This is a genomic window from Cupriavidus sp. 01L45 (assembly GCF_056399885.1).
In genome coordinates this window covers 1-55,988 of record NZ_JBFTSG010000033.1, presented here as the reverse complement: position 1 = coordinate 55,988, position 55,988 = coordinate 1, and the positions used below count along the sequence as shown (strand labels likewise).

General features: G+C 65.0%; 53 protein-coding genes, 1 tRNA gene and 2 pseudogenes (1 of these 56 running past the window's edge). 30 read left to right on the top strand and 26 right to left on the bottom strand.

Annotation, left to right across the window (positions count from 1 at the left end; translation table 11 throughout):
- Positions 1–275, bottom strand: the 5' portion of a protein-coding gene (locus tag AC1DT6_RS22345) for a DEAD/DEAH box helicase (protein ID WP_276286664.1). Its footprint begins 1,669 nt before the window's first position; only the first 275 of its 1,944 coding nucleotides appear in the window; its start codon is at positions 273–275; the stop codon falls past the left edge of the window.
- A 992-nt stretch (positions 276–1,267) separates the two neighbouring features.
- Here AC1DT6_RS22345 and AC1DT6_RS22340 point away from each other — a divergent pair.
- The 8 genes from AC1DT6_RS22340 (at position 1,268) to AC1DT6_RS22305 (ending at position 5,645) form a co-directional block, all read left to right on the top strand.
- Positions 1,268–1,654, top strand: a complete 387-nt coding sequence (locus AC1DT6_RS22340; protein WP_441626884.1) for a YXWGXW repeat-containing protein — start codon at positions 1,268–1,270, stop codon at positions 1,652–1,654.
- 96 nt (positions 1,655–1,750) lie between these two features.
- Positions 1,751–1,825: transfer RNA gene (locus AC1DT6_RS22335), tRNA-Arg, on the top strand.
- A gap of 443 nt (positions 1,826–2,268) precedes the next feature.
- Positions 2,269–3,351: an acyltransferase family protein gene (locus AC1DT6_RS22330; RefSeq protein ID WP_441626882.1), complete on the top strand. Its 1,083-nt coding sequence runs from the start codon at positions 2,269–2,271 to the stop codon at positions 3,349–3,351.
- Positions 3,352–3,439: 88 nt separating this feature from the next.
- Positions 3,440–3,859, top strand: a complete 420-nt coding sequence (locus AC1DT6_RS22325; RefSeq protein WP_441626880.1) for a hypothetical protein — start codon at positions 3,440–3,442, stop codon at positions 3,857–3,859.
- Entirely contained in the window at positions 3,852–4,400 is a 549-nt protein-coding gene (locus AC1DT6_RS22320) for a glycoside hydrolase family 19 protein (protein WP_441626878.1), read from the top strand. Before AC1DT6_RS22325 ends, AC1DT6_RS22320 begins: the two co-directional genes overlap by 8 nt.
- A complete protein-coding gene (locus AC1DT6_RS22315; RefSeq protein ID WP_441626876.1) occupies positions 4,397–4,780 on the top strand; it encodes a ubiquitination-like system serine protease family protein in 384 nt (127 codons plus the stop codon). The genes AC1DT6_RS22320 and AC1DT6_RS22315 overlap by 4 nt, the downstream gene beginning before the upstream one ends.
- A gap of 152 nt (positions 4,781–4,932) precedes the next feature.
- On the top strand, positions 4,933–5,358 hold the full coding sequence (locus tag AC1DT6_RS22310) for a hypothetical protein (RefSeq protein ID WP_441626874.1): 426 nt from the start codon (positions 4,933–4,935) through the stop codon (positions 5,356–5,358).
- The gene (locus tag AC1DT6_RS22305) at positions 5,355–5,645 is read left to right on the top strand and encodes a hypothetical protein (protein WP_441626872.1); all 291 of its coding nucleotides are present in this window, start codon (positions 5,355–5,357) and stop codon (positions 5,643–5,645) included. The genes AC1DT6_RS22310 and AC1DT6_RS22305 overlap by 4 nt, the downstream gene beginning before the upstream one ends.
- Before the next feature lie 97 nt (positions 5,646–5,742).
- On the opposite strand, the gene AC1DT6_RS22300 is transcribed toward AC1DT6_RS22305, so the two are convergent.
- Both AC1DT6_RS22300 and AC1DT6_RS22295 read right to left on the bottom strand, forming a co-directional pair.
- The gene (locus AC1DT6_RS22300) at positions 5,743–6,039 is read right to left on the bottom strand and encodes a cyclic-phosphate processing receiver domain-containing protein (protein WP_441626870.1); all 297 of its coding nucleotides are present in this window, start codon (positions 6,037–6,039) and stop codon (positions 5,743–5,745) included.
- Positions 6,040–6,042: 3 nt separating this feature from the next.
- Complete coding sequence (locus AC1DT6_RS22295; protein ID WP_477111512.1) at positions 6,043–7,188, bottom strand: PD-(D/E)XK nuclease family protein; 1,146 nt, start codon at positions 7,186–7,188, stop codon at positions 6,043–6,045.
- Between the two features lie 387 nt (positions 7,189–7,575).
- Here AC1DT6_RS22295 and AC1DT6_RS22290 point away from each other — a divergent pair, with 387 nt between their 5' ends.
- Positions 7,576–7,857 (top strand): excalibur calcium-binding domain-containing protein, encoded by a 282-nt coding sequence (locus tag AC1DT6_RS22290; protein WP_441626866.1) that lies wholly within the window; start codon positions 7,576–7,578, stop codon positions 7,855–7,857.
- Between the two features lie 475 nt (positions 7,858–8,332).
- On the opposite strand, the pseudogene AC1DT6_RS22285 reads toward AC1DT6_RS22290, so the two are convergent.
- The 5 genes and pseudogenes from AC1DT6_RS22285 to AC1DT6_RS22265 all read right to left on the bottom strand — a co-directional run bounded on the left by AC1DT6_RS22285 (position 8,333) and on the right by AC1DT6_RS22265 (position 12,831).
- A pseudogene (locus tag AC1DT6_RS22285) lies at positions 8,333–8,987 on the bottom strand (SOS response-associated peptidase).
- Between the two features lie 220 nt (positions 8,988–9,207).
- Positions 9,208–10,857 (bottom strand): hypothetical protein, encoded by a 1,650-nt coding sequence (locus AC1DT6_RS22280; RefSeq protein ID WP_441626864.1) that lies wholly within the window; start codon positions 10,855–10,857, stop codon positions 9,208–9,210.
- Positions 10,820–11,284, bottom strand: coding sequence for a hypothetical protein (locus AC1DT6_RS22275; RefSeq protein WP_441626862.1), 465 nt, complete (start codon positions 11,282–11,284; stop codon positions 10,820–10,822). The genes AC1DT6_RS22280 and AC1DT6_RS22275 overlap by 38 nt, the downstream gene beginning before the upstream one ends.
- A gap of 21 nt (positions 11,285–11,305) precedes the next feature.
- Complete coding sequence (locus AC1DT6_RS22270; RefSeq protein WP_441626861.1) at positions 11,306–11,572, bottom strand: hypothetical protein; 267 nt, start codon at positions 11,570–11,572, stop codon at positions 11,306–11,308.
- 1,079 nt (positions 11,573–12,651) lie between these two features.
- Positions 12,652–12,831: a hypothetical protein gene (locus AC1DT6_RS22265; RefSeq protein ID WP_441626859.1), complete on the bottom strand. Its 180-nt coding sequence runs from the start codon at positions 12,829–12,831 to the stop codon at positions 12,652–12,654.
- Between the two features lie 124 nt (positions 12,832–12,955).
- Between AC1DT6_RS22265 and AC1DT6_RS22260 the strand changes: the two genes are divergently transcribed.
- On the top strand, positions 12,956–13,432 hold the full coding sequence (locus AC1DT6_RS22260) for a hypothetical protein (protein ID WP_441626857.1): 477 nt from the start codon (positions 12,956–12,958) through the stop codon (positions 13,430–13,432).
- Positions 13,433–13,774: 342 nt separating this feature from the next.
- Here the strand turns inward: AC1DT6_RS22260 and AC1DT6_RS22255 are convergent, their stop codons facing one another.
- From AC1DT6_RS22255 to AC1DT6_RS22245, 3 genes are all read right to left on the bottom strand, one after another.
- A complete protein-coding gene (locus tag AC1DT6_RS22255) occupies positions 13,775–14,137 on the bottom strand; it encodes a hypothetical protein (protein ID WP_428178902.1) in 363 nt (120 codons plus the stop codon).
- A gap of 291 nt (positions 14,138–14,428) precedes the next feature.
- Complete coding sequence (locus AC1DT6_RS22250; RefSeq protein ID WP_441626855.1) at positions 14,429–14,812, bottom strand: hypothetical protein; 384 nt, start codon at positions 14,810–14,812, stop codon at positions 14,429–14,431.
- A 191-nt stretch (positions 14,813–15,003) separates the two neighbouring features.
- Positions 15,004–15,339, bottom strand: a complete 336-nt coding sequence (locus tag AC1DT6_RS22245) for a DMT family transporter (RefSeq protein ID WP_441626853.1) — start codon at positions 15,337–15,339, stop codon at positions 15,004–15,006.
- Positions 15,340–15,658: 319 nt separating this feature from the next.
- Here AC1DT6_RS22245 and AC1DT6_RS22240 point away from each other — a divergent pair, with 319 nt between their 5' ends.
- Complete coding sequence (locus tag AC1DT6_RS22240; protein WP_276286667.1) at positions 15,659–16,153, top strand: hypothetical protein; 495 nt, start codon at positions 15,659–15,661, stop codon at positions 16,151–16,153.
- A 3-nt stretch (positions 16,154–16,156) separates the two neighbouring features.
- Here the strand turns inward: AC1DT6_RS22240 and AC1DT6_RS22235 are convergent, their stop codons facing one another.
- Both AC1DT6_RS22235 and AC1DT6_RS22230 read right to left on the bottom strand, forming a co-directional pair.
- Positions 16,157–17,353, bottom strand: coding sequence for a benzoate/H(+) symporter BenE family transporter (locus AC1DT6_RS22235; protein WP_441626851.1), 1,197 nt, complete (start codon positions 17,351–17,353; stop codon positions 16,157–16,159).
- 123 nt (positions 17,354–17,476) lie between these two features.
- Positions 17,477–18,445 carry an amino acid ABC transporter substrate-binding protein gene (locus AC1DT6_RS22230; protein WP_441626849.1) on the bottom strand — a complete coding sequence of 323 codons (969 nt, stop codon included), beginning with the start codon at positions 18,443–18,445 and terminating at the stop codon, positions 17,477–17,479.
- A 508-nt stretch (positions 18,446–18,953) separates the two neighbouring features.
- Here AC1DT6_RS22230 and AC1DT6_RS22225 point away from each other — a divergent pair.
- Complete coding sequence (locus tag AC1DT6_RS22225; RefSeq protein ID WP_477114898.1) at positions 18,954–20,873, top strand: ATP-binding cassette domain-containing protein; 1,920 nt, start codon at positions 18,954–18,956, stop codon at positions 20,871–20,873.
- A gap of 55 nt (positions 20,874–20,928) precedes the next feature.
- Here the strand turns inward: AC1DT6_RS22225 and AC1DT6_RS22220 are convergent, their stop codons facing one another.
- Positions 20,929–21,069, bottom strand: a complete 141-nt coding sequence (locus tag AC1DT6_RS22220; RefSeq protein WP_441626845.1) for a hypothetical protein — start codon at positions 21,067–21,069, stop codon at positions 20,929–20,931.
- Positions 21,066–22,298 carry an MFS transporter gene (locus tag AC1DT6_RS22215; RefSeq protein ID WP_441626843.1) on the bottom strand — a complete coding sequence of 411 codons (1,233 nt, stop codon included), beginning with the start codon at positions 22,296–22,298 and terminating at the stop codon, positions 21,066–21,068. The genes AC1DT6_RS22220 and AC1DT6_RS22215 overlap by 4 nt, the downstream gene beginning before the upstream one ends.
- Positions 22,299–22,603: 305 nt before the next feature.
- Between AC1DT6_RS22215 and AC1DT6_RS22210 the strand changes: the two genes are divergently transcribed.
- From AC1DT6_RS22210 to AC1DT6_RS22190, 5 genes and pseudogenes are all read left to right on the top strand, one after another.
- Complete coding sequence (locus AC1DT6_RS22210; RefSeq protein ID WP_045239668.1) at positions 22,604–24,595, top strand: DNA topoisomerase IV subunit B; 1,992 nt, start codon at positions 22,604–22,606, stop codon at positions 24,593–24,595.
- Between the two features lie 63 nt (positions 24,596–24,658).
- On the top strand, positions 24,659–25,438 hold the full coding sequence (locus AC1DT6_RS22205) for a lytic transglycosylase domain-containing protein (RefSeq protein WP_441626840.1): 780 nt from the start codon (positions 24,659–24,661) through the stop codon (positions 25,436–25,438).
- 92 nt (positions 25,439–25,530) lie between these two features.
- Positions 25,531–27,882 (top strand): DNA topoisomerase IV subunit A, encoded by a 2,352-nt coding sequence (parC, locus tag AC1DT6_RS22200; RefSeq protein ID WP_441626838.1) that lies wholly within the window; start codon positions 25,531–25,533, stop codon positions 27,880–27,882.
- Between the two features lie 116 nt (positions 27,883–27,998).
- Positions 27,999–28,571 (top strand): annotated as a pseudogene (locus tag AC1DT6_RS22195) (chromate transporter); the annotation flags it as partial.
- Between the two features lie 119 nt (positions 28,572–28,690).
- Positions 28,691–29,221, top strand: coding sequence for a chromate transporter (locus AC1DT6_RS22190; protein WP_477114897.1), 531 nt, complete (start codon positions 28,691–28,693; stop codon positions 29,219–29,221).
- A gap of 168 nt (positions 29,222–29,389) precedes the next feature.
- On the opposite strand, the gene AC1DT6_RS22185 is transcribed toward AC1DT6_RS22190, so the two are convergent.
- Positions 29,390–31,222 carry an ABC transporter ATP-binding protein gene (locus tag AC1DT6_RS22185; RefSeq protein ID WP_477114896.1) on the bottom strand — a complete coding sequence of 611 codons (1,833 nt, stop codon included), beginning with the start codon at positions 31,220–31,222 and terminating at the stop codon, positions 29,390–29,392.
- A gap of 356 nt (positions 31,223–31,578) precedes the next feature.
- On the opposite strand from AC1DT6_RS22185, the gene hutU reads away from it, so the two are divergent.
- The 7 genes from hutU (at position 31,579) to AC1DT6_RS22150 (ending at position 39,637) form a co-directional block, all read left to right on the top strand.
- Complete coding sequence (gene hutU, locus AC1DT6_RS22180) at positions 31,579–33,264, top strand: urocanate hydratase (RefSeq protein WP_477114895.1); 1,686 nt, start codon at positions 31,579–31,581, stop codon at positions 33,262–33,264.
- A gap of 2 nt (positions 33,265–33,266) precedes the next feature.
- Positions 33,267–34,799, top strand: coding sequence for a histidine ammonia-lyase (gene hutH, locus AC1DT6_RS22175; RefSeq protein WP_477114894.1), 1,533 nt, complete (start codon positions 33,267–33,269; stop codon positions 34,797–34,799).
- A gap of 106 nt (positions 34,800–34,905) precedes the next feature.
- Positions 34,906–36,306: an amino acid permease gene (locus AC1DT6_RS22170; protein WP_477111511.1), complete on the top strand. Its 1,401-nt coding sequence runs from the start codon at positions 34,906–34,908 to the stop codon at positions 36,304–36,306.
- A 195-nt stretch (positions 36,307–36,501) separates the two neighbouring features.
- Positions 36,502–37,809 carry an MFS transporter gene (locus AC1DT6_RS22165; RefSeq protein WP_441626826.1) on the top strand — a complete coding sequence of 436 codons (1,308 nt, stop codon included), beginning with the start codon at positions 36,502–36,504 and terminating at the stop codon, positions 37,807–37,809.
- On the top strand, positions 37,806–38,753 hold the full coding sequence (gene hutG, locus AC1DT6_RS22160; protein ID WP_441626824.1) for a formimidoylglutamase: 948 nt from the start codon (positions 37,806–37,808) through the stop codon (positions 38,751–38,753). The genes AC1DT6_RS22165 and hutG overlap by 4 nt, the downstream gene beginning before the upstream one ends.
- Positions 38,754–38,945: 192 nt before the next feature.
- Positions 38,946–39,218 carry a type II toxin-antitoxin system Phd/YefM family antitoxin gene (locus tag AC1DT6_RS22155; RefSeq protein WP_441626822.1) on the top strand — a complete coding sequence of 91 codons (273 nt, stop codon included), beginning with the start codon at positions 38,946–38,948 and terminating at the stop codon, positions 39,216–39,218.
- Positions 39,212–39,637, top strand: coding sequence for a type II toxin-antitoxin system VapC family toxin (locus AC1DT6_RS22150; protein ID WP_441626820.1), 426 nt, complete (start codon positions 39,212–39,214; stop codon positions 39,635–39,637). Before AC1DT6_RS22155 ends, AC1DT6_RS22150 begins: the two co-directional genes overlap by 7 nt.
- A gap of 93 nt (positions 39,638–39,730) precedes the next feature.
- Here AC1DT6_RS22150 and AC1DT6_RS22145 read toward each other — a convergent pair whose 3' ends face one another.
- A complete protein-coding gene (locus AC1DT6_RS22145) occupies positions 39,731–41,407 on the bottom strand; it encodes an L-lactate permease (RefSeq protein WP_477104279.1) in 1,677 nt (558 codons plus the stop codon).
- Positions 41,408–41,782: 375 nt separating this feature from the next.
- On the opposite strand from AC1DT6_RS22145, the gene AC1DT6_RS22140 reads away from it, so the two are divergent.
- Complete coding sequence (locus tag AC1DT6_RS22140; protein WP_477104278.1) at positions 41,783–42,436, top strand: LysE family translocator; 654 nt, start codon at positions 41,783–41,785, stop codon at positions 42,434–42,436.
- Between the two features lie 52 nt (positions 42,437–42,488).
- On the opposite strand, the gene AC1DT6_RS22135 is transcribed toward AC1DT6_RS22140, so the two are convergent.
- The 8 genes from AC1DT6_RS22135 to AC1DT6_RS22100 all read right to left on the bottom strand — a co-directional run bounded on the left by AC1DT6_RS22135 (position 42,489) and on the right by AC1DT6_RS22100 (position 48,576).
- Positions 42,489–43,133, bottom strand: coding sequence for a glutathione S-transferase family protein (locus AC1DT6_RS22135; RefSeq protein WP_441626814.1), 645 nt, complete (start codon positions 43,131–43,133; stop codon positions 42,489–42,491).
- Positions 43,134–43,329: 196 nt separating this feature from the next.
- The gene (locus AC1DT6_RS22130) at positions 43,330–44,517 is read right to left on the bottom strand and encodes an aminotransferase-like domain-containing protein (protein WP_441626812.1); all 1,188 of its coding nucleotides are present in this window, start codon (positions 44,515–44,517) and stop codon (positions 43,330–43,332) included.
- A 39-nt stretch (positions 44,518–44,556) separates the two neighbouring features.
- Positions 44,557–44,886, bottom strand: coding sequence for a DHCW motif cupin fold protein (locus AC1DT6_RS22125; protein ID WP_441626809.1), 330 nt, complete (start codon positions 44,884–44,886; stop codon positions 44,557–44,559).
- An 87-nt stretch (positions 44,887–44,973) separates the two neighbouring features.
- The gene (locus tag AC1DT6_RS22120) at positions 44,974–45,432 is read right to left on the bottom strand and encodes a RidA family protein (protein ID WP_477114893.1); all 459 of its coding nucleotides are present in this window, start codon (positions 45,430–45,432) and stop codon (positions 44,974–44,976) included.
- Between the two features lie 11 nt (positions 45,433–45,443).
- Positions 45,444–46,382: a DMT family transporter gene (locus AC1DT6_RS22115; RefSeq protein ID WP_441626940.1), complete on the bottom strand. Its 939-nt coding sequence runs from the start codon at positions 46,380–46,382 to the stop codon at positions 45,444–45,446.
- A 75-nt stretch (positions 46,383–46,457) separates the two neighbouring features.
- Positions 46,458–47,096 carry a LysE family translocator gene (locus AC1DT6_RS22110; RefSeq protein ID WP_441626805.1) on the bottom strand — a complete coding sequence of 213 codons (639 nt, stop codon included), beginning with the start codon at positions 47,094–47,096 and terminating at the stop codon, positions 46,458–46,460.
- A 22-nt stretch (positions 47,097–47,118) separates the two neighbouring features.
- Positions 47,119–47,835, bottom strand: a complete 717-nt coding sequence (locus AC1DT6_RS22105; RefSeq protein ID WP_441626803.1) for an alanyl-tRNA editing protein — start codon at positions 47,833–47,835, stop codon at positions 47,119–47,121.
- A 57-nt stretch (positions 47,836–47,892) separates the two neighbouring features.
- A complete protein-coding gene (locus AC1DT6_RS22100; protein WP_441626801.1) occupies positions 47,893–48,576 on the bottom strand; it encodes a VOC family protein in 684 nt (227 codons plus the stop codon).
- A gap of 84 nt (positions 48,577–48,660) precedes the next feature.
- Between AC1DT6_RS22100 and AC1DT6_RS22095 the strand changes: the two genes are divergently transcribed.
- The 5 genes from AC1DT6_RS22095 (at position 48,661) to AC1DT6_RS22075 (ending at position 54,756) form a co-directional block, all read left to right on the top strand.
- A complete protein-coding gene (locus AC1DT6_RS22095; RefSeq protein WP_441626799.1) occupies positions 48,661–50,196 on the top strand; it encodes an aminotransferase-like domain-containing protein in 1,536 nt (511 codons plus the stop codon).
- Positions 50,197–50,398: 202 nt separating this feature from the next.
- Entirely contained in the window at positions 50,399–52,312 is a 1,914-nt protein-coding gene (gene htpG / locus AC1DT6_RS22090; protein WP_477114892.1) for a molecular chaperone HtpG, read from the top strand.
- Between the two features lie 127 nt (positions 52,313–52,439).
- Positions 52,440–52,970, top strand: coding sequence for a DNA-deoxyinosine glycosylase (locus tag AC1DT6_RS22085; RefSeq protein WP_477114891.1), 531 nt, complete (start codon positions 52,440–52,442; stop codon positions 52,968–52,970).
- 46 nt (positions 52,971–53,016) lie between these two features.
- Positions 53,017–53,772, top strand: coding sequence for a tetratricopeptide repeat protein (locus AC1DT6_RS22080; RefSeq protein ID WP_045237423.1), 756 nt, complete (start codon positions 53,017–53,019; stop codon positions 53,770–53,772).
- Positions 53,773–53,877: 105 nt separating this feature from the next.
- Positions 53,878–54,756, top strand: coding sequence for a class I SAM-dependent methyltransferase (locus AC1DT6_RS22075; protein ID WP_045237422.1), 879 nt, complete (start codon positions 53,878–53,880; stop codon positions 54,754–54,756).
- A gap of 75 nt (positions 54,757–54,831) precedes the next feature.
- On the opposite strand, the gene AC1DT6_RS22070 is transcribed toward AC1DT6_RS22075, so the two are convergent.
- Positions 54,832–55,988 (bottom strand): ABC transporter substrate-binding protein (locus AC1DT6_RS22070; protein ID WP_477114890.1); only part of this gene is annotated, 1,157 nt, incomplete at its 5' end.

Sequence of the window (55,988 nt, the reverse complement as noted above, 5' to 3'; positions counted from 1 at the left end):
GGAATCGCTTGTGCCTGCACCGGGGTCGGCGTGGTGTAGTTCAGTTCAACGAGGGCGCGCAGGATTGCTTCTTCGAGGCCAAGCTTGGCAAAGCCGTTCTCGGCATTGACGTTGGCGGCGGCGGCAGGCGCAACGGCTTCCGGGCTGAGCATGGCGTCGAGCTTGTCGAGCGGGCTCGGTTCCTGGATAGCGGGCGTGGCGATGGCGGCGGCTTCGGTCGATGCGTCGGCGGCGGAGGCAAAAGCTTGCTCCGCACGAATGTCGTGCTGGGTCATGTCGTAGTTTTCTTTAAATGCATGGCACCCCATGCCGAACTAGCGAACAGGGGCGGGCGCAGTGCAAAGTCTTAAAAAGGCTTCGGCGCCAATCGGTGAGGCCGTTACGACAGACACAGCTGACAGTACGGCGGCAGGCAGGGCGACACCGGGCACAAGGCCGGGCGCGCGGTCCCTGGCAGGCAAACAGCTCTGTAGAGCTATTCAACAGGATCGGAGACGAGGCGACGTCGGTGAGAAATGCGTTCTGTCGGGTATCACCACTTGGCCTTGATTCAACAACTTTAAGGCAGGCCAGCCGGCGGGACCGGGGAGCAGAGCTTGAGAGCGGGGGCGGTATCGCCTGCCGGAAGAGACCGGTAGACGTGTTGCACAACTCACAGTGCGAACTCACGGCGCGAATTATAGCAGAAACAAAAGTAAGTTTGTTGCACTGCGATAGGAATTACTTTGAGGTGCCGAACGGCGATTTTTGAGGCTCATTGGGCGCTTTTCATGGGGGTTTGCCGATCCCGCATTCGATATTGCATCCGCAGGCCGCCTGCCTATACTGAATCCGTCGGGCGCATCGATGCCCGGCAAGGTGGCGGACCGATGAGAACCCGCTGACCTTCCTCGGCGCTTTGCTTTAAGTGCCGCTAGCCGCTGATATCGCGGCAGTCGGCGTCATTGCCAGCTTTCCTTTGGCTCTCCGGGTGGTCCGGAGGGACGTCCGCGTCATGGGCGGAATCATGGGAAAACCTGCTTGCACGGCTGTTGCCGCGATAGCGCCGGCGTTGACCTGGATGGTCCGGACCGTCCGCAACCAGCCCGCCAGTGTACTGGCGGGCTTTTTCGTTCGTGCTCCGGGTTTGGGGTACCGCAAGCGCTACTTCCGGCTTCCGTTAAGCTGACCCATATGTTGCACGGGTAATCCATTGATACCTTTGCTAACAGCCGGAAGTCTCGCGTCAAGTTATTCTCGGGCCTGAAACTGGCAAAACGAGATAGCGATGACGAGAAGGATTCTTTTGTGCGCGGCGGCTGTAACTGGCTTGATGGGCGCACTGGGCATGGCGCCTGCGGCACATGCGCAGGTATCGGTCAATGTGTTGATCGGCGTGCCGCCGCCGGCTCCCGTCTATGAAGTTGTTCCCGTGGCGCGCCCTGGCTACGTCTGGGCGCCCGGCTACTGGGACTGGGATGATCGCGGCCACAAGCACAAGTGGAAGAAGGGCAAGTGGGAGCGCGAGCGCGCGGGCTATGTCTACGAGGCGCCGCGCTGGGTGCAGGCGCGCGATGGCTGGGTGCTGGTGCCCGAGCGCTGGGATGGCAGGCCGGGCAAGAAAGACAAGGGTTATCACTGCCCGCCGGGACACGCCAAGAAGGGCGAGTGCTGAGCAGGGGAGCGTGGCTGGTGAGGTTTTGATATACTCCGGGCCTGCTCCCGGATCCGCGCCGCCAAGGCGCACCAACATGTCCACGGAGTCTGTCCTCTCGCCGTAGTTCAATGGATAGAACACGCGCCTCCTAAGCGTGAAATGCAGGTTCGATTCCTGCCGGCGGGACCATAATGAAGTCCGCAGAAGTTCTCTGAAGTTCTCCACCCCTAAATAAATCAAGGCATCCCGGGCATTTGGCGTTTGCCAAAGTTCGCATTGTTTCGAGCAGAGACTTGGAAATGACAAATCCTGAGATGACGAAGAACAGATCCACGCCGCTCCGTAGGCTTGTGGCATGGACGGCTTCGTAAAACCAAGCCGGCGCCGGGAGAGCAGGGTAGTAGTGCTGGACCAGGATGAACGCGATCGAAATCCCGCGAAGCATCTGAATTTCTTGGTTCTTCCCGTGCGGCTTCTCGGCCGTCATGCGTAGGATCCTTTTTTGGGCGGCGTATTGTATTACGAACGGCGTTGTCGAATTTGAACTCGGCTGCCTGAGCCCCCGGCGCCCGTGTTCTGTTCGGAAATACGCTATCCTTCCGCCGTCAAATTAGACGTCCGGGGGACGGCGCGTGGCATTACAGGGTGAAAACAGGGGTGGCGGGCCCATCCTCTGGGTCGACAACATCAAGTTGCTGGCGATGTTGGGGGTGATTTCCTTCCATTTCTGGCTGTTCTTCAACAAGCGGACTACTGATCCGCTGCACTTTCTATCCAGCGTCAAGGCCTTCTTGTCCATCCCGTTTGAGTTGGGCTGGCAGGGGAATCAGTTATTTTTCGCGGCAAGCGGCTTGGGGCTTGCTCTGTCGTGCATGAGGAAGCGTCCGAGTTGGACGCAGTTCATAGTGGCCAGGGCATGGCGGATTTACCTGCCATACTGGGTCACCATTAGCACAATCCTCATCTATCAAGCCGCTATGCGCTGGGCAGGAAGCTGGGATGTGCCCTATGTGTTGCCGAAGAGCGCTCAGGAGTGGGTCGCCAACGTGTTTTTGCTGAACATAGGCGGAACCACCTACCTTTCCACGCATCATTGGTTCCTGTTTAGCCTGGTGGTTTTGTACGTGGCGTTCCCGTTGTTCTTCGCTCTATGCAGGAAACTTGGCGTGTTCGCGCTTGTCGTCACAACGTGCATACAGGCGGCTGTGCTCAAGTTCCCTCCGGACCTTGGTGTACTCACGCCGTTCACGTATATCTCCTTTGTGATGGGATCTTTTTGCGTCGGTATCCTCTTCGGCATTGCTTTGCACGAGGATCGCCAGAAGCTTGAAAGTCGGCTGAGGAAGAGTTGGCCGATTGGTTTGGTCCTTTGGCTCGCGGCTACGTTGATGAGCCTGTACAACATCGGCGCCGCAGCGGTCGACCCGCTGATTGCCATCAGCGGTTTCATCTGCGTCTACCAGATAGCCCGGCTACCGTGGTCATTTGCTTGGCTGAACAAGCTCAGCTTTGAGATCTACCTGGTGCACATGCCGTTCGTCGGCTTCTATCGGCATTTCTTCGGATTCGTCGAGCAGCCGTTGTGGGCGATCTATGTCTTCTACCTTGTTTCCACGGTGGCTATGGCCGCGCTCGTCCACATGCTGGTCGTCCTGGTGGAGGCCGGGCTGCGCCGTTTGCGAAGTAGCGACAAGGGGCTTCAGCCAGCCTCCTAATACTGAGACTCTGAACTATCACCATGCCGCCCTCGGGCGGCTTTTTTACGCCCGCGTCCTGCGGGCTTTTTCATTTCCGGGGTCACAAATGTCCGAACCAATCAGCGGCAGCGCCGCAGCCGGCGCTGCTGCCTTCAAAGCCTTCGGCGGCCCGGCGGCGGTTGCCGCCGGCGCCTCCGGCCTGGCCGCCCTCGTAGTGATGATGATGATGATGATGATGATGATGATGACTCCACGAAGCCCAAGAGAGTGGGCGGTAGGGCTGATTTCTACCGTCGTTTCCAGCGTCGCCGGGGGCGCGGCCGTCGTGCAGAAGCTCGGGCTGCAGGCCTGGACGCATGATTACATCGGTCTGGTCGCACTGTTCGGCGTCGTGTTCGCCTGCGGCCTGCCGGGCTGGGCGGTGGTGCGCTGGCTGTTCAACTTCATCGAGAAGCGTCGCGACAAGGACCTGGCCGAGGTGGCGGAGGACGTGCGTGACGCGGTGGCTGGGGCGAAGCATGGCTGACCCGCTTATCACCGCGGTGCAGCTGCACGCCATCATGCCGCTGGCCGGCGCGCGCGCCGATGTGTTCGCTGCGCCGCTGGCCACCGCCATGCTGCAGTTCGAGGTCAATACGCCCACACGCGCGGCCGCCTTCGTGGCGCAGGTCGCGCACGAGTCCGGGCAGTTGCGCCTGTTACGCGAGATCTGGGGCCCGACGCCGACGCAGCGCCGGTATGAGGGCCGGGCGGACCTGGGCAATACCGAGCCCGGCGACGGAAAGCGGTTCATGGGGCGGGGCCTGATTCAGGTCACCCGCCGCAAGAACTATCTGCTGTGCGGGTTCGGGCTGCACCTGGACCTGCTGACGCATCCCGAACTGCTGGAACTGCCTGTGCACGCGGCGGCGTCCGCCGGTTGGTACTGGCACACCCATAGCCTGAACCGGTTCGCCGACGCTGGCGACTTCGTGGGTCTGACGCGAGCCATCAACGGCGGGATCAACGGTATTGCGGAGCGGCGCGCCTTCTGGGCGCGCGCCAAAACTGCATTGGGGGTTTCATGAGCATCCTATCGAAGGTCCTTCAGGACTCACCGGGCAACGGGCTTTCCTTCTGGTGCCCTGGCTGTGATAGCCCGCACCATATCCAGCACGGTGCCGGTGACGGACCGCGTTGGGGCTGGAATGGCGACGTGGAGCGCCCGACGTTCACGCCGAGTGTGCTGACCTGGTGGGATGAGCCGGCCGCTGCAGGCAACCCCGATGAGCTGCGCGCCCAGGTCGCGCGCAAGCGCGCCGATCCGAGTTATCAGATCCCGTACGTCAAGAAGACCTGCCACAGCTTCGTGACCGATGGCCGCATCCAGTTCCTGGGCGACTGCACGCACGCGCTGGCGGGCCAGATCGTGCCGCTGGCCGAGTTTCCGGAGGGGTGGGGCCGCTGACGGCCCCAAGTTTTCTTTCAGCCTTCCCAGTTTTCTTTCATTCCAGCCGCCTTCGAACGGTTTTTTTTCATTCGACTTGCCGTTCCCGCTCTGGATCACCCAGAGGAATGCGCGGGAAGGCTACCAGTTCAGTCCCACGGAGGTGATCCACCATGCCGATTCTTGACGCTATCGGGGCGGTCATCAAAGCCGTCTTCGCCACGCCGCAGCGGATCTTCTTCGTCGCGGTGCTGGTGGTGCTGGCGCTGGCTGGCGGTTCGGTGCTGGTCTACCGGCACGAGCGTGACGCTGCTCGCGCCGAGCTGGCTCAGGCCTTGGCCGACCTGGTCAAGGCCAAGGGTGACAACCGGGCGCTGGCCGGATCTCTGACCACCCAGAACGCCGCGGTGGCTGCCCTTGAGGCGCAGGCCAAGCTGCGGCAGTACCAGGCAGCGAAGGCCGACGCCGAGGCTCAGGCAGCTCAGTCCAAGTACACGCTGCTGGCCGGCAAGATCCAGGCGCAGGTGCCGGGGTCGGACCTGTGCGCATCGCTGCATGGATTGCGCGAGACCTTTATGACCGAGCGGGGGAAGCTATGAAGTGGCAACTTGCGCAAAAACGCAATTTCGCGGCGTGTGCGGTACTTGCGGTGCTTCTGCTGGCCGGCTGCGCCGCCGCGCCGCAGATGATCGAGAAGCCGGTGGAGGTGAGGGTGCCAGTGGCCGTGCCGTGCGAGACGCCCGAGATCCCCGAGCCGGATTGGCCGTTGGCGAAGGTGCCGGAGACGGCCGGCGACTTCGAGTTCTTTCGCGCGGCGCTGGCCGAGCTGGCGCTGCGCGGGGGGTATGAGGTCAGACTGAAGGCAGCAGTGGCGGCGTGCCAATGAGCGCGCAGCCGAGCAGGGGAAGCGGCTGACAGACCTGGAGAATGAAGTTCGGGCGCGGGGCATTCTGGGCTGAGAGAGGTAGCGCTCCCTTGGCCTATCAACGGCCTCCTGCCAATCGCTCAATGGTCAAGATGCCAGCGCGCATCTTTTCAGCGGCCGATGCATTCGAGGAATGGACAGTGATTCGCGGCGGGACGAAGTCCCTAAGCGCCACGGCCTCCTCAATCCACAGGATGACGTCGTAGCCGGTCCCGCGCTCATCGTCTCCAAGATCATGGTCGAGGCTCAGATCGGTGACCTCACCGGTTTCAAGTAGTGCTATTGTTTCTGATGGCCAATACGCTCTCGTCCAGCCCGCAGGCGTGGGGCGTTCGTCGTCCAAGTAGACCTTCATCGCTCAAGCCTCCACGAACCCGGCATGTTGTCGGGCGGCGCGATCGTGGTAGCCCGTGGCCGCATCGACAACCTCGCGCTTGCAAGTATCAATGACCCTTTGGCATTCGCGAATTATCTCAAGGCTCTGTTCAAGGTCGAGACAGCCGCTTGGATCGGTCATTGGGAATGGATGGCCCACTATAGCGACTGTCATCGTGCTACTGTCGAACTTCCGCCTAGGCTTGCTAACCGCCAGTCCCAGCTTGCATGCGTGGCCAACGATTAGGCTAGTCCACATGTCTCTGAGACGGACTTGCTCCGCAGGAGTAGAAACGTCTATCTTGAAGAACAGTTTGTTCTCACGATCGCTGAGCACTACCCGCAAGTAAATCGCCGCGCCATCGACTTGCACCTTGTCTCCGAAATAGCCATAGTGCCCCCCGGTCTGATCGGGGCAATACTTCCATGATCCGCTGTCTAGGTCTCGCTTGAGGCGCGAGAGGAAGCCGATTCGAGCGTTCTTCCCCCATTTCTTCACTGGAATAACGGGATAGCCCTGGACTAAGGTCTCGATGCGCTCGAGGTGGCATGCGAAGTCCTCCAGAATGTCACTCTTCAAGCGTCCTTGACGTCCGCTCTCGGTACCAAGTAGATCAATCAGATCACGCCGATGCAGGACATGATAATCCGCATCCGTGACAGGAGAATAATCGCACTGATCTCCAGTCTGAAGGTAAATCAGTACCGAATGCGCTATGCGGTCCCGCGCCTTTGCGAGGTGGTTCTTATATCGATGAAGCTGATTACTGTGCTGCTTGGTTCCGACTTTATCCTCTATAAGAATTACAATTTCCTCGTTGATCCAACACAGGATGTCGATATTTGCTTCCTGCTGGACGACGCGGACTCTTCTGACCTCCTGTGGCTGAGGGCAGGAGGCGCTTCGTGAAAGGAGTGACCGGACGAAGGCCTGGCCGAACGCATGCAATTCTGGACAAGAATCGCGGAAATGGACGTCCGCCACTGCCAGGATCCAGCAGATTACCGCGTCCTGAGACAATTCGGACGTCGCGTACTTGAAGAGGTTTGGTCGCATTGCTGCAACTGGGAGGGCATCTTCGAGGGTGTTCCTCATCAGTGGGGGGTGGTCATCCATCGGGAGTGTCATTGGTGCTTGTCCTTGGCCGGCTTCGAGAAGCCGGTGTCATGTGCGATTCTGCCAGCAACCGGCGCGCGAGCGGTAACGGCATTGTCAAGGCAGAGTCGCCGTCCGGCATAGGGCAGGACACAGCAGTGAAGGATGCACGCAAAATGCATCTCGATGACCGCGCTTGGAGGCTGCTTTCAGCTAGGCTCGGTTGTTCACTGGGCACTAGGTGACTGACCGCGATGGGTAGGCCAGAGCCATTGAGTCTTGACCGCATCTACCCCACCAGCCTGTCATTCTGGAATAGGAAAGGTATCCTACAGTGCGAAAGACGAGGCCGGCTATTCCGTCGCTTTGACCTGATAAAGGAGAAAATGTGGCATCCTTCGCATAAAAAGAAGGGGTCACTTGAACAAATTCCTACTGGTCGCTGTCGCGGTCGCCGCCGCCTGGTTCTACTTCAAGCAATCTCCCAAGGCCGAACAAGCTGCCCAGCCTGCTGAACCCATGATTGAAGCGACAGCACTTCCGGCAGCTTCGCCGGTCTTTCAATGTCAGGGGAAGCAGCACTGCAGCCAAATGACTTCCTGTCAGGAAGCTCGCTTCTACCTGCGCAATTGCCCTGGCGTGAAGATTGACGGTGACGGAGACGGGATCCCCTGCGAAGTGCCACCACTGCAGTGTTCATAGATGGCGGTGGCACAGCGCGCGCCGTATTAGATCCGGCTGGAGGCCGCCGTGGCCGCTTGTCAATTAGCGCGCGGCGGAGCAGGGGAGGTGGCTTGGCGAATCTGGAGAACGAGTTGGGGTAAAGCGTAGGTACTCTGGTGCGCTGATGGTAGGCACCTTAGAGGGAGAAAGGGGTGTAGGCGCAGGGAGATGGCGCCTACACCTCGGAAAGCAACAAGGGGTCCAATCTGTTGCCATCGCTAATGATAATGCGTCGCATCAACAGCTGGTACCCTACTAGTGATGGGCGCGCGACGGAGTGCGCCGGCTCATGGACCTGGCGGACGAGGTGCGGGCGCGCTGGCGGTAAAAAAAAGCACCCGCTGCCGGGAAGGAGTGGGTGCTGAAGGAAAGACGGGGCAATCGCGTTTGCCCGGCATCACTCTAGTGGAATTAGGTCCGAGGGAACATAACTCTCTCGATGGGATGCGCAAGGCTACTCGGCAGCTTTTGCCCGCGGCGCGCGCGGCGCCGGCGCAGCGTCCATTAGCTCGGGGGGGTAGGGCCGCATGAAGCTGTGCGCCCGCTCCGGATCCCGACACGTCAGCCAGTCACCCCACTCGGCGCGCGGCACGATGACGATCATCCGCTTCTCCTTTCCGGGGGCGTGGAAGCGGTTCACCAGCGGATGCTTGTCCGAGTTGATGGTAAGCATGGTGAAGCTGAACACTTCCGCGCCGTCCTCGTCCGGCCAGGCGCGCCACAGCCCAGCGATGGCAAACTCAGGCTCGTCCTTCAGCCAGATCCGCCAGCGCACGGACTTGGTCCCGCTCTCATAGTTGGGCTCGTAGAACGAACTGGCCGGCACCAGGCAGAGCTGGCCCTTCTTCCAGGGCCCTGAGAACGACCGCTTCTCACCGACTGTTTCCGATCGCGCGTTGGTCGTGTCGAATTTGGCCCCGCCGGGCGGGATCCGGGTCTTTGGCACCATACCGAATGTCCCCACCAGCGCCTGTCGGCCGCCACCGTTGCTGACGATGAACGGCGCGGCAGTCCGGCCGGGTCTCCAGCGGATAGTCGAGCTGCGGTGGCTCGACGCCGAACACATCGCGCAGCAGCTGGCGCTGCACGGGGGCGTAGTTAGTGCAAATCCTCATCTCCTTGCGGGGCGTGAGCGGCAAACCTCGCCCGTGCCTTGAGGCGCCTTCAAGGCACGGCCTGGGATCATCCGGCCGGTGAATCGGTGGTCATGGCGGCGAACCAGGTGTTGGATCACCTTCGATAAGGCATCTCAATCGGGCGGCGTCTTTCCTACCGATCCCGGACTGGAAGATATTCAACAACTGCAAACGCGTCAGCGATGTTCATGTTTCACTCGGCAGCGGGTGTCCTGTTGTTGCCTGTGCGCCGTGTTGGGCAAACTAGAAGCGTGGCAAGCGATGGGCGATACACCGGCCGGCAGGACGCCATGTCCACATGCAGGTGATAGTTCGCAAGCAGTTGGCGCATAGAGTCGGTGAAGTCGATGCCATCCCATAGTGCGGAGATTTCGCCCCGATGGGACATGACTCTTTCGTTGATGATCCGCTGGATGGCTTCGTTGCGCCCAGGGCCTGAAAGGTTCGAGATCGGGTAGACGAACGGGGGGTTGTCTGGCCATTGCGGAGCGAGGTACCCCACCGGACCGTTCACTAGATTGAGAACCAGCGACTTCTGCGGCAGCTTGGGAAGCTCGGTGGAAAAATACAGGTTCCCATCCATCGGCGTTCTTCCCCAGTTCGGGGATCTCGTCAGGATGGCGGCGGAGCCATATACCAGCACCGCAATCCAGAGTGCTTTTCGTCGGTGGCCGCTATCGATCGCTTCCCCAATTACCATACCCGCCATCAGGATCGACAGTATCTCCAGCAGGATGGCATATCGGTAAATGCCAAACATCGTCATCCAGAACAGGTACATTCCGACAAAGGTGATGCTGAGGAATAGCTTAAATTGAGATTGGCTGTCCACGGCGCGATTTCGAAGCCAGAGGGCCGCAGATTTTGAAAGCCATAGTAGGGCGATGACCCCGCCAATCAGCAGTCGCGGATCACGCATGTTCTCTTCTGTGTGAAGCCGATTCTTCTCAAACGCAGTCTTTATCGGGAACCAGAGATATTCGACCCATGTTCCCGGCAAGAACCTTGTGTCCAGCATGGTCGCCTCATCGAGGAGTGGCGAGCGAAACAAACTGTTGAAGAACGGGAATAGCGGGTTCTGATAGTCCCGATACAAAACCCACATCCACGGCCCGGCGACTGCGGCGAATGAAACGCATCCACTTACGGCGTAGAGCGCCAAGTCGTTAGCGGTCGCGCGCGGGCTCCGCCACGACAGGGAGCAAAGCAACGCAAGTGTGATTGCCAGGGTTGGAATGGCTGCCGTGAGTTTGAGTCCTGTAGCCATCCCGAGCGAAAGGCCGGCAATGACCAGCGCCATTCTGGTAGTCAGGTTCCCTCGATGCGAGGCGAAGATCGCCCAGATCGCCAGCAATGCAAGCGCGGTTGTCGTCCACTCGCCCGAAGTGGTATTGGCCTGGGAATACCCTGCAGCGCCGACCAGCGCAAGGAAGCAAGCCAACCCGCGATTGATTCTCGGGGCCCAGCCAGGCGCTCGATGGGCGACGCCTATGGTCCCAATGATGTTCCATGTGACAAAGACAGCCAGCCCGAATGGGATCCCCATGAGCAGCACCGAAACGTAGTCAGGGAACGTCGTGGCACAGTAGTAAAACGGAAGGTCAATTACTGGGTTGAAGAATGTTTGCAGTTGGGCTGGATACAGATCGACGCTCAGCCGATCGTTGAGCAGCGCCCATGGTGCATAGTAGTGATAGTTCAGCAGATCCCAGCTGAGGTCCTTGCCGCGAATCATGGAAATGATGCAGCCCAGAAGGATGCTTGCTCCCAGCTTGGTTATTCTGCAGGACGGGTGAATCCTTTGCTCATACCAGTTTGCGGCTACGGTCAGGCTTCTTCTCATGTTCGCTGTGCACATCCTCATCTCCTGGCAAGGGCGTGAGCGGCAGCACCCGCCGCGCCTTCTCGGCAACACGCCGGTGCTTGTCCTGCGCATCTTGCCACGTCGCGGAGGTGAATATCTTGTCGATGCCGGGGGCGATCAGGTGGGTCAGGAAAACTGGTTTGTCGGTCATCGTGTCCGACCATGGGCAGAAGCATGTCCAGACGCGGGCATCCTGCTCGGGAAGGTCAGTGCGCAGCACGAAACGTTTGAACCAGCCCCTCAGAAATTCATGATGGGCGTTCCCGTCCAGCGTATGGGCCGGCTGGCCGTAAGGGTTCAGGACGTACAGCCGCATGCTGAACGGATCGCCATAGGCATCCGGCGTGCCGCCACGCACGGCGTGGCGTAGCGCGCGAACCCAATTCTCTGGGGTGTAGGGGGGCATGGCGGTGCGCGGTACGGCTATTCAGCGGCGGGGGAACCGCGCGCGCAGCAGTGTCTTGACCGCCGGGCGGGCCACCTTGATCCGGTGGTGCTGGCCGTCCTGCTCGAAAGACAGGTAGTCGGCCGTCCACATCATCTTCTCAATGTGCCGCGTCTCGATGCCGTGCACGGTGACGGCGCTGGCCGTGACCGTGACGTGTTCGCAGTCGAGGCGCAGCTCGGCCGTGTCGCCGGGCAGGAACTGGGTTTCCAGAAAGATCGAGGCAGCCTGGTAGGTCACAGGGAACATGCCATCTCCTGACGGGTGGCGTAGTGGCGCTCGCCGCGAGCTGGAAGCTGAGCGAAGTGCCCTGGTAATGGAACGCCAGGCGGTCAATGGTCCACGGCAGCGCCATGATCGCCGAGGCATCGACCCCCGTCAGCGTGAGGGTGGCGCCCGCGGCCTGCGCGGCGGCCTCGACCTCCGGGTTCCAGGTGTCAGCGGTGAGCAGCGGATCGTCTATGGGCAGGTGGGAGCAGCGGATGGCCAAACGCGCCGCCCCATGGGACTGGCTGTACAGGTAGACTGTGTCCGGATCGCAGGTGAACATGGGCGCACTCTGAAAGTACTGTATGGATATCCAGTATAAGAGTCGTCCGAATGCGGGTGCCGAAAGTTGAGTTAACTGTATGGATATACAGTGTCGCGAGATGGTGTCGTGTCCATCAAAATATTTTCGTGGCACTGGACGTGGCACCAAGAGAATCATATTCGGAGAAATCGGCTTCCAGTAATAGATATAGCCGAATTTATGATTCCTGCTGGCGGACCATAGTACGGTTCGTAGAAGTTCTCTGAAGTCCTCCCCTCCCAAGTAGATCAAGGCCTCGCGGGCTTTCGACGTTCGCCGAAGTTCGCCGGGAGCCGTTGGCATCCGCGTGTTTTAGGGGCATTAGGGGCATCAATAAATGCCCCTATATTTGGTGCCCCTAAACGATGCCCCGTACCGTCTAGCCCTTAATCCTGAAGTACTAATCCCATTGTTGGGCGTGACTATCAAGCGTACATTTGTGCCAACTCTCCACCAAAATAGGACTCGCAATGACATATTCAGTCGCGGCAACTTGTCCGTACTGCAAGACTGTTCGTCGGTTCGGGGTAGAGATGACGGTGTTGGAACTGCCTATGACGGTGCGGCATCGGGTGAGGTGCGGCTGCTCTGAGAGCTGCGGCCAAGAATTTGACCTTGATATTCGCGTGAACTACGTCACTCAGGCTTCCAAGCTTGGGGAGGCAGTTGAGGCGGAGCAAAGTGATTCCTCGTCGCTACCGCCGCCGCCATTGCCTGGATTGCCCGAGTGCCCGACAGGTGGGGGTGTCCCTTTGGGCTAGCTTTGACGCTGGATAGGCGCTGGCTGATCCAGCCGCATATCCGCAGGGTGCAGTCGCATAAAGCTGCGCACCCGCACCCGCAACGGATCCCGGCAGGTCAGCCAGTCCTCCCATTCCGCTCGCGGCACGATGATGATCCCCCGTTCTTCCTTGCCTGGGGCGTGGAAGCGATTCATCAGCAGGTGCTTGTCCGCCGCTCGTGGGGCAGATCATGATGCCCGAGGGAAGGCCGTCGGCAGTTGGCCGTCCCGCAACACTGCTTGCATGACGCGTGAACGATTGCGAAAATCGCGAGCGTCTTTGGACGAGACCGACGAACGCGCGTCGCAATCGCAATACGCGCTCAAGAAACTACCCATGAGAAAAATAGCAACGGTCTTTCTGGCGTTTGCAGTCGCCGGCTGCGCAAGCCCGGCGGCGCCGAATTTCGTGAACGGGAGATATTACATGGCAGGCGATTCGACATGCGAACGATACAGGGTCCTTTCGCCAAGTCGAATCATGTGCTTTAACTCGGACGGTCAGGCAACTGGATACAGAGATGCAATGACCGATCAGCAGTTGCAGATGTATCAGTTCAATCAGCAGATGGCTGCCCAGCAAATTCAGCAGACCAATGCGCAATTGCAGCAGCAAAACCAGCAACTGCGGCAACAGCAGAACGCATGGCTTCAAACGCCGCAGTACGTGGCGCCGCAAGCTGCGCCTCTGACACCACAAGCCGGCAATCAGATCCGATGCATCAACACTGGCCCGGTTACTAACTGCCGATACTAGTGAAGGCGGAAAAGGCCAAGCGAGCCCAAGAGCGCCACCGCGGGCGGATCGACGCCATAGACGACGCGCAGCAGTTGGCGTTCTTTGGGGGGGGCGTGGTGGCGCGGCGCAGCTATTCAGCGGCGGGGGAACCGCGCGCGTAGCGGCGTTTTCACCGCTGGCCGGGCAACCTTGATCCGGTGGTGCTGGCCGTCCTGCTCGAACAACAGGCAGTCGGCCGTCCACACCATCTTCTCGATGTGGCGGGTCTCGATACCGTGACACCTTCGCGGTCGAGGCGCTGCTCGACCGTGTCGCCGGGCAGGAACCGGGTTTCGAGGAAGCTGGAGCCAGCCTGGTAGGTCACAGAGAACATGCCACCTCCTGACGGGTGGCATAGTGGCGCTCGCCGCGGGTGCGCAGGCAAATCGAGCGAGGACCTGTGAACTGGATGCTGTAGGCCAGCAGGAAGCTTAGCCAGGCGCCACGGTAATTGAACTCCAGGCGATCGATTGTCCACGGCAGCGCCATGATTGCTGCGGTGTCGATGCCGTTCAGGACGAGCGTGGCGCCGGTGGCTTGTGCCGCTGCTTCTGCCTCGGGATTCCATGTGTCGGCGGTCAGCAGCGGATCGTCCACGGTGATTCGCTCGCAAGGGAAGGGTGCGGCGACCGCATCGGCTGCGCGGCGGAACAGGAAGACGGTCTCGATATCGCAGGCGAACATGTCTCTCTCACTGGTACTGTATGGATATCCAGTATAAGAGCCGCCTGAATGTAGATGCTGAAAGTTGAGTTAACTGTATGGATATACAGTGCCTCAAGGCGGCGACGTATCCATCAAGATCATCTACATTCGTGGCACCACGAAAATCGTATTCTGGTAAATCGGCTTCCAGTATTGGTTACAGCCGGTTTTATGAATCCTGCCGACGGGGCATAGCCTGGTTCTGGTTCGCGAAAGTTCTCCGAAATCCCCCATTCCCAAGTCAATCAAGGCCTCCTTCGGCCGGTGGCGCTAGCGGCCCTGGGCGGGCAACGCCTTGATCGTGGCGGTGCCATCTTTCTGGACGTCGGCGCGTGCCAGGGTTTTGAGGGCGATCGTCCTGTTTGGCATCCTCAGCACGACGATGATCGCGTCGCCGTGGATGTTCTTCGCCCAGCAGCCGGTATCCCAGGTGCCGCGATTGGACGCATCGCTACGATAAGACGCATAGAAGCGCATGTGCGCGGCATCGACGAACGGCAGGTCGCACTTCTTGTTGATGAACAGGACGGTCGGAGATTGCAGCTGGACAGTTTCCCCGACTTTCATGTTCTCCGTCGGGTAGATGTACGCGTCCTCGGCTGACGCTGCGGCGCACAGCAGTGCTGTTGTGGCGGCCAGTATCATCTTCTTCATGTCGACTCCATGGGGAGAGCAGAGCGAGTTGACGATCCCGAAGCAACGCTTCGGGCAGCATATGAACTGTCAGGTGCACATCCCTTCTTGCAGAAATTGTACGGCTGACGTTTCCGGTCGGCCAGAGGCTTGCTTGGCTGCGGCCATCGCCTCGCCGCGCAACGGCGGCGGGCTTGCGCGACGCCGTTGCCTCAGTGCGCCGCCCCCATCTTCGAAAAGAGCTGGATCACCGCAACCCCCGCGATGATCAGCCCGATTCCTGCCCATGCCGCCAGGTCCGGTACCTGGCGATAGAGCACGCTGGCGATCAGCGTGACCAGCACGATGCCGGCGCCGCACCAGATGGCGTAGGCAATGCCTACCGGCACGGTCTTCATGACCTGCATCAGCAGGAAAAAGGCGCCGACGTATCCGGCTACCACCAGCAAGCTTGGCCACAGGCGCGTAAAGCTCTCGGACGCCTTGAGGCTGCTGGTGGCGATGACTTCGGCCGCGATGGCGAGGGCCAGGAGCACATAAGCGTTCATCGGTAAGTCCTTCTTTTTGGCTGCCGTTGGGGCCACATTTTCCCATACCATTACTGGCCCGCCGGATGCGCGGCAACCGCTGCGGGTGCCTGCGGTGTACAGTACAAACCACAGTCGGTGCGCGCGCACACGTTGGCGATCCCTCCTTTCGGGTGGTTGTCCGGCACCGTGATGCGCACTTCAATCGGTGTTGGGTGCTTCATTGCAGAAGCACCGGCGATCCGGTTGATCGCCTGCGGGGTGTTCGCGGTAGTCCCGACCAGTTGGCAGACGTCATAAAGCCAACGGCGGGGGAGTCAGGTTCTCAGGGGGGGGCGCCATGAATGGCGAGGATGAGGTACAGACCGTGTGGCCGCAGGTGGAGGGTCACGCGACGGGTCAGGGAGTATGGCGGAACACGATTGCGGCGGCGGATGTCGCGCTGGAAGAAGCCTCGCGCATCCAGCGCGGCGTGCAACATAACCTGAAGCTCCAGCAGGAGGTGAGGGCGCTGCGAGAGGAGCTGCGCAAGGCGCATGGCGAACTGGACCGCTATCGTGGCATGCATGCGCGCGTGGTGGTGGGCATGCGGCAGCTGGAAGAGGATAACGGCGCCGAAATCAGCCGCTTGCGCGCCGAGAGCGAAATGCTGATGGTGCGCCACCGCGTCTACAAGCTGCTCGCCGAACACTACGCGCTGACCGCATTGCGTTTCGAGCCGTCCACATTTGCAGAGCACCGCGACCGGGTGCTTCAGCACATCCTGTTCCAGCGGCGCAAGGGCACGCCGCTATCCGGCATCGGTTCGGCGGACATCGCCTTCCTGCTGCTTTAAGCGTTATCCGGCCCGGGGAGCGGTGCGCGGGCGCAGCACCAGCAGCGCCAGCATGCCACCCACCACGCCCCAGAAGGCCGAACCCACGCCGGCCAGCGTCATGCCGGAGGCGGTGATCATGAACGTGAGCAGGGCCGACTCGCGCTCCGCCGGGGTCTGCATGGCCGTGGTCAGGCCGCTGGCGATCGAGCCAAGCAAGGCGAAGGCGGCTACCGCGACCACCAGCGCCTTGGGAAAGGCGGCGAATAGCGCGGCAATACTGGCGGCCAGCACGCCCGCCACCAGATAGCCGAGTCCGCAAACCACCGCGGCCGTATAGCGCCGGTTGCGGTCCGGATCCGCTTCCGCGCCGGTGCAGATGGCTGCCGTGATCGCCGCGAGGTTGATGCCATGCGAGCCGAACGGCGCGAGCAGGACCGAAGCGATGCCGGTCACGGTGATCAGCGGTGACGCCGCTACGTGATAGCCGTCGGCGCGCAGCACCGCCAATCCGGGAATATTCTGCGAAGCCAGCGCGACGATAAACAGTGGCACGGCGATGCTGACGAAAGCCTGCAGCGAGAATGCCGGCGTGGTCCACACCGGCCGGGCCAGCGCGAAATGGAACGATTCGAAATGCAGCTGGCCAAGCGCGCCGGCCAGCGCCACGCCCACCAGCAGCACGCCCGGCACCGCGTAGCGCGCCCAGAAGCGCTTGCCCGCCAGGTACAACGCGAACATCACCAGCAGCAACAGGGTTTGCTGCTGGGCTTGCACGAACACGTCGACGCTGATGCGGAACAGGATGCCGGCCAGCAGGGCGGAGGCAATACTGGCCGGCAACGCGCGCATCAGTTTGTCGAACCAGCCCGTCAGGCCCGCCGCCGTCATCAGCAGCGCCGCCATCACGAAGGCGCCGATCGCCTCCGGATAGGGCACGCCGGGCAGGCTGGCGATCAGCAGGGCGGCGCCGGGCGTGGACCAGGCAATGACAATGGGAGCACGTGTCAGCAGCGTGAGCCCGATGGTGGTGACGCCCATGCCGATGGATAACGCCCAGATCCAGGAGGCAACCTGCGCATCCGACAGGTGGGCCGCCTGGCCCGCCTGGATCATCAGCACCAGCGAACTGGTATAGCCGGTCAGCATGGCAATCAGCCCGGCTACCAGGGCGGAGACGGAGAGGTCGGTCAGCTTCAGGGGGGCGGTGGCAGTGGACATGGAACGGGGACTTGGCTTGACGAGGCGGGCGCTCGAAAGCGGCCGGGCCGTCATCTTCGCACGAGTTGCGCCGTTCTTGCCCTGCCCTGGAGCATTGCAGGCTCCCCGCAGCCGCATGCGATGCTAGTCGGCAACCTTGTCGCTGGGGAACTTGAAGGAGTCGCGCAGCAGGTAGCTCATCGGGATGTCGAGGTTGACGCCGTGCGGCGGGATCGGCGACTGGAACCACTTCTTGTAGAGCTTTTGGGTCTCGAGCGAATAGATGGCCGAGACCAGCGTCTTGTCCACCAGCCGCTTGAACTCGGCGTCCTGCTTCGACAGCATGATGGCGTAGGGCTCGATCGTCAGCAGTTCGCTGGTGACGGTGTAGCTGGCCGGGTTGCGCGAGTTCGCGCGCAGGCCGTAGAGCAGCACATCGTCCATGACGAAGGCGTCGGCCTTGCCTTGCTCGACCATGGCGAAGGCTTCGGCGTGGTCCCTGGCTTCCACCACGCGGATCTGCATGGCGCCGGAGCCGTTGATCTGGCGAACCACGGCCAGCGATGTCGTGCCCGCCGTGGAGACCACCGTCTTGCCGCGCAGGTCGCCCAGCTTGCGAATGCCGGAGTCGGTCCTCACCAGCATGCGGCTGCCGGCGATGTAGTGCGGGATGGTGAAGGCCACCTGTTCGCGCCGTTCGCGGTTATTGGTGGTGGACCCGCATTCGAGATCGGCTTTGCCGTCGACGATCGCGGTGATGCGGCTGGCCGGCGTGACGGGCACGAATTCCACCTTGAGGGCGGGCAGTGTGAGTGCGCCGCGTAGCGCATCGGCTACCCGCAGGCAGAGGTCGACGGCATAGCCGTGCGGCTTGCCGTCGGCCACGAAGGAAAACGGTACCGAGCTCTCGCGGTGGGCGATGCGCAGCACCCCGGTCTGGGCAATGCGATGCAGCACCGGTGAGCCGTCGGACTGCGCCGCGGCAGGCCTGGCACCGGCGGACAGCCAGAATGTGAGCAAGGTTGATAGCAGGAGCAGCAGCGGCAGGCGGACCGGGCTGGGCGAAATCGCCAGCCCGGCGCCGCGCAGGCGCCGGCAAACCGGATGGATCATGGATGTCCCCGTACAAAGAAGCGAAAAAGGCGTCGAGCGGAAATGGCGTTGGGTCGCCTGCACCGGTTCGGACCGGTTTTTATGCTGCTACTGCCGTTGTGCTGCGGCCTGCTGGCCGGCAAGCATTGTTCCACGACGGCAAGCAGCCGGACAACGGTCGCGGCGTGGGGTGTTGCGTGGCGAGCAACAGGCCCGGAAGGATGCGGCCGGCCGCGGGCGTTGACGGGACTTTCCCTTACGGACTTGTCCGACTAGAGCCGGGCGGAGGCGCTTGCTATGCTCCGTTCGTGCCTTGCGAGCAGGGCACCGAGGAGAGACTCTTGGGCCCGCGCAAGCGCGGGCCCTTCTTTTTTTGGGCCGCGGCTCCGGGCGAGGGCGCACGGAGGTGGTCTACAATGCCGGCTACCTGGCACCCTGCCGCCTGCTTGCCGGCCGACGCCGGCGGGTGGCTGCGCGTTCAAGCCGCTTGAGTCGCCTTCCTTTCGCTGTCTCCTTTCGTATTGCTCCCATGGCCCTGTTTTCGATTTCCGACGCCCAGCTCGCCTTCGGGCACGTGGCCTTGCTCGACCATGCCGACTTCTCCCTCGAAGCCGGCGAGCGCGTCGGCCTGATTGGCCGCAACGGCACCGGCAAGTCGTCGCTGCTCAAGATCGTGGCCGGCCTGTCCGCGCCGGACGATGGCCTGATCGCGCGTCAGAGTGGCGTGACCTCGGCATATGTGCCGCAGGAGCCTCAGTTCGAGCCGGGCCAGACCGTGTTCGACGCCGTGTCCCTGGGTCTGGGCAAGGTTCACGACCTGCTGGTCGCCTATGAGGCGGCGCTGGCGGCGCTCGACGATAGCCACGATGAGGACTCGCTGGCCGAATTGCACCGCCTGCAGTCCGAAGTCGACGCCGCCGGGGCATGGGGCTTGCGTACGCGGGTGGAAACCACGCTGGCGCAACTCAGCCTTACTGCCGATGTGCGCGTGGATTCGCTGTCCGGCGGCATGCAAAAGCGCGTGGCGCTGGCGCAGGGACTGGTGGCAGAGCCCGACATCCTGCTGCTCGACGAACCCACCAACCACCTGGACGTGGAAGCGATCCGCTGGCTCGAAGACCTGCTGCTGGCTTTCCGCGGCAGCGTGCTGCTGATTACCCACGATCGCGCCTTCCTCGATCGCGTGGCCACCCGCATCGTCGAACTGGACCGCGGCCGGCTCGTTTCCTTCCCCGGCAACTTTGCCGCCTACCAGACGCGCAAGGCCGAGCAACTGGACGCCGAGCAGGTCGAGCAGGCCAAGTTCGACAAGCTGCTGGCGCAGGAAGAAGTCTGGATCCGCAAGGGCGTGGAAGCGCGCCGCACGCGCAGCGTGGCCCGCATCCAGCGCCTGGTGACGATGCGCAACGAACGCGCGTCGCGGCGCGACGTGCAGGGCAACGTCAAGCTGGAGGTGTCGCAAGGCGAGCGCTCCGGCAAGATCGTCGCCGAGCTGACCAATGTCAGCAAGGCCTTCGGCGACAAGATGGTGGTGCGCGATTTCACCGGCGCCATCATGCGCGGCGACAAGGTCGGCCTGATCGGCTCCAATGGCGCGGGCAAGACCACGCTGCTGCGGCTGATCCTGGGCGAACTGGCGCCGGATACTGGCGAGGTCAAGAACGGCAGCAATATGCAGGTGGCGTATTTTGACCAGATGCGCACGCAGCTGGACCTGGAGCGCTCGCTGGCCGATACCATCAGCCCGGGCAGCGACTGGGTCGAAATCAACGGCCAGCGCAAGCACGTGATGAGCTACCTGGGCGACTTCCTGTTCGCGCCGGAGCGCGCGCGTTCGCCGGTCAAGTCGCTGTCCGGCGGCGAGCGCAACCGGCTGCTGCTGGCGCGCCTGTTCGCGCGCCCGGCCAATGTGCTGGTGCTCGACGAACCCACCAACGATCTGGACATCGACACGCTGGAACTGCTGGAGGAACTGCTGCAGGACTACAGCGGCACTGTTTTCCTGGTCTCGCACGACCGGGCCTTCCTGGACAACGTGGTGACTTCGACCATCGCCGCCGAAGGCGACGGGCGCTGGCGCGAGTATGTGGGCGGCTACTCCGACTGGCAGGTGCAGTCGGCGCGCAGCGCGGCCATGCAGGAAGCGCGCGCGGGCGAGCGCAAGGCAGCGGAAGCGCCGAAGCCGCGCGAAGCGCGAGCCCCCGGCCGCGTGGTCAAGCTGTCGTACAAGGAGCAACGCGAACTCGATACGCTGCCCGAGCGCATTGCCTCGCTGGAAAATGAGCAGAAGGCCGTCAGCGCGCAGTTGGCGGATGGCTCGCTCTATGTCAGCGACGCGGGCAAGGCCGCGCAGCTTGCGGCGCGGCACGATGAGATCGACATGGAACTGCTGGAGGCGCTGGAGCGCTGGGAAGTGCTGGAGGCGAAGACCAAGGCCGAGGCGCAGTAACGGGGCAGGGCGGTCGGGCGGGGGCGTCCCATGTGCCATGGGACGCCCGCCGTCCTTACCCGCACCAGGCCAGCACCATGTTAGTCAGATCCACCATGAACGCCGGCCGCAGGTAGGACATGAAGCCCAGCACCATCAACGCGGCCAGCGCCGCGAAGCCGCCGGCCCGCAAGGCAGCGGCGCGCGCGGCGCTCATGCCACTGCCGCCTGCGGGCGCGCGATCGCGTGCTCGCGTATCGGCAGGTTGACCAGCGCGGCGACGACGCCCAGCCCGATTGCGATCATCCACACCATGTCGTACGTGCCGGTGCGGTCGTACAGGAAGCCCCCCAGCCAGGCGCCCAGGAAGCTGCCGATCTGGTGCGAGAAGAACACCACCCCTGACAGCATCGACAGATACTGCACGCCGAATACCTGGGCAATGATGCCGTTGGTCAGCGGCACCGTGGACAGCCACAGGAAGCCCATCATGGCGGCGAACACCCAGGTGCTGGCGGCCGTCAGCGGCAGCAGCAGGTAGGCGGCGATCACCACCGAGCGGGTGATGTAGATCATCGACAGCAGGTGGCGCTTGGGCATGCGCTGGCCGAGCGCGCCGGCGCTATAGGTGCCGAACACATTGAACAGGCCGATCAGCGCCAGCGCCACGGTGGCGATCTTGGGATCGGTCAGGCCGCGGTCCTTGAGGTAGGGCGCCAGGTGCACGCCGATGAACACCACCTGGAAGCCGCACACGAAATAGCCCAGCGTCAGCAACTGGAAGTTGCGGTTGCCGAACGCTTCGCGCACGGCCTGGCCGATGGTCTGCTGGAAGCCGCTCCCGTGCCCCTCGCTTTGCGGCTCGCGCAGGCTGAAGGCCAGCGGCAGCATCAGGCAAGCCAGCACCGCCAGCACGAACAAGGCGTTCTGCCAGCCTGCCACCGAGATCAGCGTCTGCTCGACGGGGATCATCAGGAACTGGCCGAAGGAGCCCGCGGCGGCTGCGATGCCCATGGCCCAGACGCGTTTCTCTGGGCTGGCTACGCGCCCGATCACGCCGTACACCACGCTGTACGTGGTGCCGGATTGCGCAATGCCGATCAGGATGCCGGCGCCCGAGGCAAAGGCGGTGCCCGAGGTGGCCATCGCCATGACTACCAGGCCCCCGACATAAAGTGCAATGCCGATCAGCATGATGCGGAACGCGCCGAACTTGTCGGCCAGGGCGCCGGTGAACGGCTGGGTCACGCCCCACATCAGGTTCTGCAGCGCCAGCGCGAAGGCGAAAGTCTCGCGGCTCCAGCCGTGCGTCTGCGTGATGGGAAGGTTGAACAGGCCGAAACCGTGCCGGATACCCATTGACAGGGTGACGAGCAAGCCACCGCACATAAGGACTGTTGTGAGGGAAAGTGCCTTTTTCGGCGTGCTTTGAATGTTGTTCTGCATGGCGTCCTGCATCCTGGCTCGGTGTGCGTAGTGCTGTTTTTAGTTTTGCCGGCGCGGTCCGGGCCCGTCTGGGCTGCGCCTGTGCGAGCGAGTGTACCCCGCATCGGCTCGTGGCGTCGGGCGCCGCTCCGGGGCAGGGTTAGTGCCGAATATGCTGCATTGATCACTGTAACGCGCAGTCACGATTGGCACCAAGACGGCTGCGCGCTTCCATTACAATGCAGGCTGCCCGGCCCCCCCTGGCTGGCGTGCGGCAAGCGCCCCCCGCCAAGGCTGGCCGAGAATCCTACTAAGCAAGCGACTCCATGGCGAGCAAAACCAGTCAGTACAGCGAATCTTCCATCCGGGTCCTGAAGGGCCTGGAGCCGGTCAAGCAACGGCCCGGCATGTACACCCGTACCGACAACCCCCTGCATATCGTGCAGGAGGTGATCGATAACGCCTCCGACGAAGCGCTCGGCGGCCACGGGTCCGAAATCATGGTCACCCTGCACCGCGACGGCAGCGTCAGCGTGGAGGACGATGGCCGCGGCATCCCGGTCGGCATCCACCCCGAAGAGCAGGTCCCGGTGGTGGAAATCGTATTTACCCGCCTGCACGCGGGCGGCAAGTTCGACAAGGGCAAGGGCGGCGCGTACGCCTTCTCGGGCGGCCTGCACGGGGTGGGCGTTTCCGTCACCAATGCGCTGTCGACCCAGCTCGACGTGACCGTCTGGCGCGACGGTAACTGTTCCACGCTGACCTTCTCCGGCGGCGACGTCACCGTGCCGCTGGCCACGCGCAAGCTCGAGCGCGGCGAGAAGAAGAGCGGCACGCGGGTGCAGGTGTGGCCCGACGCGAAATACTTCGATTCGGCCACGATCCCGATGGCCGAGTTGCAGCGCCTGCTGCGCAGCAAGGCCGTGCTGCTGCCCGGCGTCAAGGTCACGCTGCTGCACGAGAAAAATGGCGAACGCCAGACCTGGCAGTATGACCAGGGCCTGAAGGGCTACCTGGTGGAAGCGCTGGCACAGGGCAGCGGCGCCGAACTGGTGGTGCCGATGTTCGAGGGCGAGCACTTCGCCGACCCCGACGCCAACCCGGCCGAGGAAGGCTTCGCGGAAGGCGAGGGCGCTTCCTGGGTGGTGGCCTGGACCGAGGACGGCGCGCCGGTGCGCGAATCCTACGTCAACCTGATCCCCACCCCCGCCGGCGGCACGCACGAGTCCGGCCTGCGCGAAGGCCTGTTCCAGGCGGTCAAGAGCTTTATCGAGATGCACGCGCTGCAGCCCAAGGGCGTCAAGCTGATGAGCGAAGACGTTTTCGCGCGCGCGTCCTTCGTGCTGTCCGCCAAGGTGCTGGACCCGCAGTTCCAGGGCCAGATCAAGGAGCGCCTGAACAGCCGCGACGCGGTGAAGCTGGTGTCCGCCTTCAGCCGCCCCGCGCTGGAGCTGTGGCTGAACCATCATGTGGAATACGGCAAGAAGCTGGCCGAGCTGGTGATCCGCCAGGCGCAGGCGCGTACGCGCGCCGCGCAAAAAGTGGAAAAGAAGAAGGGCTCCGGCGTGGCCGTGCTGCCGGGCAAGCTGACCGACTGCGAATCCACCGACGTCACCCGCAACGAACTGTTCCTGGTCGAGGGCGATTCCGCCGGCGGTTCCGCCAAGATGGGGCGCGACAAGGAGTTCCAGGCCATCCTGCCGCTGCGCGGCAAGGTGCTCAACACCTGGGAGACCGAGCGCGACCGCCTGTTCGCCAACAACGAAGTGCACGATATCGCGGTGGCCATCGGCGTGGACCCGCACAGTGCCAATGACGAGCCCGACCTGTCCAACCTGCGCTATGGCAAGATCTGCATCCTGTCCGACGCGGACGTGGACGGCGCGCACATCCAGGTGCTGTTGCTGACCTTGTTCTTCAAGCATTTCCCCAAGCTGATCGACAACGGCAATGTGTGCGTGGCGCGCCCGCCGCTGTACCGCGTGGATGCGCCGGCGCGCGGCAAGAAGCCGGCCCAGAAGCTCTATGCGCTGGACGATGGCGAACTGGTGGCGATCCAGGACAAGCTGATGAAGGACGGCATCAAGGAAGGCGGCTGGCAGATCTCCCGCTTCAAGGGGTTGGGCGAGATGAATGCCGAGCAGCTTTGGGAAACCACCATGAATCCCGACACGCGCCGCCTGTTGCCGGTCGCGCTGGGCCATTTCGACCTGCCCCAGACCGTGGGCGTGATGAATATGCTGATGGGCAAGGGCGAGGCCGCGCAGCGGCGTACCTGGCTCGAAGAGCGTGGCAACGAGGTGGTTGCCGATATCTGATATCTGATGGCCAGGCAGCCGGCGTTCGTGACGTCCGGTGCCTGCATGACGCGAGGAATCCCGATGGCAAAGACCAGACCTACCAGCAACCGGCCGCGGCAGTGGATTGCCGCCGGCATGCTGCTGGCCGGCCTGGCCCTGGCGCCGGCGGCCCACGCGGCGCTGTATGGCTACATCGACGACGACGGCGTGGCGCATTTCTCGGATGAGAAGCTGGACGAGCGCTATACGCTGTTCATGAAGAACGGCGGCGAGCTCAAGAGCCCCTCGGTGGGCCGCGCCGGCGCCGGCGGCCAGATCGACCTGGAAACGCACAAGCTTTACCGCTACGTCGTCAACCATCCCAATATCGCCACGGTCGAACCCATCATCCGCCAGGTCGCGCAGGCGCAGAATGTGGATCCGGCGCTGGTCAAGGCGGTGATGGCGGTGGAGTCGGGCTTCAACGCCGGCGCGGTGTCGCCCAAGGGCGCGATCGGGCTGATGCAGGTGATTCCCGACACCGGCGCGCGCTTCGGCGTGAGCGCTGACGCGCGGCGCACGGTCGGGCAGAAGCTGGCCGACCCGCATACCAATATCTCGGCCGGCGTGCGTTATTTGCGCTGGCTGATGGAGCTGTTCCCCAACAACCTCGAACTGGTGCTGGCAGCGTACAACGCCGGCGAGGGCGCGGTACAGCGCTACAACAACAAGATTCCGCCTTATCCCGAGACCCAGCAGTACGTCAGCACGGTGCTGCAGTTCTATCGCTTCTACCGTCCGGGTGGCGCGCCCGCGGGGGTCGCGGGTGGGGGCATCAATCGCGTCAAGATGGTGATCGGCGGCCGCCGCAACATGCCCTGATCCGATCACGGACAACACGACGAACCGCATAACGAACAACTTGCAACCGGCGCACCGGCCAACGATGCGATGCGCCGTATTCTTGCCAATCCATGGAACAACAAGACATTCCGTTTGACCCAGGTTCACCCGACGAGGGAGCGGACTCGCTGACGCTTGCGCACTACGCCGAGCGCGCCTATCTCGACTACGCCATCAGTGTGGTCAAGGGCCGCGCGCTGCCGGAAGTCGCCGACGGCCAGAAGCCGGTGCAGCGCCGCATCCTGTTCGCCATGCACGAGATGGGCTTGCGCGCCGACGCCAAGCCGGTCAAGTCGGCGCGCGTGGTGGGCGACGTGCTCGGTAAATTCCACCCGCACGGCGACCAGTCCGCCTACGATGCGCTGGTGCGGCTGGCGCAGGACTTCTCGCTGCGCTACCCGCTGATCGATGGGCAGGGCAACTTCGGCTCGCGCGATGGCGATGGCGCCGCCGCGATGCGGTACACCGAGGCCCGCCTCACGCCGATCTCGCGCCTGCTGCTCGACGAGATCGACCAGGGCACGGTGGACTTCGTGCCCAACTACGACGGCTCGATGGAAGAGCCCAAGCTGATGCCGGCGCGGCTGCCGTTCGTGCTGCTCAACGGCGCTTCCGGCATTGCCGTGGGCATGGCCACCGAAGTCCCGCCGCACAACCTGCGCGAAGTCGCGGCGGCCACCGTGGCGATGATCCGCAACCCCAACATCACGCTGGCCGAACTGCTGGCGCTGATGCCCGGGCCGGACTATCCCGGCGGCGGCCAGATCATTTCACCGGCTTCGGATATCGCCGCGATCTACGAGAACGGCCGTGGCAGCCTGAAGGTGCGCGCGCGCTGGACCATCGAGGAAATGGCGCGCGGCCAGTGGCAACTGGTGGTGACCGAACTGCCGCCGAGCACGTCGTCGCAGAAGGTGCTGGAGGAGATCGAGGAGATCACCAACCCCAAGGTGCGTGCCGGCAAGAAGTCGCTCACGCCCGAGCAGTTGCAGCTCAAGCAGGGCATGCTGGCCGTGCTCGACGCGGTGCGCGACGAGTCCGGCAAGGACGCGCCGGTGCGGCTGGTGTTCGAGCCCAAGAGCAAGAACATCGAGCAGCAGGAATTCATCCAGACGCTGCTGGCGCATACCAGCCTGGAATCCGGCGCCTCGATCAACCTGGTGATGATCGGCACCGATGGCCGGCCGCGACAAAAGGGCCTTGCCGATATCCTGCGCGAGTGGATCGCCTTCCGCTTCGCCACTGTCACCCGCCGTACCCGCCATCGGCTGGGCAAGGTCGAGGACCGCATCCACATCCTGGAAGGCCGGATGCTGGTGCTGCTCAATATCGACGAGGTGATCCGCATCATCCGCGAGAGCGACGAGCCCAAGCCGGCGCTGATGCAGGCCTTCAGCCTGTCCGACCGCCAGGCCGAGGACATCCTGGAAATCCGCCTGCGTCAGCTGGCCAGGCTGGAAGCCATCCGCATCGAGCAGGAGCTGAAGACCCTGCGCGACGAGCAAGCCGAGCTGGACGTGCTGCTCAAGTCCGAGACCATGATGCGCCGCCGCATCATCAAGGAAATCGAGACCGACGCCAAGCAGTACAGCCCCGAAGACAAGGACCCGCGCCGCACGCTGATCCAGGAAGAGCGCCGCGCCGCCGCCGAAGTGCGCGTGGTTGACGAGCCCGTCACCGTGGTGGTGTCGCAAAAGGGCTGGGTGCGCACGCGCCAGGGCCACGGCCACGATGCGCAGCAGTTCACCTTCAAGGCGGGCGATGCACTGTACGGCACCTTCGAGTGCCGCACCGTGGACGTCATGCTGGTGTTCGGCACCAATGGCCGCGCGTACACCGTGCCGGTCGCCGGCCTGCCCGGCGGGCGGGGCGACGGCGTGCCGGTGACGACGCTGATCGAGTTGCAGCCCGGCAGCCAGATCGCCCACACCTTCGCCGGCAGCGTCGACCAGCGCATGCTAGTCGCCACGCGCGGCGGTAACGGCTTCCAGACCAAGGTGGGTGATATGGTCAGCCGGCAGAAGGGCGGTCGCGCCTACCTCACGCTGGACGAGGGCGACGCGCCGCTGGTGCCCGCGCCGATCGGCGAGGAAGCCACGCACGTGGCCTGCTTGTCGGCCAACGGCCGCATGCTGCTGGTGTCGCTCGACGAGATCAAGTCGCTGTCGGCCGGTGGCCGTGGCGTGATCCTGATGGAGCTGGAGCCCAAGGAGACGCTGTTGCAGGCGATCGCCGTGGGCGCGCCGGGCCTGTTGGTGTCCGGCGCCGGGCGCGGCGGCAAGCCAAGCTCGCAGAAGCTCTACGGCCAGCTGCTGCTGCCTTATGTGGGCAAGCGCGCCCGCAAGGGCCGCGCGCTGGATCTCAGGCTCAAGGAGCCGAGCATCGAGCCGGTACGGATCGTCCCCCCGGCAAGCGGCAACTAAGCCGCGTCAACCCAAACTGGCCCTGCGCGACAATGCGCGGGGCTTTTTTCTTTACCGCGCATGGCGGAACGCTCGGGTGCCATCCCGTCAGGCCATGTCTCTCCCGTTTACACGCGATGCCAGTTACTCCTTCCCCCGCCGGCGACGATCCGATGGTAGCGCTAGCACCCCCGCCCACGCCGCGGCGCCTGTTCATCGAATTTGCCCGCATGGGGCTCTCAGGCTTCGGCGGCGTGCTGCCGTTCGTGCGGCGCGCCGTGGTGGATCGCAACCGCTGGCTTGGCGACCGCGACTTCGTCGAGCTGCTCAGCCTCGGGCAGGTGCTGCCTGGCCCCAACGTGATCAACCTCGCGCTGATGCTGGGCCTGCGCTTTGCCGGGCTGCGCGGCGCGCTCGCGGCCTTCGCGGGGCTGGTGATGGTGCCAATGGTGGGCGTGCTGGCGCTGATGCTGCTGTACGAGCACTACCGCGACGTGGCGGCGGTGCAGCGCATGCTGACGGGCATGACGGCGGTGTCGGCGGGCCTGGTGCTGTCGACCGGCTTCAAGCTGGCGCAAAGCCAGCCGCGCACCGTGCGGGGGTTGATGATCGGCGGTGCGGCGTTTGTCGGCATCGGGCTGCTGCGCTGGCCGCTCGTGCCGGTGATGGCGGTGCTGGTGCCGATGGGCCTGGTGCTGGAGTGGCGCAGCGAGCAACTGGCGCGGCGCGCGCATGCGCCACTGGCGCCGACTGCGATCGACGCGCCCGGCATGCCGTCCAGCGATGATKGCATCGATGCCGTGCCGCCCGAGGCCAAGGAGCCGCGCCAATGAGCTCGCCCAACGTGCTTTCCARCCTGCTCACGCATTTTCTGATGCTGTCATTCCTTGCCATCGGCGGGGCCAGCACCACCATCCCCGACATGCATCGCTTCCTGGTGGAGTCGAACGCCTGGATGAGCGACGCGCAGTTCTCCGCCATGTACGCCATCTCGCAGGCCGCGCCTGGGCCGAACATCTTGTTCGTTGCCCTGTTCGGCTGGCAGGTGGCGGGTCTGGCCGGCGCCATCGTCGGCATGATTGGCATTTGCGGGCCGTCCAGCGTGATCGCGCTCGGTTTCGAGTATTTCGCCGGCCGCTCGCCGCAGGCGCGCTGGCCCGGCCTGATCCGGCGCGGCCTTGCCACGCTGACCATCGGCCTGCTGTTCTCCACCGGCTGGATTCTTGCCGCGAGCGTGGATCACCGCTGGACTGCGGTGGCGGTGACGGTGGTTACCATCGGGTTGATGTTGAAGACCAAGGTGCATCCGTTGGTGTTGGTGGGGGTGGGGGCTGGGGCGGGGGTATTGGGGTGGGTTTGAGGGGGTGGTTGTTGTTGGTTGTTGGGGGAAAGGGCCTCTCTGTGTAGGTGGTTGCTGTTCTTTTAGCGGCGATGGTTTTTGCACCCAAGTGCGTACGGCGTCCCCCGCAGGGGGATGTCGTACGCCCTTGGGTGCAAGATGCCAACGCCGCCTACATCAATCCCCCAACTATTCCACCCCCACAAACCCCCCAGTCTGATGCGCCCACAACCGCGCATAAAGCCCCCCACGCGCCAGCAACTCCGCATGCGTCCCGCTCTCGGCAATCCGCCCATCCTGCAGCACCACCAGCCGGTCCATGCGCGCGATGGTGGAGAGCCTGTGCGCGATGGCGATCACGGTCTTGCCCTGCATCAGCGTCTCCAGGTTCTCCTGGATGGCAGCTTCCACCTCGGAGTCCAGTGCCGAGGTGGCTTCGTCCAGGATCAGGATTGGGGCATTCTTCAGCAGCACGCGCGCCACCGCGATACGCTGGCGTTGCCCGCCCGATAGCTTCACGCCGCGCTCGCCCACCTGCGCATCCAGTCCCGTCGCCCCATGCGCATCGCGCAAACGCGGAATGAACTCGCCGGCATGCGCGTCGTCCGCTGCCGCAAGCAGTTCGGCCTCGCTGGCGCCGGGCCGGCCGTAGCGCAGGTTGTCGCGGATCGAGCGGTGCAGCAGCGACGTATCCTGCGTCACCATGCCGATCTGCGCGCGCAGGCTTTCCTGCGTGACGCCGGCGATGTCCTGGCCGTCGATCAGGATGCGTCCTCGCTCCACGTCGTACAGCCGCAGCAGCAGGTTGACCAGCGTCGACTTGCCGGCCCCGGACGGGCCGACCAGGCCGATCTTCTCGCCAGGGCGCACCACCAGATCGATGTTTTCGATCACGCCCGAGCCCTTGCCGTAGTGAAAGCCCACGCCTTCGAAGCGCACCTCTGCGCGCGTGACGCGCAGCGCCTGCGCGTCGCCGCGATCGCCGATCGTGCGTGGCACGGCGATGGTCTGCAGGCCATCCTGCACCTGGCCGATATTCTCGAAGATGCCGCTGATCACCCACATGATCCAGCCCGACATGCTGACGATGCGGATTACCAGTCCGGTCGACAGCGCAATCGCGCCGACGCTGACATGGCCCTGGCTCCAGAGCCACAGCGCCAGCCCGGTGGTGCCGGCGATCAGCAGGCCATTGAGCGAGGTCACCGTGAAATCCATGGCGCTGACCATGCGGCCGGACAGGCGCGCCTTGTCGGTCAGGTCGGCCATGGCTTCGCGCGCGTAGTCTTCTTCATGGCGCGTGTGGGCGAACAGCTTGAGTGTGGTGATATTGGTATAGCCGTCGACGATGCGCCCCATCAGCCGCGAGCGCGCGCCGGTGGCGGCTACCGAGCGCGCCTTCACGCGTGGCGTGAAGTACAGCATGGCGCTCACGTAGCAGCCGATCCACGCCACGAGCGGAATCATCAGGCGCCAGTCGGCTTGCGCGAACAGGTAGAGGGAGCTGGCCGCGTAGATCAACACATGCCAGATTGCATCCACGGCCTGCACCGCTGAATCGCGCAGCGAGAAGCCGGTCTGCATGATGCGCTGCGCGATGCGCCCGGCAAAGTCGTTCTGGAAAAACGACAGGCTCTGCTTGAGCACGTAGCGGTGGTTCTGCCAGCGCACCAGGTTGCCCAGGTTCGGGTTGATGACCTGGTGCACGAGGATGTCGTGCAGGCCGTTKAAGAACGGACGCAGCAGCAGCGCCACCACCGCCATCCACACCAGCTCGACACGGTGGCGCGCGAAGAAGTCGGCGGGCGGCGTTGCTTGCGCCAGGTCGACCAGGCGGCCGAGAAAGCCGAACAGCGAGACTTCGATCAGCGCGCCAGCCAGCCCCACGCCCAGCAGCAGCGCAAAGACCGGCCACACCTCCCGCAGGTAATAGGCGTAGAAGCGCCAGATCTGGCCGGGCGGCTGGGTGTCGGGGAGGGCGCGGAACGGGTCGATCAGCCGTTCGAGGAAACGCATCAGCATGGGAGTCCAGGGGTTCTGCGGCGGCCGCCTCGTCCGGGTCGCCGGCGTGCTCGCAAGGCCGTATCGATGCCATGGGCATGCGGCGGGTCAGGAGCATGATACCGCGCTTGCGTATCGCGGATTTCGTACCCGTGGCAGGGGGCGTCCATGTCGCGGTACTTGGCGGCGTGCTCGAAGCGGCAAGCACTCTCCGTCACCCTCGTCATTCAAGCACTTACAAAGGCACTTTTTCGTCATGTGTGGGGCGTACCTCCGGGAATACCCCAATTTTCCTCTACTTGTCTATACAACACTATACATACCTAGCATGGCTGAACAGAGCGGTTCGAGCCAGCCTTATTCACCAAGGAGTTCCCGTGAGCAATACCTCCCGCTTTCGCGATGTAGAGATCCGCGCCCCGCGCGGCAGCCAGCTGAATGCCAAGAGCTGGCAGACCGAAGCGCCGCTGCGCATGTTGATGAACAATCTCGACCCGGAAGTGGCGGAGAACCCCAAGGAGCTGGTGGTGTACGGCGGCATTGGCCGTGCCGCGCGCAACTGGGAGTGCTATGACAAGATCGTCGAGACGCTCAAGACGCTGAACGACGACGAGACCCTGCTGGTGCAGTCCGGCAAGCCGGTCGGCGTGTTCAAGACCCACAGCAATGCCCCGCGCGTATTGATCGCCAATTCCAACCTGGTGCCGCACTGGGCCACCTGGGAACACTTCAACGAACTGGATGCCAAGGGCCTGGCCATGTACGGTCAGATGACCGCGGGCAGCTGGATCTATATCGGCAGCCAGGGCATCGTCCAGGGCACCTACGAGACCTTCGTGGAAGCCGGCCGCCAGCACTACAACGGCAACCTCAAGGGCCGCTGGGTGCTGACCGCGGGCCTGGGCGGCATGGGCGGTGCGCAGCCGCTGGCCGCCACGCTGGCCGRCGCCTGCTCGCTGAACATCGAATGCCAGCAGGCCAGCATCGATTTCCGCCTGCGCACGCGCTATGTCGACGAACAGGCTACCGACCTCGATGACGCGCTGGCGCGCATCGCCAGGTACACCGCCGAAGGCCGCGCCGTTTCCATCGCGCTGTGCGCCAACGCCGCCGAAGTGCTGCCCGAACTGGTGCGCCGCGGCGTGCGCCCGGACATGGTCACCGACCAGACCAGCGCCCATGACCCGCTAAACGGCTACCTGCCGGTGGGCTGGACCTGGGGCCAGTACCGCGACCGCGCGCAGACCGACCCGGCAGCGGTGGTCAAGGCCGCCAAGCAATCGATGGCGCTGCACGTGCGGGCCATGCTGGACTTCCAGAAGATGGGCGTGCCCACCTTCGACTACGGCAACAACATCCGCCAGATGGCCAAGGAAGAGGGCGTGGCGAACGCCTTCGATTTCCCGGGTTTCGTGCCGGCCTACATCCGCCCGCTGTTCTGCCGCGGCATCGGCCCGTTCCGCTGGGCCGCGCTGTCGGGCGATCCGCAGGACATCTACAAGACCGATGCCAAGGTCAAGGAACTGATCCCGGACGATGCCCACCTGCACCGCTGGCTGGACATGGCGCGCGAGCGCATCAGCTTCCAGGGCCTGCCGGCGCGTATCTGCTGGGTCGGCCTGGGCCTGCGTGCCAAGCTTGGCCTGGCGTTCAACGAGATGGTGCGCAGTGGCGAACTGTCGGCGCCGGTAGTGATCGGCCGCGACCACCTCGATTCCGGCTCGGTGGCCAGCCCCAACCGTGAAACGGAAAGCATGAAGGATGGCTCCGACGCGGTGTCCGACTGGCCGCTGCTGAACGCGCTGCTCAATACCGCCAGCGGCGCGACCTGGGTCTCGCTGCATCACGGCGGCGGCGTGGGCATGGGCTTCTCGCAGCATTCGGGCGTGGTGATCGTGTGCGACGGCACCGACGAAGCCGCCGCCCGCATCGCGCGCGTGCTGCACAACGATCCCGCCACCGGCGTGATGCGCCATGCTGATGCCGGCTATGACATCGCCATCGACTGTGCTCGCGAGCAGGGCCTGAACCTGCCGATGCTCAACCACAAGAAGGAAGCCTGAACGTGAACGCGCTGAACCTGAAACCTGGTCAACTGAGCCTGGCGCAGCTGCGCCAGGCCTATCTGCAGCCGCTGCGCGTGAGCCTGGACAGCGAGGCCGCCGAGGCGATCGCCGCGAGCGTGGCCTGTGTCGAGAACATCGTTGCCGAAGGCCGGACCGCCTACGGCATCAATACCGGCTTCGGCTTGCTGGCGCAGACGCGCATCGCCCGCGAAGACCTGGAGAACCTGCAGCGCTCGCTGGTGCTGTCGCACGCCGCCGGCGTGGGCGAACCGCTCGACGACGCCATGGTGCGGCTGATCATGCTGCTCAAGATCAATAGCCTGGCGCGCGGCTTCTCCGGCATCCGCCGCAAGGTGATTGATGCGCTGATTGCCCTGGTCAATGCCGAAGTCTATCCGCATATCCCGCTCAAGGGCTCGGTGGGCGCCTCCGGCGACCTGGCGCCGCTGGCGCATATGTCCCTGGTGCTGCTGGGCGAAAGCCGCGCCCGCTACCAGGGCGAATGGCTGCCTGCGCGTCAGGCCCTGGCCCGCGCCGGCCTCGAGCCGCTGACCCTGGCCGCCAAGGAGGGCCTGGCCCTGCTCAACGGCACCCAGGTATCGACCGCCTACGCGCTGCGCGGCCTGTTCGAGGCCGAGGATCTGTTTGCCGCCGCCACGGTATGCGGCAGTCTCAGCGTAGAGGCCATGCTCGGCTCGCGCGCTCCCTTTGACGCGCGCATTCATGCGGTGCGCGGCCAGCGCGGCCAGATCGATGCGGCCGCCACCTATCGCGATCTGCTGACCGATACCAGCGAGCTGGCGCGTTCGCATGCGCAGTGCGACAAGGTGCAGGATCCCTACTCGTTGCGCTGCCAGCCGCAGGTGATGGGCGCTTGCCTGACGCAATTGCGGCAGGCCGCCGAGGTCCTGGAAGTGGAGGCCAACGCGGTCTCGGATAACCCCTTGGTGTTTGCCGCCGAAGGCGACGTGATCTCGGGCGGCAATTTCCACGCTGAACCGGTGGCGATGGCTGCCGATAACCTGGCACTGGCCATCGCCGAGATCGGCTCGCTGTCGGAGCGCCGCATTTCGCTGATGATGGACCGGCACATGTCGCAGCTGCCGCCTTTCCTGGTGGCCAACGGGGGCGTCAACTCGGGCTTCATGATTGCCCAGGTCACCGCTGCGGCGCTGGCCAGCGACAACAAGGCGCTGGCCCATCCGCACAGCGTCGACACCCTGCCTACCTCGGCCAACCAGGAGGACCACGTGTCGATGGCGCCGAATGCCGGCAAGCGCCTGTGGGCCATGGCCGAGAACGTGCGCGGCATCCTTGCCGTGGAGTGGCTGGGCGCCTGCCAGGGCCTGGACTTCCGCGAAGGCCTGAAGAGTTCGCCCAAGCTGGAGCAGGCACGCAGCCTGCTGCGCGCCGAGGTGGCCTACTACGAGAAGGACCGCTTCTTTGCGCCGGATATCGAGTCCGCGAGCAAGCTGCTGGCAGGCGGCATCCTGAATGCACTGCTGCCGGCGCGGCTGCTGCCCAGCCTCTGAGCCAGGGGCATGACGCCCGGGACGGCGCAGCGGCCGCGCAGAGGATTGCGTGGCAGGCTGCCGCCGGCACCCGGGCGCGACAGAACAACGATTCGGAGACAAAGAGATGCAAGAGCAGTCGCAAGGCCTGCAGCGTAGCCTCAGCGCCCGTCATATCCGCTTCATGGCGCTCGGGTCGGCCATCGGCACAGGACTCTTCTACGGCTCGGCCTCGGCCATCCAGGCCGCGGGACCGGCGGTGCTGCTGGCCTACCTGATCGGTGGCGCGGCGGTCTACATGGTGATGCGTGCGCTGGGGGAGATGGCCGTGCGCAACCCGGTGTCGGGTTCGTTCGGGCAGTACGCCAGCACTGGACTGGGACCGCTGGCGGGCTTCCTGCTTGGCTGGACCTACGCTTTCGAGATGATCATCGTTTGCCTGGCTGACGTGACTGCCTTCGGTATCTACATGGGCTTCTGGTTCCCGGACGTGCCGCGCTGGATCTGGGTGCTGGGCATCGTGTTCCTGATCGGCGGGCTCAACCTGCTCAGCGTCAAGGTGTTCGGCGAACTGGAGTTCTGGCTGTCGCTGCTCAAGGTCGGCGCCATCGCCGCGATGATCTGCGGCGGCGTTGCCATCATGCTGTTCGGCCTGGGCATGGCCGATGGCGGGGTCGCCACCGGCATTCACAATCTCTGGGAGCACGGGGGCTTCATGCCCAACGGTATCGGCGGCATCATCGCCTCGCTCGCCGTGGTGATGTTCGCCTTTGGCGGCATCGAGATCATCGGGATCACGGCCGGCGAGGCGCGCGATCCGGAGCGCGTGATTCCGCGTGCCATCAACGCGGTACCCCTGCGCATCCTGCTGTTCTATGTGCTGACGCTGGCGGTACTGATGTCTCTCTATCCATGGCATCGCATCGGCAGCGAGGGCAGCCCCTTTGTGCAGATCTTCAGCCGGCTGGGCATTGGCTCGGCCGCCGCGCTGCTGAATGTCGTGGTGATCTCCGCGGCGGTATCCGCCATCAACAGCGACATCTTCGGCGCCGGGCGCATGCTGTACGGCATGGCGGTGCAGCGGCAGGCGCCGCGCATTTTCGCGAGCGTATCGCGCAAGGGCGTGCCCTGGATGACGGTGGTGGTGATGGCCTTCGCCCTGCTGGCCGGCGTGGTGCTCAACTACGTGATGCCCGAGGACGTATTCACGTTGATCGCTTCCATCGCCACCTTTGCCACTGTCTGGGTGTGGCTGATGATCTTGCTGTCGCAGGTCGCCTTGCGCAGGCGCATGAGCCGCACCGAAGTGGCGGCGCTGAAATTCCCCGTGCCGTTCTGGCCGGTGGCGCCGCTCGCAGCCATTGCCTTCATGCTGTTCATCTTCGGCGTGCTTGGCTGGTTCCCGCAGACCCGCGTCGCGCTGCTGGTGGGCGCGGTGTGGCTGCTGCTGCTGGTGGTGGCATGGTGGTGCTGGGGACGGCCGCGCGGCGGGGCGGGCGTATCTGCGCCCTACCTGGCAGCGGACTGATACATGCACATGCGCTGACCAGGCCTCGGCAGGGTCAGCGTTGCCCGGCATCCGTCCAGCCGGATGCCAGGGCGAACGGCAGCGCACGCCAGCCCCGCGCGCTACCGCTGCGGCGCGAATCGTGCCGTCCCCCCCTGGGTTGCGCCCGTCGCCCGCTTGCGGGCGGCCAGGATTTTCTTGCTTCGGAGTTACCTAATGTCCATTGACAACACCATCCCCGGCATAGCGGCCCGGCATGCCGCCACGGCCCAGCCGCTGTCCAAGATCCAGGCCATCGCCGCCATCACCGTCGGCAATGGCCTGGAGTTCTACGACTTCGTGGTCTACAGCTTCTTCGCCACGCTGATTGGCCGCCTGTATTTCCCTGTTTCCGACCCCACCGGACAGTTGCTGCTGTCGTTTGCCACCTTCGGCGTTGGCTTCCTGATGCGCCCGCTGGGCGGCTTGCTGATCGGCATGTACGCCGACCGCGTCGGCCGCAAGCCGGCAGTGGCGCTGACGCTCTGGCTGATGGGCCTGAGCTCGGTGATTTTCGTGGTGACCCCGACCTATGCCCAGATCGGCATGCTCGCGCCGATCATGATCCTGCTCGCGCGGCTGGTGCAGGGCTTTGCCATCGGCGGCGAGATGGGCGCTTCCACGGCCCTGCTGCTGGAATATGCCGACAACCGCTCGCGTGGCTTCTATACCAGCTGGCAACCGTTCAGCCAGGGCCTGGCGGCGCTGTTCGGCGCGCTGGTCGGCCTGCTGCTCAGCAATGTGCTGGAGCAGCAAGCGCTGGAAGCCTGGGGCTGGCGCCTGGCATTCGTGATCGGCATCCTGGTGATTCCGGTAGGCCTGGTGATTCGCCGCCGCCTGGAAGAAACCGCGCCGGCCGCTGGCGAGTCGGAGCGCGGCTCCACCCTGCAGTTGCTGCGTGAACACGGCCGTGCGCTGGTGGCCTGCATCCTGCTGATGATCGGCGTGGCATCGTCGACCTATATCGTCGTGTACTACCTGAGCAACTACGCCGTCAGCCAGCTGCACATGCCGCTGTCGCTGGGCATCTGGGCCGCCTGCGTGGCCGCCGCCGTGCAAGTGGTGTTGTCGCCGTTCGCGGGCTGGCTGAGTGATCGCCTGGGCCGCCGTCCGGTGGTGCTGTGGTCGCGCGTGGCATTGCTGCTGATGATCTATCCCGCCTTTGTGCTGATCAACGCCGAGCCAAGCCTGACGCGTCTGCTGCTGGTGGTGGGCTGCCTCTCGGTGCCGATGTCGATGACCTCGCCGGCTTCGATGGTGCTGGTCAGCGAGGTGCTGCCGCAGCGCCTGCGCGCTACGGGCCTGTCGATTGCCTACTGCGTGGCGATCGCCATCTTCGGTGGCTTCGCGCAGTTCTTCTCGACCGAGCTGATCCATCTCACCGCCAATCCCAATGCGCCTGCGTTTTACGTGATTGGCTGCGGCCTGGTCTCGCTGATCGGCCTGGCGATGGTGCCGGAAACCCTGGGCCGCCGCCTGTCATGAGCGAACTGGATCCCGCGGCCGGCACCGTCTGGCGCGGCCGCACCGATAGCAACGAGACTGGCGATACCCGTCGCCTGTTCAATGTGGCGCGCACCGAAGGTTCCGCTCGCGAACCCGGCGCGCCGGTGCTGCTGGGCTTTTGCTGCGATGCCGGCGTGCTGCGCAACCAGGGCCGTCCCGGCGCCGCTGGCGGCCCGCGCGAAATCCGCCGCGCGCTGGCGGGCGTCCCTGCGCATGGCCTGGCTGCCTTCCACGATGCCGGCGACGTGGCCTGCAACGATGGCGATCTCGAAGCGGCGCAGCAGGCGTTGGCGCAAGCGGTCGCCGCGGAGTTGGGGCAGGGCGCATTCACGCTGGTGCTGGGCGGCGGCCACGAGATTGCCTGGGGCACCTGGCAGGGCCTGCGCGCGCATCTCGATGCCCGTGGCGACCAGGGCCGCGTGCTGGTGATCAATCTCGATGCGCACTTCGATTTGCGCACCGGCCGCCCCGGCAGTTCGGGCACGCCGTTCGACCAGATCGCGCAGGCGTGCCGGGAGCGTGGCCAGCGCTTCGAATACGCGTGCCTGGGCGTCAGCCGCCTCGGCAATACCGCCGCGCTGTTCGCGCATGCGGATGGGCTTGGCGTGCACTATGTCGAGGATGTGCAGATGCAGGAACGGCACCTCGACGCGCGGCTTGCCGAATTGCAGGCCTTGATGGACGAGGTCGACCATGTCTACCTCACCATCGACCTGGACGTGCTGCCGGCGGCGGTGATGCCGGCGGTGTCGGCGCCGGCAGCCTATGGCGTGCCGCTGCCGGTGGTGGAGGCGATCGTCATGCTGGTGCGCGCCAGCGGCAAGCTGCGCGTGGCGGACCTGGCGGAGTTCAATCCGCTCTACGATCGCGATGGCTGCGGGGCGCGTGCAGCGGCGCGGCTGGCCTACCGGCTGATGGCCTGAGCGTCGCAAACACGGCGCGCGCAGCTAGAGAAAAACCCGCCGGCAGTGGCGGGTTTTTTCTTCGAGTTTCAACGGCTGGCGTGCGGCGGCCAGCGCTCACGAGTGACCAGTTGCCGATTCGAGCCGTAAGCCGACGCTCGGTGGCTTGCTCTTGTACAATTGAATTGTACATTTCAAGTAAGGGGCAACGCTATGCAAACCATTCCATTCTCGGAGGCACGAGCGCATCTCGCTGATGTGCTTCGGGACGCGGAAAGTGGGCAGGAACCGCTCCTGATCTCCCGGCGCGGTCAGCCGGCTGCCGTTTTGATGTCGTGGTCGCAATACCGGCTGCTTGTCGGTTCCCCGTCTGGATTCTTTGGGCGTTTGAGCGAATGGCGCAGCGAGCACGTGCAAACGGAAGACGAGGCAGACCCATTCGAGCATGTGCGTCAACCCGGCGACGGGCGTGATTTCACATGGTGAGCGCCGTGAGTTGGCTGCTGGACACCAACATTGTCTCGGAGACAATGCGGCCAAGGCCGGATGCAGGGGTAATGGCGAATCTGGCCCGATTCGATGGCGAACTGGCTATTCCGGCGACGGTTTGGCATGAACTACGTTATGGCTGGCTGCGTATGCCGGATGGCCAGCGCAAGGACGCAGTTGGCCGTTTCGTGCAGGCAGTGGCGGGCAGCTTGCCGGTCTTGCCCTATGACAGCGCCGCGGCACGGATCCATGCCGAGCTACGCAATTCGCGGGAGCGGGCTGGGCTGAGCCTGCCCTTTGTGGACGGACAGATCGCATCCGTCGCGATGGCGCACGGCCTGACGCTGGTGACGCGCAATACCAGGGATTTTGCCGGGCTGGCGGGCTTGCGGCTGGCCAACTGGTTCGGGGGCTGAGCGCGGCTTCCGGCACCCGGCTCCCGTTTCTCCTTCGGTCTGGCCCCGCCCATGCACGGGCGGGGCCTCTTTCATGGCCGCTGGTTTGCCCACTCAGTGAATCACCATCTGCGTGAACGGGTGCACGTACGCCTGCAGCGTGATGAACAGTCCGACCAAAACCGCCAGCGCTACCGAGTGGAAGAACACATAGCGCAGGATGTCGCCCTCGTGGCCATACCACTTGGTGGCGGTCGATGCCACCACGATGGACTGCGCGTCGATCATCTTGCCCATCACGCCGCCGGAGCTGTTGGCCGATGCCATCAGGATCGGCGACAGCCCGAGTTGCTCGGCCGTGGTCTTTTGCAAGCCGCCAAACAGCACGTTGGAGGCGGTGTCGGAACCGGTCAGCGCCACGCCCAGCCAGCCCAGCATGGTGCCGAACAGCGGGTAGAACACGCCGGTGTGGGCAAACGCCAGTCCCATGGTGGCGTCCAGGCCCGAGTAGCGGGTCAGGTAGCCAATGCCGAACATGGCGCAGATGGTCAGCAGCGAATATTTCACCAGCTTGATGGTTTCCCAGTATTCCCTGACGAGGCGCGGTACCGAGTAACCCATCAGCAAGCCGCCCAGCAAGGCCGAGGCCAGGATGCCGGTGCCCGCCATCGACAGCACGTTGAAGTTGAACACCGCGCCTTCGGCGATGGCCTTGGGCACCACCGGCGGCACCTTGAGCACGGCCTTGTCGAGTCCGGGAATCGGAAACTTGAATTGCCACAGGCCATCCATCAGCTTCTTGAATTCCGGAATGCCCCAGACGAAGACGAAGACCGTCAGGATCACCCACGGCATCCAGGCCTTGACCACCGAGATGCTGGCGGAGGCGGCGCTGGCGCGTGCTTCGGCGGCCACGGCCGCAGGGTCGTCGACCTTGGAGTCATCGTGGCGGCCCAGGATCTTGGTGGAGGTCCAGATTTCCTTGGGCTTCCACACTTTCAGGAACAGCGTGAGGCAGCCCATCGAGACCAGCGCGGCGATCACGTCGACCAGCCAGGGGCCGTGGTAGTTGGAGACCAGGAACTGCGGCACGGCGAAGGTCACGCCGGCGACCAGGATTGCTGGCCAGATCGCCAGCATGCCGCGGAAGCCCGCGAACGCCCAGATCAGCCAGAACGGCACCAGCACCGAGAAGAACGGCAACTGGCGGCCGACCATGGCCGAGAGGTGCAGCAGGTCGAGGCCGGTGACCGAGGCCAGCCCGATCAGCGGTGCGCCCAGCGCGCCGTATGCCACCGGCGCGGTATTGGCGATCAGCGCCAGGCCGGAGGCGGCCAGCGGCGAAAAGCCAAGCCCGATCAGGATCGCACCCGTGACCGCCACCGGCGTACCGAAGCCGGCCGCGCCCTCGAAGAAGGCGCCGAAGCTGAACGCCACCAGCAGCAGTTGCAGGCGGCGGTCTTCGGTGATGCCCGAGATCGAGTTCTGCAGCACCTTGAAGGAGCCGTTCAGGGTGGTCAGCCGGTGCAGGAAGATGATGTTCAGCACGATCCAGCCGATCGGGAACAGTCCCGACACGATGCCCAGGCCGGCGGCCTTGCCCGCCATCTCGGCAGGCATGCCGAATACGGCGGCAGCGATGACCACGCCCACCACCAGCGCCAGGCCGGCGGCCAAGTGGGCCTGCATATGGAAGAATGCCAGCGAAGCCAGCAGTACGGCGACAGGAATGCCGGCAGCTAGCGTTGATAACGCCATGCTGCCTAGCGGGTCATAGACTTGACTCCACACGATGAATCTCCTCGGGTTGGGCGGCAGGTTCTTTTCTGATTGCACCGGCCTGCCGTTTTGGCTCTTGTTCCGACGTGCCATGCCAGCCACGCGTCCGACAGACTTCGCGATTTTAAGGATGGGTTCCCGCCACGACGCCCTAAATTGAATCACCATCGTCGTGAGCCGGATTCAGGGATCAGGGTTTGCCTGGGGGCAGGCTGGTGCACTCTCTGTGCCATTGGCAGAGTACTCCAAACCACTCGATACGCAAATGTATGCTGGCCAGGCCCGTGGTGGCAGAATGCACTGGTTGTCTTTCGTGCCCTGGCGCTCGCGGAGGCTGGGCGGACCGGCATGACAGGGCGGCGTTCGAACTTGCGGGGGAGTCTCGTCATGCATCACATCATTCCCGGCGGTCCCATGCTGGCCGCTTTCCTGTTGTCCAGCCTGTTGCTCGCGGTGACGCCGGGGCCCGCCGTGATCTACATCGTGGCGCGCACCCTTGGGCAGGGCCGGCTTGCCGGCCTGGCTTCGGTGGTGGCAGTAGTGCTGGGCAATCTGGTCAATGTACTGGCGGCCGCGCTGGGGCTGGCGGCGCTGTTCGCGGTGTCGGCGCTGGCTTTTGCCGTGATCAAGTATGCAGGCGCTGCCTACCTCGTGTATCTCGGGCTGCGCGCACTGCGTGCGCGTCCGGCGGCCGCCGGCGAAGCAGGGCCGGAAGCCGGAGGCGCCGGCCTGCGGCGCGTGTTTCGCGATGGCTTCGTCGTGGCCTTGTTCAACCCCAAGACCACCTTGTTCTTCGCAGCCTTCCTGCCGCAATTCATGGATCCGGCCATCTCGGCGCTGCCACAGAGCATTGCCCTTGGCGGCATCTTCGTGCTGGTCGCCTCCATCACCGATTGCTGCTATGTGCTGGCTGCGGCGGCCGTGTTGCCGTATCTGTCCCGTGCAAGAGGCGTGCAGTCCGCAGGCCGTTACCTGACCGCCGGCGCATTGATCGGTCTGGGCGTGCTCGCGGCAGTGTCGGGCGGACGCAACAGCAAGTAGCCGCCGGCAGGTACGTTGGCCGTTGAGGCGGGGAGGATGGGCGGGCTGCGTTTCAGGTGAGCGGCAGCGCCAGGATCCCCGTGGCGGCCGGCCGGGCGCGCATCGCGGCAAGCCAGCGTTCGAGATGCGCACGGGGCTGGTGCGTCACCGGCAGGCCCAGCCAGCGGTGCGCGGCGCAGGCCAGCGGGATGTCGGCCATGGTGAAGCGGTCGCCGCAGATGAACTCGCGCTGGGCCAGGGCTTCGTCGAGCCGGGCCGCCAGCGGTTCGGTGCGTTCCAGGGAGCGGGCGATCAGGTCGGGGTCGCGCTGTCCGGCGGGCACCCGTACCAGCTGGCGAAACGCGTCGACCATGGCGGGACTGAAGGCGTTGGTCTGCCAGTCCATCCAGCGGTCAGCCAGCGCGCGCGCCTTGACGTTGCCGGGCCACAGAGTGTCCTCGCCATCATGCGCGCAAAGATAGCGCACGATGGCGTTGGACTCCCACAGCACAAAAGGCTCGCCGCCGACGTCGGTGCCGCGGAAATCCTCGATCACCGGAATGCTGCGGTCGGGGTTGAGCCGGACATAGGCTTCGGTATCGAGGTCGCCCTCGCTGACGCCGATGTCGATGCGTTCGTGGTCCAGGTGCAGCTCGCGCGCGCACCAGACAACTTTCTGCACATTGATCGATGAGAGCCGACCCCAGATACGCAGCACGACAATCTTCTCCTGATGGCTTGGGCCGCTCCATGCGCTATGTGGCGCAGGGCCCGGGCTGACGGGTGATGTTGTTATCTTGCCATGAAGCCCGCCGCCGAGGAATCAGCCGGGAGATGTATGCGTTGTATCGGCACGGCAGCCGGGCCGGCCGTCAGACTGGCCCGGTTCGCGCAGGCGTTGCCTGCGCGATGCCTCAGGCTGCCTTGGCCTGCGGCGCGTGCTTGGCGATGGCTTCGCGGAACAGCGTGCCGAGGATGGCCACGCCCTGTTCGATGCGCTCCGGCGCCACCGTGACGAAAGCCAGCCGCAGCGCGTTGCGGCGCGGGTTGCTGGCGTAGAACGGCGCGCCCGGCACATAGGCCACGTTGCGCTTGACCGCTTCCTGCAGGATCTCCATGCTGTCCAGCCCTTCGGGCAGCTCCATCCAGATGAACATGCCGCCCTCCGGCGCGTTCCAGGTCACGCCTTCGGGCATGTGGCGCCCAAGCGAATCCAGCATGGCCTGGCACTGCGCGGCGTAGAGCGTGCGGATGGTCGGGATGTGCGTGTCCAGCAGGCCGTCGCGCACCACCTCGTAAGCCAGGCGCTGGGTGAAGCTGGGCGTGTGCAGGTCCGATGCCTGCTTGGCCTGGCACAGCTTGAAGTGCAGCTCGGGCGGGGCGATCACGAAGCCCAGGCGCAGGCCGGGTGCGAGGATCTTGGAGAACGAGCCCATGTAGATCACGCCGTCGGGATTCATCGACAGCAGGCTGGGCAACTGGTCGCCGTGGTAGCTCAGTTCACCGTAGGGATCGTCCTCGACCAGCAGCACGCCAAGTTCGCGCGCGCGCGCCACCAGCGCCTGGCGGCGTTCCAGCGGCATGCGCCGTCCGGTGGGATTCTGGAAGTTGGGCAGGGCGTAGAGGAAGCGCGCGCCGGCGGTCAGCTCGGGCGTGAGGGCTTCGGGCAGCAGGCTCTTGTCGTCGCCCGGCACCGAGACGAATTCCGGCTCGAACAGCGAGAAGGCCTGCAGCGCGCCGAGGTAGCTGGGCGTTTCCACCAGCACCGGGCTGCCCGGATCGATCATCACCTTGGCGATCAGGTCCAGCGCCTGTTGCGAGCCGGTGGTGATCAGCACGCGCTCCACGTCCACGTTATGACGCTTGGCAATGAATTCGCGCAGCGGCATGTAGCCTTCGGTCGCGGCGTATTGCAGCGCTGCCTGCGGATTGTCGGCGAAGATCCGGGCCACCGCCTGTTCCATGGCCGCTACCGGGAATGTGGCCGGGGAGGGCAGGCCACCAGCGAAGGAAATGACTTCCGGACGCTCGGTGACTTTCAGGATTTCGCGGATAGCCGAGCTGGTCAGCTGTTGCGCCCGGCGGGAGATGGCCCAGTTCATGATGTTCTCTTGGTATGTGGGGAGTCGAACGGGATCGACTCAGTCAACGATAAAAAGCCGGGCGCCGGTCGGGGTGGACGAACGGTGCGGTTCGGCGTGGTCGGCAACCTGGTAGCTCGTGCCCGCGGCGAGCACGAAATGCCGGCCGTCTTCCAGCTCGGTATGCAGCTCGCCTTCCAGCACAAACAGGATGTGCCCTTTGGTGCACCAGTGATCGGCGAGGTACCCGGCGGAATACTCCACCATGCGAACGCGGATATCGCCGAACTGGCGGGTGCGCCAGAGGGCTTCCCCGGTGTCGCCGGGATGGCGGGTCGGGGTGATCTCGGACCAGTCGGTGGTGCCGAAGGGCAGGTTGTCGATGCGCATGTGTGGGACAGGATTCCTCTTGCTGTTCGGGGATGGGGGGCGGGACGCACCGGCACGGGTGCATCCTGCCTCCCGGATCAAGCCCTCTTACTTCACTTCAACGATCATCTCGATCTCGACGCAGGCGCCCAGCGGGATCTGCGCCACGCCGAAGGCGCTGCGGGCATGCTTGCCGGCGTCGCCAAAGATTTCCGCCAGCAGCTCCGAGGCGCCGTTGGTCACCAGGTGCTGCTCGGTGAACTCCTGCGTGGAGTTGACCAGGCTCATCACCTTGACGATGCGGGTGACACGGTTCAGGTMGCCGCCCAGGTGGGTGTGCAGCGTGGCCAGCAGGTCCACGGCGATCGAGCGCGCGGCGGCCTTGCCGTCTTCGGTGCCCAGGTCCTTGCCCAGCTTGCCTGCCCAGGGCTTGCCGTCCTTGCGGGCGATGTGGCCTGAAAGGAACACGGTGTTGCCGGTTTGCGCGGCCATCACGTAGGCGGCGGCCGGGGCGCCGGCGGTGGGCAGTTCGATGCCGAGGCGGGCAAGAGTGTTGTAGACGGACATAGGGTCTCCAGTCAGTGGGATCGTCCCGTTGGAATGGGGTGGGGTTCTTCGACGGCGGGTGCGGGCACAGGGCCCGCGGGGGCGCTGCGCACCGCAGTCCGGCGGCCCAGGGCCACCACGGCGATCACCGCCACCGCAAAAGCGAGGGTGGCGGCATCGAGCGGCTCGGCCAGCATCAGGGCGCCGCCCGCCAGCGTGAGGAACGGCTGCAGCAATTGTATCTGGCCCACGCGCGCCACACCGCCTTTTGCGAGCCCGGCGTACCAGAACAGGAAGCCGATGAACATCGAGAACACGGACACGTAGCCCATGCCGAGCCACGCGCGCGGCGAGGCAGCGGCGATCTGATCGGGATGTTGCAGCCCCAGCCAGGCCACCACCGGCAGCAGCAGGGGCAGCGCCACCACCAGCGCCCAGCTGATGGTTTCCAGCCCGCCGAGTTCGCGTGACAGCTTGCCGCCTTCGGCGTAGCCCAGCGCGCCCAGCACCATGGCCGCGAACAGCAGCCAGTCGGCGTGCTGCAGCCCGCCCGCGCCCTGCCAGAGCGCGAAGGCGATCACCAGCGCGCTGCCGACAGCGGCCGACAGCCAGAACGCGGGCGAGGGCCGCTCGCCCCCGAACCAGGCGGCAAAGACCGCGGTGGCCAGCGGCAGCAGGCCGGTGATGATGGCGCCATGGCCGGCCGGCACTTCGCGCATGGCCAGCGAGGAAAACAGCGGAAAGCCCACCACCACGCCCAGCGCCGTCACCGCCAGGCGCCACCACTGGCCGCCCTGGGGCCGGCGCATGCGCGCGAAGGCACCGCGCTGCCATAGCAGCACCAGCGCCAGCAATGCCGCCACCACCGCGCGGCCGAGCGCCACGAAGGTGGCGTCCAGTTCGGCCACCGCCATGCGGGTGAAGGGCAAGGTCTGGCTGAATATGGCCACGCCGGTAAAGCCGAGCAGCATGCCGCCGCTATGCGTGGCGCCGGGGGCGTTGTTGACGTTGGGGAGGGAGGCGGGTCCGGCGGCCATCTTGGATGCTCAGTGAAGGGTGGGCAGGCTGGCAAGCGCGATCCACAGCGCGGTCAGTGCGAGGGCCAGGCCCATGCCGCGGTTGAACCAGCGGATACGATGGCCCGCCTGCAGCCATTGCCGCAGCGAGGCGCCGAGCACGCCGTACAGGCCATTGCTGACGAAGCCAAGCACGCCGAACACGGTGCACACCAGGAAGGCCCGGTGCAGCGGCGACTGGGCGTCGGCCATGTACGACGCGGCCGTCGCCAGCGCCAGCATCCACGCCTTGATATTGGCGTATTGCAGCGCTGCCGATTGCCACACCGACAGCGGGCGCAGTACCTGCTTGTCCGACAGCACGGTGCTGCGCGCCAGCTTGAGCGCCAGCCATAACAGGTAGAGCACGCCGGCCGCGCGCACCAGCAGCGCCAGCGCCGGGCTGGCCAGGATCAGCGCGCCCACGCCGGCCGCGCACAGCGCCAGGATGCTGGCGAAGCCGAACGCCACGCCCACGCAGTGGGGCAGCGTGGCGCGCAAGCCGAAGTTGGCGCCAGTGACGGCGGCGATGGTGGTGTTGGGGCCCGGCGTGAACAAGCCCACCGTCATCAGCGACAGCAGCGCGGCGAACTGGGCCGCCGACAACCCGGTCAGCAGGGCAGGGTCCATGATCATGGTCGTCGTGCCCTTGTCACGCCGCGAACTGCACGACCACACGGCGGTTGGTGCGGCTCTTCTTCTCGATCTTGGTCACCACCACCGCGCCGATCTCGCCGGTAGCCGCCACATGGGTGCCACCGCAGGGCTGGCGGTCCACGCCGGGGATGTCGATGATGCGGATCGCGTCGCTGCCGGCCGGTGGCGCGGCGCCCACGGTGCGTACCAGTTCCGGTTGCGCGGCCAGCTCCTCGGGCGTGATGCGTTCGATACCGACCTGGCTGTCGGTGCCGATCAGCGCGTTGAGCTGTTCGGTGAGCACGGCTTTGTCGAGCGTGGACTCCGGCAGGTCGAAATCAATGCGCGCCGAGTCGGGCGAGATGCCGCAGCCGGTCACCGGCACCGGGATCAGCGAACCCAGCAGGTGCAGGCAGGTATGCAGCCGCATCAGCCGGTGACGGCGCTCCCAGTCGATGGTGACGGCGACGATGTCGCCCGGCTCCGGCAGCGCGGCGCCGGGCTCGGGCACGTGCAGGATATGGCTGCGGTCCGGGGTGTACACCGTTTCCAGCAGGGCAATGGTGGCGCCGTTGGCCAGCCTGAGCGTGCCGGTATCCCCCGCCTGGCCGCCGCTGCGTGCGTAGCACACGGTCTGGTCGAGTTCGATGCCGTCAGCGTGCACGGCCACCACGGTGGCGGTGCAGCTGCCGAGATAAGCGTCGTCGTCGAAGCGTTTGCGGGTGGCGGACATCGGTCGGGCCTCCTTCATTGTTGTTGTGGTTGTTGTGTTTATTGCTTTGCGCCTGGTTCAGCGCAGCGTGCGCACGCCGTCTGGCGTTTCTATCTCCGCGGTCAGCTCCGCGACGGTTGACGCCTCCAGGGCGATCGGGCCGCCGCCCAGCCATTGCATGGCCTCGGCAAGCCGGGCCGCCTGCGGATGCCGGCCGCGCAGCGCGCGCAGCGCCAGGCCCTGGTTCGGCAGCCGGGACGAGGGATGGGTCGGCACATCCCACTGGATCAGCGTGGGGAGGATGCCTGCGCCCTGGATCGACGCGCCATCCCCATCGTCAGCCGGCCACGACGGCAGGCTGCCGTCCTCGGGCACGGTGATACGCCAGCGCAGGTCGCCACGGGTCATCGGGATGACCGGCGGGATGCGCCCGGGGTACTGCGCTTGCCACAGGGACAGGTCGGTTGGCCGCTCCACACGCGCCGCCCAGTGCAGCAGGAAGGGGCCATAGCGCAGCCGCGCCTGTACCGCCTCGGTGTCCAGGCCAAACCAGCGTGGCCGGGCGGGGGGCGGCGCCTCGGGATCGATGGCGATCACCTCGATGTAGGCCCCGCCGAACAGGCCGAGCAGACCATTGTGCGTGCCCATGCCCGGATGGGCGCCGCCCGGCTGGGGCGTCACGCCAAGCGCATCGGCGACGTGCTGCGCCCCCTCGGCAAGCGTGGGAGCGGCGATCACGAGATGGTCGAGGGCAATTGTCATGGTGTGTTGATGGTAGACAAGGTTGTCGGTACAGTACCGATACAGTTATGCAGAACATTCTCAGTACAGTGGCGGGAGCAAGGCATGAACAGCAGGGACCCGATTGCGCCAGGGCACAAGGATAAAGGAGCCGGGGCAGGCAAGCGCGACGGCGCGGTCTCCGGCGCCGGCGAACAGGCGCGGTCATTGCGCCTGGTGCTGCCGCCCCCCACCGAACGCATGCCCGACCCGGTGCCCTCGGTGCAGATGACGCTGGTGGAACAACTGACCGAATGGGCGCGGATGCGTATCGACGAGCGGGTGTTCCGCGCCGGCATGCGGATGCCTTCGATCCGCCAGCTCGCGCAGGAAAAGGGCATCTCGCGCTTCACCGTGGTCGAGGCCTACGAGCGGCTGGTGGCGCTGGGCTACCTGGAATCGCGTCGCGGCTCGGGCTTCTATGTGCGCGAGCGCACGCCGCAGGTGGCGGCGGTAGCGCCCGTGGCTACCGGCGCGCGCAATATCGACGTGACCTGGCTGCTGCGCAGCATGTTCCACTCCACCGAGCCGCATAAGTCCCCGGGGATGGGCTTCCTGCCCAACGACTGGCTGGACGGCGAGCTGATCGCCAGCGCGCTGCGCGGCCTGGGCCGCCAGCCGGGCAGCCATTTCCTGGCCAGCGGCACGCCGCAGGGCTTCCTGCCCCTGCGCCAGCAACTGCGCAACCGCCTGGCCGAGCTGGAGATCGGCGCCACCCCGGACCAGATCGTGCTGACCTCCGGCATCACCCAGGCACTCGACCTGATCGCCCGGCTCTACCTGCGTCCGGGCGACGCCGTACTGGTGGGTGATCCGGCCTGGTTCGTCATGTTCGGCCGCTTTGCCGCCCAGGGCGCCCAGCTGATCGGCATGCCCTACACCGCCGAAGGCCCCGACCTGGAAGCACTGGAGCGCATCCTGCAGGCGCGCCGGCCGCGCCTGATGGTGATCAACTCGGTACTGCACAACCCGACCGGCACCTCGCTGTCGGCCGCCAAGGCCTTCCAGCTGCTGCGGCTGGCCGAGCAGTATGACCTGCTGATCGTCGAGGACGACATCTATTGCGACCTGTGCCCGCCCGGCCACGCCGCCACCCGGCTGGCCAGCCTGGACCAGTTGCGCCGCGTGATCTACCTGGGCAGCTTCTCCAAGACGCTGGCCGCCAACCTGCGGGTGGGTTTTATCGCGGCGCACTCCGAACTGGCCGCCAGCCTGACCGACAGCAAGCTGCTGGCGGGGCTGGCCTCGCCGGAGATCAACGAGCGAGTGCTCTATAAGGTGCTGACGGAAGGCCACTACCGCAAGCATGTGGAGCGGGTGCGCAACCGGCTCGACCGCGCCCGCGACGACACCCGCCGTACCATCGAACGGCTAGGCTTGACGCTGTTTCCCGGGCAGCATGCCGGCATGTACCTGTGGGCGGACACCGGGCGGGACACCAACGCCATCGCCACCGCCGGCCACGAAGAAGGCTACCTGTTCGCGCCGGGCAGCCTGTTTTCGCCCTCCCAGATGCCTTCGGGCTGGATGCGCTTCAACGTGGCCAGCAGCCAGGATCCCGATATGCTGGCCTTCCTGGCGCGCCAGCTGGACCGGCGCTAGCGGCGCAGCCGCCTGCGCGCCGCATCTTGAAAACGGCGCCGCCGCCCCTATGTTTGCGGACATTGGCGTAATGCCGGGCCGGCACCAGGAGGGGGCGGCCCGGCGTTGCCAGAAGTTCGCGCGGACCGGACCCGGTAGCTTTCGGGTCCGGTCCGCCACATGACCCAGATTCCCAAGTTAGCCAAGTTTGAAGAGGAGAACCATGACCGCACCGCACGAGACGATGAGCTTCCAGGCGGAAGTGAAGCAACTGCTGCACCTGATGATCCACTCGCTGTACAGCAACAAGGAAATTTTCCTGCGCGAGCTGGTTTCGAATGCTTCCGACGCCACCGACAAGCTGCGCTTCGAGGCGATTGCCAACCCGGCCCTGCTCGAGAACGATGCCGACCTGGCGATCCGCTTCGAGGCCGATCCCGCGGCGCGCACGCTGAAGATCACCGACAACGGTATCGGCATGAGCCGCGATGAGGCGATCCGCAACCTCGGCACCATCGCCCGTTCGGGCACCAAGGAATTCTTCCAGCAACTCTCCGGCGACCAGCAAAAGGACGCCGCCCTGATCGGCCAGTTCGGCGTGGGTTTCTACTCGGCCTTTATCGTGGCCGACAAGGTGACGGTGGAGACCCGCCGCGCCGGCCTGCCCGCGAGCGAAGCCGTACGCTGGGAAAGCGCCGGCGACGGCGAGTTCAGCGTGGACGCCATCGACCGCGCCGAGCGCGGTTCCACCATCACGCTGCACCTGCGCGAAGGCGAGGCCGATTTCCTCTCGGCCTGGAAGCTCAAGGGCATCATCCAGAAGTACTCCGACCATATCTCGCTGCCGATCCGCATGCCCAAGGAAGTGTGGGATGCCGAGGCCAGCGCCTACAAAGCCACCGGCGAGTGGGAAAGCGTGAACCAGGCAAGCGCGCTGTGGACCCGCTCCAAGTCGGACATCACCGAAGAGCAGTACACCACCTTCTACCAGCACATCGCGCACGACAACGAAGCGCCGCTGGCCTACACCCACAACCGCGTCGAAGGCCGCAGCGAGTACACGCAGTTGCTGTACGTGCCGGCGCGCGCGCCGTTCGACCTGTGGGACCGCAACCACAAGGGCGGCCTCAAGCTCTATGTGAAGCGCGTCTTCATCATGGACGACGCCGACCAGCTGCTGCCGGCCTACCTGCGCTTCGTCAAGGGCGTGGTGGATTCGGCCGACCTGCCGCTCAACGTCTCGCGTGAATTGCTGCAGGAAAGCCGCGACGTCAAGGCCATCCGCGAAGGCTGCACCAAGCGCGTGCTGTCGATGCTGGAAACGCTGGCCGACAGCGACGACGAAGCCGAACGCGCCAAGTACACCACCTTCTGGCAGCAGTTCGGCCAGGCACTCAAGGAAGGCCTGGGCGAAGACGCCGGCAACCTGGAGCGCATCGCCAAGCTGCTGCGCTTTGCTTCCACGCAGCAGGACACCGCCGAGCAGAGCGTGGCGCTCGCCGCCTACGTGAGCCGCATGAAGGAAGGCCAGGACAAGATCTACTATGTCACGGCCGACAGCTGGTCCGCGGCCAAGTCCAGCCCGCACCTGGAAGTGTTCCGCAAGAAGGGCATCGAAGTGCTGCTGCTCACCGACCGCGTGGACGAGTGGATGCTGTCCTTCCTGCGCGAGTTCGATGGCAAGGAACTGGTCTCGGTGGCACGTGGCGACCTGGAACTCGGCGCGCTGGCCGATGCCGATGAAAAGGCCGAGCAGGAAAAGGCGGAAGGCGACTGGAAGGACGTGCTGGAACGCGCCAAGACCGTGCTGGAAGGCAAGGCCAAGGACGTTCGCGTGACGCTGCGCCTGACCGAGTCCGCGTCCTGCCTGGTGTCGGACGAAGGCGACATGAGCGGCTACCTGCAACGCCTGCTGAAGCAGGCGGGCCAGAAGGCGCCGGACGCCCAGCCCATCCTGGAGCTGAACCCGGACCACGCGCTGGTGCGCAAGCTGCGCGCGCTGGCGGAAGCTGGCCCCAGGGACGAAGCCTTCGGCGATCGCGTGCATGTGCTGTTCGACCAGGCCCTGCTGGCCGAGGGCGGCACGCTCGAGGATCCGTCGGCCTACGTGCACCGCATCAACAAGCTGCTGGCGTAACCCAAGCGGCGGTTTGCTCCCCTTTCCCCCGCGCACCGGTGGAGAGGGGGGGCGGGCGCTGGCAGCAAGTCGCGCAAGCGCTTGTCCGCCACCGGGCGTGCCAGTTCCCGCGCGGTACACTCCCCCCATGCAAGTTCCTTCCTCCGCATCCCTCCCGGTTCTCCCTCCCGATCTCCAGCAAGGCCTGCCCCCGGTCATCGACCGGCACACCCGCGTGCTGGTGCTGGGCAGTTTTCCCGGCGCCGCCTCTTTGGCGGCGCGGCAGTATTACGCCCACCCGCGCAACCAGTTCTGGCCGCTCCTGGGGGCGCTGACCGGCGAGCCGCTGGCGGAGCTGCCCTACGCGGAGCGGCTGGTGCGGCTGCTGTCCCACCGCATCGGCGTGTGGGACGTGCTCGGCGCCTGCGTGGGCGAGGGCAGCCTGGACAGCAATATCCGCCACCCGCAGGCCAACGACTTCGTGCGGCTGATGGCACTGGCGCCAGAGTTGCGGCGGGTGGGCTTCAACGGCGGCACCTCGGGACGCTTCGCGCAGCAGTTCGCGGCGGCCGGCTATGAGACGGTAGTGCTGCCATCGTCCAGCCCCGCCCATGCGGCGCGCAACTTCGCGCAGAAGCTGGAGTTGTGGCGGGCGCTTCTGTCACAATCGCGGCCATGAATCACGGTGGCACGCCACCGTCCCACGTTATGCAGGTAGACCGACAATGCCATACCTAGGAATTGGTTTTCACGTCATCGTCGCGGTGTTCTTTGCCGTGCATGCGGTGCGCACGCAGCAGAACATGTACTGGCTGCTGATCCTGTTTGCCTTCCCGGGGCTGGGCAGCGTGGTGTATTTCTTCGCCATCTACCTGCCCGGACTGCGCCAGACGCGCGGTGCGCGGGCCGCCACGCGCGCCATCGGCCAGCTGGTCGACCCCAACCGCGCGGTGCGCGAGGCGCGCGACGCATTTGACCGGGCGCCCACCGTCGATCATCGCATGCGCCTGGGCGCCGCCTTGCTGGATGCCGGCGACCCCAAGGCCGCGCTGGAACACTACGAGGCCGCCGCCAGCGGCCCGTTTGCCACCGACCCGGCGCTGCTGCTGGGCCTGGCGCGCGCGCAGTTCGCCACCGGCGGCCATGCCGCCGCCGTGGCAGCGCTGGAACGCCTGTTCGCCGCCCAGCCGCAGGGCCGCCAGCAAGCCGATCCCGCCTTGTTGTATGCGCGCGCGCTGGCCGCCTCGAACGCGCCGGGCACGCGCGCCGCATTCGAGCAGGCGCTCACCTGCGCCAGCGACGCCGCCGCGCGCTGCCTGTTCGCCGACTGGCTGACGGCGCAGGGCACGCCGGCCGACCGCGAGCGCGCCCAGGCGCTGTACGCCGAGATCGTGCACGACGGCAAGCACTGGCCGCGCCACGCCCGCGAGCACAACAGCGAATGGCTGCGGCGCGCCCAGAGCGCGCTCGGCAAAGCGTGAGCTGAACGAACCGGCGCGGGCCTTCGCATCGCGGGGCCATCGCCCGCCGCCGTATTACGTGCCGCCTATGCGGGCGTCACATCGACTTGTTTTTTCCTGACCACCATGACTCTTCTCAAACGCAAATCGATCGAAGCCGAGGCCTCGCGCCGTCCTGCACGCGGCACGCGCAGCCGCGACGGCGCGCAGGCGGCGCCGCGCGAGGAAAAGCGCATGACGCCGCGCTTCGCGCCGGTGACGTTCTCCGAAATGGAAGGCGTGCGCTACCTGCATTTCGGTACCGAATGGGTGCAGGGCGCGATGCGCCTGCGCAAGCCCGATGCCATCGAGCTGGAGTACGCGCAGCAAATGATGGCGTGGCTGCTGTTCCTGTCGCCGTCGGCGCCGGATTTCCACGTGGCGCAACTGGGTCTGGGCGCGGCCGCGCTGACCAAGTTCTGCCATCGCCAGTTCAGCCGAGCGCGCGTTACCGCGGTGGAGCTGAATCCGTCCGTGATCGTGGCCGGGCGCAGCATGTTTGGCCTGCGCGAGGACGACGAGCGCCTTAGCGTGCGTGAGCAGGATGCCTGGGACTACGTGATGGACGGCGCCCACACCGGCGCTCTCGATGTCCTGCAGGTCGATCTCTACGACGCCACCGCGCGCGGACCGGTCCTGGACACGACAGCCTTCTACAAGGCCTGCCGCCGCGTGCTGAAAGCACCGGGCGTGATGACCATCAACCTGTTCGGCGACCACGACAGCTTTCCCAAAAACATCGTGCGGATCTGCGAAGCCTTCGATAACCGCGTGCTGGTGTTCCCAGAGGTGCACGACGGCAATGTCATTGCCCTGGCCTTCAACGGCCCGGCGATCGATGTGTCGTGGGATGTGCTGGAAGCGCGCGCCAAGGTGGTGGAGGACAGCACCGGCCTGCCCGCGCGCGACTGGGTGAAGAAACTGCGGGCGGCGAATGCGCGGCAGGAGGACGGTTTGCGGATCTGAGGCGGCTGGCTTGCCGCTTGCGGCGCCGGCCCTCGCCGCCGGCGCCGCAAGCAGGGAGCGCTTCGGCGCTCTGCCTTACTGCTTGTGGAAGAACTGGGCGAGCGACCATTCGTCGGTACGCGCTTCATACTTCAGATCCTTGCGCATCGCCCACATCGCCAACTGGCTATGGGAAGGAACAATGGCATGATCCGCCAGCGCAAACTTGGCCGCGATCCGCGCATTTTCCTCCCGCGACTTGTCGCTGCTCACCGTGGTCAGCGATTTCTCAATCAGCAGGTCAAGCTGCGTATTGCTGTACTTGCCCCAGTTCCACGTTCCGTATCCCGTCTTGGGATTCGGCGTCCCGGTGATCGAGCGCAGCGCCACGTCGGCCGCCGCCGACCCCCAGCCCAGCATCTCGAACGCAAAGTCTCCCTGGCGCGCGCGCGTGAAGTACGCGGCCACCGGCAGTGTCTCCACCTTGGTCTGAATGCCGATGCGCGTCAGCATGCTGGCGGTAGCCTGCGCCACCGCGGCATCGTTCAGGTAGCGGTTATTGGTCGCGTGCAGCGTCAGGCCAAAGCCATCCGGATAGCCCGCCGCGGCCAGCAGCTTCTTCGCGCCTTCGGGATCATAGGCCTCGGGCTTGGTGCCGGGATGGCCAAAGATCTGCGGCGAGACGATCGAGGAGGCCGGCACGGCCAGCCCTTCCATGATGCGGTCGACGATGGCGTCGCGGTTCAGCGCCTTGCTGATCGCGGCGCGCACGCGTGCGTCCTTGAACGGGTTCTTGCCGAGCGGCTTGCCGGCCTTGTCGGTGACGAAGGGCGGGTTGTCGCGCGACTGGTCCATCTGCCAGAAGATGGTGCGCCACGAGACCTGCTGCTCGATGCGGAACTTGGGGTTCTGCCTGAGCCTGGCCACGTCGGCGGAGGGCACGCTTTCGATCACGTCCACGTCGCCGGACAGCAGCGCCGCGCTGCGCGCGCCGTTGTCGGTGATGATGCGGAAGATCGCCCGATCCCAATCGACCTTGGGACCCCAGTAGTCGGGGTTCCTGGCCATCACGATTTCCTGCCCGCGCGCGAAGCGCACGAATTTGAAGGGGCCGGTGCCGATCATCGCCTTGCCCGAATCGAAATCGGCCTGGGTCAGCGTGGCCGCGATCTTCTTCGGCATGATCGGCACGCTGTTGAGGTCGTTGGCCAGGTTGGCGTAGTTGGGCACGCTCATGGTGAGGCGCACCGCAC

What these genes read in the sequence shown, in the direction of transcription:
- AC1DT6_RS22325 (WP_441626880.1), top strand. Translation starts at nt 3,440, where the DNA reads ATGTCCGAACCAATCAGCGGCAGCGCCGCAGCCGGCGCTGCTGCCTTC.
- AC1DT6_RS22085 (WP_477114891.1), top strand. Translation starts at nt 52,440, where the DNA reads ATGCAAGTTCCTTCCTCCGCATCCCTCCCGGTTCTCCCTCCCGATCTC.
- AC1DT6_RS22150 (WP_441626820.1), top strand. Translation starts at nt 39,212, where the DNA reads ATGGTGAGCGCCGTGAGTTGGCTGCTGGACACCAACATTGTCTCGGAG.
- AC1DT6_RS22235 (WP_441626851.1), bottom strand. Translation starts at nt 17,353, where the DNA reads ATGTCCACTGCCACCGCCCCCCTGAAGCTGACCGACCTCTCCGTCTCC.
- AC1DT6_RS22240 (WP_276286667.1), top strand. Translation starts at nt 15,659, where the DNA reads ATGAATGGCGAGGATGAGGTACAGACCGTGTGGCCGCAGGTGGAGGGT.
- AC1DT6_RS22170 (WP_477111511.1), top strand. Translation starts at nt 34,906, where the DNA reads ATGCAAGAGCAGTCGCAAGGCCTGCAGCGTAGCCTCAGCGCCCGTCAT.
- AC1DT6_RS22110 (WP_441626805.1), bottom strand. Translation starts at nt 47,096, where the DNA reads ATGGACCCTGCCCTGCTGACCGGGTTGTCGGCGGCCCAGTTCGCCGCG.
- AC1DT6_RS22340 (WP_441626884.1), top strand. Translation starts at nt 1,268, where the DNA reads ATGACGAGAAGGATTCTTTTGTGCGCGGCGGCTGTAACTGGCTTGATG.
- AC1DT6_RS22075 (WP_045237422.1), top strand. Translation starts at nt 53,878, where the DNA reads ATGACTCTTCTCAAACGCAAATCGATCGAAGCCGAGGCCTCGCGCCGT.
- AC1DT6_RS22080 (WP_045237423.1), top strand. Translation starts at nt 53,017, where the DNA reads ATGCCATACCTAGGAATTGGTTTTCACGTCATCGTCGCGGTGTTCTTT.
- AC1DT6_RS22165 (WP_441626826.1), top strand. Translation starts at nt 36,502, where the DNA reads ATGTCCATTGACAACACCATCCCCGGCATAGCGGCCCGGCATGCCGCC.
- AC1DT6_RS22295 (WP_477111512.1), bottom strand. Translation starts at nt 7,188, where the DNA reads ATGACACTCCCGATGGATGACCACCCCCCACTGATGAGGAACACCCTC.
- AC1DT6_RS22215 (WP_441626843.1), bottom strand. Translation starts at nt 22,298, where the DNA reads ATGCAGAACAACATTCAAAGCACGCCGAAAAAGGCACTTTCCCTCACA.
- AC1DT6_RS22140 (WP_477104278.1), top strand. Translation starts at nt 41,783, where the DNA reads ATGCATCACATCATTCCCGGCGGTCCCATGCTGGCCGCTTTCCTGTTG.
- AC1DT6_RS22125 (WP_441626809.1), bottom strand. Translation starts at nt 44,886, where the DNA reads ATGCGCATCGACAACCTGCCCTTCGGCACCACCGACTGGTCCGAGATC.
- AC1DT6_RS22250 (WP_441626855.1), bottom strand. Translation starts at nt 14,812, where the DNA reads ATGAAGAAGATGATACTGGCCGCCACAACAGCACTGCTGTGCGCCGCA.
- AC1DT6_RS22305 (WP_441626872.1), top strand. Translation starts at nt 5,355, where the DNA reads ATGAAGTGGCAACTTGCGCAAAAACGCAATTTCGCGGCGTGTGCGGTA.
- AC1DT6_RS22265 (WP_441626859.1), bottom strand. Translation starts at nt 12,831, where the DNA reads ATGAATCGCTTCCACGCCCCAGGCAAGGAAGAACGGGGGATCATCATC.
- AC1DT6_RS22320 (WP_441626878.1), top strand. Translation starts at nt 3,852, where the DNA reads ATGGCTGACCCGCTTATCACCGCGGTGCAGCTGCACGCCATCATGCCG.
- AC1DT6_RS22220 (WP_441626845.1), bottom strand. Translation starts at nt 21,069, where the DNA reads ATGAGCGCCGCGCGCGCCGCTGCCTTGCGGGCCGGCGGCTTCGCGGCG.
- parC (WP_441626838.1), top strand. Translation starts at nt 25,531, where the DNA reads ATGGAACAACAAGACATTCCGTTTGACCCAGGTTCACCCGACGAGGGA.
- AC1DT6_RS22310 (WP_441626874.1), top strand. Translation starts at nt 4,933, where the DNA reads ATGCCGATTCTTGACGCTATCGGGGCGGTCATCAAAGCCGTCTTCGCC.
- AC1DT6_RS22225 (WP_477114898.1), top strand. Translation starts at nt 18,954, where the DNA reads ATGGCCCTGTTTTCGATTTCCGACGCCCAGCTCGCCTTCGGGCACGTG.
- AC1DT6_RS22270 (WP_441626861.1), bottom strand. Translation starts at nt 11,572, where the DNA reads ATGTTCCCTGTGACCTACCAGGCTGCCTCGATCTTTCTGGAAACCCAG.
- AC1DT6_RS22100 (WP_441626801.1), bottom strand. Translation starts at nt 48,576, where the DNA reads ATGACAATTGCCCTCGACCATCTCGTGATCGCCGCTCCCACGCTTGCC.
- AC1DT6_RS22275 (WP_441626862.1), bottom strand. Translation starts at nt 11,284, where the DNA reads ATGCCCCCCTACACCCCAGAGAATTGGGTTCGCGCGCTACGCCACGCC.
- AC1DT6_RS22105 (WP_441626803.1), bottom strand. Translation starts at nt 47,835, where the DNA reads ATGTCCGCCACCCGCAAACGCTTCGACGACGACGCTTATCTCGGCAGC.
- AC1DT6_RS22205 (WP_441626840.1), top strand. Translation starts at nt 24,659, where the DNA reads ATGGCAAAGACCAGACCTACCAGCAACCGGCCGCGGCAGTGGATTGCC.
- AC1DT6_RS22300 (WP_441626870.1), bottom strand. Translation starts at nt 6,039, where the DNA reads ATGAAGGTCTACTTGGACGACGAACGCCCCACGCCTGCGGGCTGGACG.
- AC1DT6_RS22130 (WP_441626812.1), bottom strand. Translation starts at nt 44,517, where the DNA reads ATGAACTGGGCCATCTCCCGCCGGGCGCAACAGCTGACCAGCTCGGCT.
- hutG (WP_441626824.1), top strand. Translation starts at nt 37,806, where the DNA reads ATGAGCGAACTGGATCCCGCGGCCGGCACCGTCTGGCGCGGCCGCACC.
- AC1DT6_RS22115 (WP_441626940.1), bottom strand. Translation starts at nt 46,382, where the DNA reads ATGCTGCTCGGCTTTACCGGCGTGGCCATATTCAGCCAGACCTTGCCC.
- AC1DT6_RS22155 (WP_441626822.1), top strand. Translation starts at nt 38,946, where the DNA reads ATGCAAACCATTCCATTCTCGGAGGCACGAGCGCATCTCGCTGATGTG.
- AC1DT6_RS22210 (WP_045239668.1), top strand. Translation starts at nt 22,604, where the DNA reads ATGGCGAGCAAAACCAGTCAGTACAGCGAATCTTCCATCCGGGTCCTG.
- AC1DT6_RS22095 (WP_441626799.1), top strand. Translation starts at nt 48,661, where the DNA reads ATGAACAGCAGGGACCCGATTGCGCCAGGGCACAAGGATAAAGGAGCC.
- AC1DT6_RS22230 (WP_441626849.1), bottom strand. Translation starts at nt 18,445, where the DNA reads ATGATCCATCCGGTTTGCCGGCGCCTGCGCGGCGCCGGGCTGGCGATT.
- AC1DT6_RS22315 (WP_441626876.1), top strand. Translation starts at nt 4,397, where the DNA reads ATGAGCATCCTATCGAAGGTCCTTCAGGACTCACCGGGCAACGGGCTT.
- AC1DT6_RS22255 (WP_428178902.1), bottom strand. Translation starts at nt 14,137, where the DNA reads ATGTTCGCCTGCGATATCGAGACCGTCTTCCTGTTCCGCCGCGCAGCC.
- AC1DT6_RS22280 (WP_441626864.1), bottom strand. Translation starts at nt 10,857, where the DNA reads ATGAGAAGAAGCCTGACCGTAGCCGCAAACTGGTATGAGCAAAGGATT.
- AC1DT6_RS22245 (WP_441626853.1), bottom strand. Translation starts at nt 15,339, where the DNA reads ATGAACGCTTATGTGCTCCTGGCCCTCGCCATCGCGGCCGAAGTCATC.
- htpG (WP_477114892.1), top strand. Translation starts at nt 50,399, where the DNA reads ATGACCGCACCGCACGAGACGATGAGCTTCCAGGCGGAAGTGAAGCAA.